This is a genomic window from Nonomuraea sp. SYSU D8015 (assembly GCF_008065375.1).
GTDB lineage: Bacteria > Actinomycetota > Actinomycetes > Streptosporangiales > Streptosporangiaceae > Nonomuraea.
This window is the reverse complement of sequence record NZ_VJYI01000008.1, coordinates 1-57,671: the sequence shown is the minus strand read 5'-3', so window position 1 is coordinate 57,671 and position 57,671 is coordinate 1. Positions and strand designations below refer to the sequence as shown.

Genomic DNA, 57,671 nt, shown 5'->3' with positions numbered 1-57,671 from the left:
CCTGCTGCGATCGAGAGTGACCGATCAGCCCGCCAACCGCGCACCCCGCGTTCTGCCTGGGTCATACCACTGCTCCCTTCATCCGGAAGCCCCTGCACCTGCGCTTGTACCTCGCACACCGACTTGATGAAACGAACTGCTGCTTGGCTTTCCATACGGCGTTGGTATGGAGATGGCAGCTATTGGGTGACCAAGTCGCGAAAGATGGACACTAAACGGACATCTTTTATGTTGCCATTCCGCTTGTTTGCCAACATTGCACGTTTGCCAATGCGTTCGCGTCTATGGGGCTGGGTATCTTCGCAGCGCATCGCACAGTAACGCGGTGTCCCGAAAAAACCAATTCTCGCAACGGGGGAAATCAATTGGTTTCTCGTATGAGCAACTCGGCCCCACGCGCCGGCGCCACCGGTCGCCATCTGCTGACGTGGGCCGTCGCGACAACGATAGCCTGTGGGGCCGTGGGACTCTCAGGTGCAACGACGTCCGCCTATGCCTCCACCGGATCGACGGTGGGCGTGGCCCACAAGCAGGTAAACCGGCAGAACGGTCCATGGCTCGACACGGCGTTCGTGCTTCTCAATAGCTCGCTTCCCAGGCTTGGCGAGGTCTTCGCCGTCTCTGCCAACAATGGCGTCCCGTGGATCTACGACCCTCGTATTACTAGTGGATCGAGATGGCGGAACCTCAGGGACCTCGTGCCAGGGAGCAGGGGCGGATACGTGCACAATATCTCCATCGCGCCTGACGGCAACGCTCCTGCTGGAGACGCCCGGATATCGATCAAGGCGCGGACCGCTGCCGGCATCTACGAGACATCCTGCGCTGTTCAGACCCTAGGCCCTCCCCTCGCCGCCGTGACCCCGCCCGGCAACTGCACCCCGTGGGCTGCCATCACTCCATGAGATCATCATCAGGGTGGGCGGTTTCTCGGCATCGTCGATGCCGAGAAACCGCCCGCTTTGATTTGATAAAGCCAGCGATTGGCTGATTCTGCTTTTATATCGCAAATATTCAAGAGCGCGCTGTGGTCTCTCGGTCTCAGCTTCTTTGCATCTCATCGTAAACATTCAGCCCTGTGCGTGATAAGTGACGGCACCCCCAGGGTGAGGTGGTCTCGTCATGAGGGGGAGTGTGCCCGTCCCGGTCGAACATGGTGAGATCGTTGAGTGTCTGGTCTGGAGGATCTTGTCGTGTGTGGAGCTGATCCTGCCGGGGCGGGTCACCGCGCTGAAGACGGAGAACGGTGAGCTGCGTGAGAGAGTCGCGCGGTTGGAGCGCTGATCTGGCGCAACAGCGTGAATTCGGGGGATGCCGTCGCCCGGGACGAGCTGCCGAGCAAGCCTTAACCGAGGGGCAAGCAGTCTGGCGTGTCAGGCGCTGTCTGGCCCGGGGGGAGTGTCGATCTGCGTGGCGCGGCATCAGGGGATCGAAGTGTCTTTGATAGCCGAGGTACCTGTGTCAGTGTCGGCTCATCGGCTCGTCGGAGCGGGTTACGCCTGCTGGACACAGGTACCTCGGCCGTGAGTCACGCCGACCGGGATCCGGTGGCATGACGCGCCTTTCGGCGGCTCAGCATGCTGCCGCCGAGCGTTGCACGATCAGTCTTCTTCCTTTTCCTTGTCTTCCTCATCATTGAAGAAGTTGCCGAGCGGCGACTTGCTCTGGTCCTGGTCCTGGTCTTGGTCCTGGTCCTGCTTGGTGCGCTGGTTCTGGTGCTGAGTGTTGTTGTTGTGGATCCAGATCCTGACCTTGTGCCTGTGGCGGTTGTAGTCGCCCCAGCCATGGCCCGTCACGAAGCCGTTGGCCATCGAGGTGACCGGGGATGCCGCGGCGGCATTGGCGGTCGAGGAGGTGGTCAGCGCGGAAAAGGCGCCGCCCGTGGCGGTGATTACGGCGAGAGCCGCGATGGTCTTGAACTTGGGCATTGAAGTTCCCCCCAAAGGTTTCGGTTGCCCCTGTTCTTAATATTTTCCGAACTGCGTGGAAAATATTGCGGATGATGACTAATGTGCCATCTGTCCATTTTATTTCCAGGGCGATTTGGATTAAACGGACTTCGTGGCACTTTACGCTATTTCGACTCTGTCATCGCCTTCCGCGAGCGTTTTGTAGGACTGGATGACTGGTTACGTCTCGCTTTCCGGTGTTGGGTGAAGCAGGACCTGGAAATGAGTAAATGCGCCCTCGATGGCGGACCGTCGAGAGCGCATGTTGGGTGACGTGGAGCTTGTGGAGTAACGGCCTCAAGCACCTCTCTGGGTGGTGCCGCGTGAAGCGGAGTGCCTGGGTTCCGCGCCGGCTCGCCACTTCGGTGAAGCGGCTGACGCCGCTGCGGGACCCAGGCACTCTGCCGCGGTTCACGACGCTCGGGATGACGTCGCGCCGTTTGGCCGTTCGATGCGCTCCTGCGGAGCGCTTGCTCGAGGCCGGCAGAAACAACCGCGAGCACCTGCTGGACGAAAGCGCGCCATGGCGGTGACGCTGATGGGTTCCTCGTCCGACCTCACTTCTAGGCGACCAGCCGACAGACTCACGTCGCGGCCGAGCGCACGATAGGCGTGTCGACGATGGAGGTTCCGGCCCTCAGCGGATCACACGCCCAGGGCCGCGACGCAGCGCCGAATCTGCCCGGGCGGAAGGGTCAGGCAGATCCGAAGCTGTTCGGCGAGCGCGGCGTCGTCCATAACGGCGCCGCCGCCGCCGTCGACGGCGTCGGCGACGACGACCTCATCCTTGCCGTCCTTCTCCTTGGCTGCCTGGAGCTGGTCCTGGTCCTGGTCCTGGTCCTGGTCCTGCCTCTCGGCCTGGTTCTGGTGCTCCTGATTGTCGTTGTGGAGCCAGACGCGGATCTTCTGCTTGTGCTTGTTGCGGTGGCGGCCGTGGCCGCCGTTGCCCCAGCCCCAACCTCCGTTGCCTCCGGCGATGAAGGTGCCGCTCGGCGTGGCGTTGGCGGGCGAGGAGGTGGTCAGCGCGACAGCGGCGCCAGCCATGGCCGTGCTGGCCGCGAGAGCCGCGATGGCAGTCTTGAACTTGGGCATTGAATTTCCCCCCAAAGGTACGGTTGCCCCTGTTCTCAATATTTTCCGGACTGGCTGGAAAATATTGCGGATGGTGAGCAATGCGCCATCCGTGCATTTTTTATTTCCGGGTGTAGTGTGACGTAAACGCACTTCGCGCCGTTTTGCATTTCTCTGACGGTATCGTCGCCCTCTTTGGGGGTTGTGCGAAATAGGAGGATTTGTTTCGTCTTGCTCCCAGATGGGCGGAAGAAATGACGGCAGGAAATGAATAAATGCACCCTCGGCAGCGGACTGTCGAGAGCGCATGTTGGTGACGTGGATCCTGTGGAGATGAGTCCTCGAGCTTCTCTCGGTTGGCGCTGGTGAAGCGGAGTGCCTGGGTTCCGCGTCGGCTCACCGCTTCGGTGAAGCGGGTGACGCCGCTGCGGGACGCAGGCACTCCGCCGCGGTTCACGACGAGCGGGATGAGGTCGCATGCGCCACTCGACCGTTCGACGCGCTCCTCCAGGGCGCTTCCTGCTAAGGGACGGTCACGGCGTGAGCGGGGCCGGCGGGTACACGGGCGTGACGGGCCTGACGGGCCTCATGACCTTCTCGATCTTCTCGTCCTTTTCCTTAGCCTGGAGCTGGTCCTGGTCCTGGTCCTGGTCCTGGTCCTGCCTCAAGGCCTGGTTCTGGTGCTGGCTGTTGTTGTTGTGGATCCAGATGCGGACCTTCTGCTTGTTGTGGTGGCGGCTGCGGTTCTTGTGGCCCCAGCCCCAACCTCCATGGCCTCCGGCGATGACGGTGCCGTTCGGCGTGGCGTTGGCGGTCGTGGAGGTGGTCAGCGCGGCAACGGCGCCGGTCATGGCCGTGCTGGCTGCGAGAGCCGCGATGGCAGTCTTGAACTTGGGCATTGAAGTTCCCCCCAAAGGTTTCGGTTGCCCCTGTTCTCGATATTTTCCGGACTGCGTGGAAAATATCGCGGATGGCGACTAATGCGCCATCCGTGCATTTTTATTTCCAGAGCTAGTGTCGGGTAAACGGGCTTCGTGGTGCTTTGCTCTACTCTAACGCTATCATTGCTCTTATTAGGCATTTATGAATTGAATTGGCATGGTTTGTCCGTATTGCACCCCTGATGTAGCGAAGTGAGTCGCTGTTGGGGCGCGCAATGCGCCTTCTACGGCGAATGCGGCGAGAGCGCCTGTCGTTGAGTCGTACGATTCCTTGGATTATCGGGGCGTGGGCTTGGTGCCGATGTCGCCCGTGCGATCGGCTGCAGATGTGGCGATCCTCGATGGAAGGGCGCCGCGGCGGTGGTCGTGCGCTGCGGTGTCGATGTGGAGCATGGCGATGGTAAAGCCCGATTTGCCGCAGACTCCATTGAGGAAGAGCCGTGCGCGGTGCTGGTCCGTGCAGCGGCAATGCATGCTTCCTCCCGCTGAACGGCTGGCTCACGATTGGATGTGCGAGTCCTCGGGATGGTTGGGGCGGAGTTGTTGCCGACGGGCCCAGGCGTCCAGCCTTTTGATCGCGTCATGATCAGGACTGCCGTACGGTGCGGTGAGCAGCACAATGGCTTGTTCCTGATCGTCGATGCTGGTCAGGGCCTGCCAATCGAGGCTGAACTCTCCGACGACGGGATGGCGGAGGCGGCTGCGGCCGAAGGTGTGCACGGTCACCAGATGGCCGACCCACCAGGTGCGGAAGTCCTCATCCCGTACGGACAGTTCCCCCACGAGATCTTGCAGCCGAGGCTGATCGGGGTAGGCTCCCGCGGCCATGCGCAAGCTGGAGACCGCCTCTTGCGCGCGGTCGCGCCAATCGGCCTGCAGAGATCGGACGTGGTCGTCAAGGAAGATCATGCGCACGTAATTGCGGTGGGCCGGCCTCATGGCGGCCAGGTCGCCCAGCAGGGCGGTGCCCAGCCGGTTCCAGGCCAGGATGTCCAGGTAGCGGCCGAGCACCAGGGCGGGAGTGTCGACAAGGTTGGCCAGCAGCCGGGCCGTCTGCGGCGTGATGCGCTGATCGGCCTCGCCAGGCTGCTCCAGCGTCTGGGGGTAGGCCAGCTGATACAAGTGCCGTTGCTGATCGTCGTTCAGGCGGAGCGCGCGGCCGATCGCATTCAGGACCGACCGGGAGGCGGTGCGCACCCGGCCCTGTTCCAGGCGGGTGTAGTAGTCGGTGCTGATCCCGGCCAGCTGGGCCACTTCTTCCCGACGCAGGCCTGGCACGCGTCGGGGGTACGGCGGCTCGGGCAGGCCATGCTCGGCTGCGGTGACGGCGGCGCGCCGGGCGATGAGGAAATCGGCCAGCGGTCCTCTGGCAGAGGCAACCTTAATGCTGTCCATATCCGTCGATCGTGGCACCGGCGTGGAGAAATTTCCTGGGAACAGTGTTCCTAGGAATAGCCGATCCTTCCAGCTCGGCAGCGTGATATGTGAGGGTTGTTTCGGGAGGGAAGAGCCGATCTTACGGTACTTGAGGGGGGCCGTGAGGCCGCCTTCCCTCCTTTGCGCCGGGCCGGAACGGGGTTCTCGACGATTGAGACTGAAGCAGAGTGCCTGCGTATCCGCGTAGCCCGTCGCTTCGTCGGAGTGGGTGATGTCACTGCGGGACGCAGACACTCAGCTGCAGGTCTCATGTCGCCCGGAATATGGTCGCAAGACCCCACATTGGACCACTCGGCGCACTATGCGCTCGTTCTAAGGGCTGCCGGTCAGCGGGCCACCCGCGAACTCGTCCTGATCCTGATCCTGCTCTTCGTCGTGACGGGCAGCCTGATCCTGGCTCTGCTGGTTGTTGTTGTGGATATGGATGTGGATCTTCAGTCGATAGCGACCGTGGCGGATCCATCCCTTCCACCCGCAGTGCTTGCCGCAGTGGGCGAAGGCGGTGGAGGTGGTGGCGGCGGACAAGGTCGTCGCGCCGGCGGCCGACTTGGTGGTCAGCGCACCCAGGCTGACGACGGAGCCGGTCATGGCGGTGCTGAGAGCGAGGCCTGCGACGACGGTCTTGAACTTGGGCATTGGAATCCCCCCAAAGGTTCGGTTGCCCTGTTCTTGACGTTTTCCGATTAGCGGGAAACGCAGTGGATGGCTGGCTATTGCGTCATCCGTGCTCATTTTTGTTTCCGGGCACTAATGGTGAGTAAACGAGCCTCGTGATGTTTTGCTGCTCACTAGCACTATCGTTGCTATTATTGGGAGTTCGTCACGTAGATTGAGGTGATTAGCCCCTTTCGTGCGGCGGCCGCTTCGTCTACTCGGTGGAGCGGACACGTGAATGCGCCCTCGGCGGCGAATTGCCGAGGGCGCATATCTTGTGATCCGGTGGCTTCGAGCGCTCGGTGGGCGTCTTCGCAGGGCCGTCACCGCTCGCTCGGGACCTTCCTGCTGACAGCTCCAGGGGTCACTGCCTGGAGCTGTCAGTCCTCTTCATCGTTGAGGAAGTTGAACGGGAATTTGCCCTGGTCCTGGTCCTGGTCCTGCTTCTGGCTCTGCTTCTCAGCCTGCTGCTGGCTCTGCTGGTTGTTGTTGTGGATGTGGATCTTGATTCTCTGCTTGTGGTGGCTGTGGTTGCGGTGGCGCCAACCGCCCCATCCGCTCTTCCATCCGCCGCCCCATCCCCAGCCGCAGTTCTTGCGGCAGCCGGCGAGGAAGCCGGCCGAGGTGGCGGCGGAGGCGGTCGTCGCGCTGGCGGCCGAGGATGTGGTCAGCGCTCCCATGCTGACGGCGCCACCGGTCGCTGCTGTGCTGATTGCCAGCCCTGCGACGATTGTCTTGAACGTGGGCATTGAGTTCCCCCCCAAGGATCGATTGCCCTGGTTCCTGACATTTTCTCGATGCTCGGAAAATGTCGTGGATGGCGACAATGCGTCATCTGCCCCTTTGATGTCCGGTGCGAAGGTGTCGCAAACAGGCGTCGAAGCGTTTTGCAATACACGAACACTCTCATTGCTCTCATTAAACATATATGAAATGAAATGAGCGGATTTGTCCGTTTTCTGCGCGAGGTGGCCGCCGAGCGCGAGCACGTACCCCGTCGCCCGAATATGTGACGATATGCCAGAAATGTCCGAAATGTTCCTGTGTGGTGTTGCGGCATGGCTATCGTGGAGTTAACGACGCGCAGCGTGGGAGTGAACGACTAGGAGGAGGCATGGCAGCAGAGCCGATCCCGCACTGGCCAGGACGCATGCTGGGCTCAGTGCACGTCAGGTCCACCCCTGAGGGGCCCGCCGAGCAGGCGGTGTTCGTACATGGACTGGCCGGCTCGGCCACCAACTGGACCGACCTCATGGACGAGCTCAAGGACACGGTCACCGGACACGCCCTCGACCTGCCGGGCGCGGGATACTCACCAGCGCCGGCCGACGGCGACTACACGGTCGCAGCGCAGGCCAGGGCAGTCATCGGCCTGATGGAGGAGACGGGCCCGGCCCACCTGTTCGGCAATTCCATGGGCGGCGCGATCGCCGTCAAGGTCGCCGCCACCCGCCCCGATCTGGTCCGCTCGCTCACTCTCATCTCGCCCGCCCTCCCGGACCTGCTCCCCAGGTACGGCCCCATCCGCGTGGCCGCCGCCGCGATACCCATGCTGGGCGAGTGGGTGGCGGGCAGGATGCGTCTGGTCCCGGCCGAGCAGCGGGTCAACGCCACCGTGTCCATGGTCTGGGCCGACGTGAACGCCGTCCATCCGGTACGCCTGCGCGACGCGATCAACGAGCTCCGCAGGCGCGACGACCTCCCGTACGCCGGCCAGGCGATGATCGGCGCGGCCCGGGGCATCGTGGCCGAATACTTCCGCCGCGGCGACGACAACCTCTGGCGCCAGGCGGCCAAGGTCCAGGCGCCGACGCTGATCATGCACGGCCGGCACGACCGCCTCGTCCGCCCGGCCATGGCGGCGAAGGCGCTGCGCACGTTCCCCAGAGTCAGGCTCGTGCTGCTGCCCACGGCCGGCCACGTGGCGCAGATGGAGATCCCCCAGGTCGTGGCGGCCGAAGCACGCCGTCTGATCAGTGAGACTCGATTGGGGAATGCCCCACTGCCCAGCTAGGTTTCACAGTGAGATAAGACCCCCTGAAACGGGAGCGTAGAAAGTGTCGTTGCCACCGCTGGTCGAGCCGGCCGCAGAGCTGACCGTCGACGAAGTGCGCCGCTACTCGCGCCACCTGATCATTCCCGATGTGGGCATGGCGGGGCAGAAGCGGCTGAAGAACGCCAAGGTGCTGTGTGTGGGCGCCGGGGGCCTGGGCTCGCCCGCGCTGATGTACCTCGCGGCGGCGGGCGTCGGCACCCTCGGCATCATCGACTTCGACGTGGTCGATGAGTCCAACCTGCAGCGTCAGATCATCCACGGCCAGTCCGACGTGGGCAGGCTCAAGGCCGAGAGCGCCGCGGCGTCGGTCCGCGAGATCAACCCGTACGTCGACGTCGTCATCCACAACACGGCGCTGACCACCGAGAACGTCATGGAGATCTTCTCGGGCTACGACCTCATCGTCGACGGCACCGACAACTTCGCCACCCGCTACATGGTGAACGACGCCGCGGTGCTGCTCGGCAAGCCGTACGTCTGGGGCTCGATCTACCGCTTCGACGGCCAGGCGAGCGTCTTCTGGGCCGAGCACGGCCCCTGCTACCGCTGCCTCTACCCGGAGCCCCCGCCTCCCGGCATGGTGCCGTCGTGCGCCGAGGGCGGCGTGCTCGGCGTGCTGTGCGCGTCGATCGGCTCCATCCAGGTCAACGAGGCCATCAAGCTGCTGACCGGCATCGGCGACCCGCTGGTCGGCCGGCTGATGATCTACGACGCCCTGGAGATGAAGTACCGCGACGTCAAGGTCCGCAAGGACCCCGAGTGCGTGCTGTGCGGCAAGAACCCCACGGTCACCGAGCTGCTCGAGGACTACGAGGCCTTCTGCGGCGCGATCTCCGACGAGGCCGCCGAGGCCGCCAGCGGCTCCACGATCACCGCGCTGGAGCTCAAGGAGATGCAGGACCGCGGCGACAACATCTTCCTCGTCGACGTCCGCGAGCCGAACGAGTACGAGATCGTCTCGATCCCCGGCGCCACGCTGATCCCGAAGGGTGAGTTCCTCAACGGCTCGGCCCTGGAGAAGCTGCCGCAGGACAAGCGCATCGTGCTCCACTGCAAGTCGGGCGCGCGCTCGGCGGAGGCCCTCGCCGTCGTCAAGAACGCCGGGTTCTCCGACGCCGTCCACGTCGGCGGCGGCGTGCTGAGCTGGGTCAAGACCGTCGACCCGAGCTTGCCCAGCTATTAAGGGGTTTCCGCCGGGACGCCCCGGTTAAGGTCGATGGCGTGAACTCCGCCCGCCCCTGGCCGACCCTGGTGGTGGCCTCCGTGCTGACGCTGATCTGCGCGGTGGCCGCCGGGGTGGCCGGGAGCGCGGCGGGCACGGAGCTCACCCGCGGCCCGAGCACCGCCGAGCTGAACGCCGCGGCCAAGCGGGAGGTCGCCGAGCGCTGGCGCACCTGGCCGGCGGGACGTATCTTCCCCGCCACATTGCCGTACTCCGCCGAGCAGGGCGGGCAGGAACGCGCCACCAGGATCGGCATCTCGCCGCACATCTCCTGCGACTCCGTGGACGCCAGGGCGGCCAGGGCGCTGCGCAAGGCCGGCTGCCGTGCCCTGCTGCGCGCCACCTACACCGACGCGCTGCGCGGCGTGCTCGTCACCATCGGCGTGGCGGCTTTGCCCGACGAGCTGCGTGCCGCACGCGCCAAGTCCGGCTTCGCCGACAACGGCAAGCCCGTGCCCGGGCTTCGGCCGCTGGCCTTCCGCGACACGATCGCCTACCGCTTCACCCCTTCCGTCCGCCAGACCGGATCGGTACGCCAGGCGGGCCCGTACCTCGTGCTGACCACGGCCGGCGAGGTGGACGGGCGGCCGGGGAGCGCGGTCGGCGAGCCGCGGCCGAGCATCTTCGCCTTCGCCGCGGAGATATCCGAGCACGTTCTGACCGAGCTGAGCATGCCGAAGATGCCCGATTGCGCCGCCGAGGAATGGCAGTGCTGACCCAGGGCACCTCGGCCGTGGTGCTGAGACGCGCGATGGCGGTGGCGACGGCGGGGGCGTTGCTGTTCACGGCCCCGCCCGCGCAGGCCGACGACGTACGCGGCGGCCAGGAGCAGGTGATCAAGACGCTGCGGCTGACGCAGGCGTGGCGGGTCAGCAAGGGCGCCGGGGTGACCGTGGCGGTGCTCGACTCCGGCGTCGACCCGCACCATCGCGACCTGGTGGGCTCGGTGCGGGTCGGCAAGGATTTCACCGAGGGCGCGAACCCGCCGGGAGTGCCTCCCAGCAGGTTGCACGGCACGTACATGGCCTCGTTGATCGCGGGGCACGGGCACGGCCGCGAAGGAAAACAGGGGATCATCGGCGTCGCGCCCGAAGCGGACGTACTGTCAGTAAGGGTCATCCTTGAGGACGAGGAGCCGGGCTTCCGGGAGTTCAACTCGGCCGAGCGCTTCGAGGACGTGGTGGCCCGGGGCATCAGATACGCAGTGGACGAGGGAGCAGACGTGATCAACATGTCGATCTCCAAAGAGCTGGCGACCAGGGAGGAGCGGGCGGCCATCCGCTACGCGATCTCCAAGGGCGTCGTGCTCGTGGCCGCCGCCGGCAACGACGGCGACCGGAAGGTCGACGGCGATTTCGCGCCCTACTCCTACCCGGCCGCGTTCCCCGGGGTCGTCTCCGTGGGGGCGACGGACCGGCGGCTGCGGCGGGCCACGTTCTCCAACTGGAACTCCTCCGTCCAGGTGGCCGCGCCCGGCGTGGACATCATGGGCGCGGGTCCGGGCGACGAGTACTGGGTGGGGAGGGGGACCTCGCAGGCGACCGCGCTCGTGTCCGGCGTCGCTGCCCTCATAAAGGCGAAATATCCAGGCATGTCGCCTCCGGTCCTCGCGCAGGCCCTGACCGCCAGCGCCACGGACCGCCCGCCGGGCGGTTACGACACGGCCACCGGCTTCGGCGTCGTGAACGCCGCCAGGGCCCTGGCCGAGGCCGACCGGCTGGCCGGGCACACCGAGACCGCCACGGGCCCCGACGTCCAGGATCCCGCCAAGCCGCTGGCCGGCGGGCGGGCCGGCCCGATCAAGGTCATCGTCAGGGACGACGAGCGCGTCACGGCCTACGCGGCCATCGCCGCGGCGGCCGCCGCGGGCGCGATCGCGTCCCTGAGCGTCATATTCATCCTGGTCAGGCGCGTACGCCGGGCGCACAGCGCGCAAGACGCATGATCTGCCCTCTTAGGGGGACGAAATAGACACAATGCGAATTTGGGAACGAGGCGGTGGTGAAGGCACGTAGGTCAACCGCAGGGCTGCCGCGCGCCGGAGAAGCCACGCCGGACCGGAGAAACCCGCTCGGCACCGCCACCGGCCGCCGATCCCGGGTGCGCAGCTGGCCGGCCGCGGGCTCCCGCAGGCACTCGGCCGCCGTCATGCAGCGTGCCGAGCTGGAGGCGCTCCGGCAGGGCATGCGTTACCGGCGCGTCTTCGTGGCGCTGCTCGGCGTCATCGTCGCCATGTCGGCCGCCGTCGTGCTGCTCGGCACCATCGGGCTGCTCAACGAGACCCGGTCGCGCCCGCTGACCCCGGCGGAGCAGAACAAGTACAAACAGGAGGAGATCGCCAGGCGCTGGCAGGCGTGGCCGGCGACGGGAGTCTTCCCCGAAGAGGTCAAATACTTCGGGCTCGACCGGGCCCAGCAGTACGCCAGGCGCGTCGGCATCGCCCCCGAGACCGAATGCGGCAAGGGCGTGGACGCCTCCGTGGCCGGCGTGCTGGATAACCACGGGTGCGTCACCATGCTGCGGGCAACGTACATCGACCAGACGGCGTCGTTCGTCTTCACGGTCGGCGTGGCGGTGCTCAAGGACGAGGCGTCCAGGGTGTCGGCGACCGAGGAGCTCACCCAGGACGACCGCGTGGGCGTGCTGCCCGTGGCCTTCCCCGGCACGGTGAGCGAGCGCTTCGGGCCCGACCAGCGGCAGCGTACGAGCTGGGTGGGCGCGGGGCCGTACATCGTCTTCTCGACGGCGGGCTACGCCGACGGGCGCACCAGGGCCTCGATCCCGCCCGAGGAGATCCTCCACCCGGAGCTCTGGCCGGCCGCCAAGTCGATCGGCAACCAGATCGCCTACTTCCTCGCGGACCCCCCGAAGGTGCCGCCCTGCACTCAGGGGAACGTGTGCTGACCGCCGTGCGCGCGCTCGCGGCCGCGCTGCTCTTCTTCACGGGCACGAGCGCCGACCCGGTGCGGGAGCAGCAGCAGTGGGTGCTCGACGCGCTCAACGTCGAGCAGGCGTGGACGCTGACCAAGGGCGCGGGCGTCACCGTCGCCGTCGTCGACAGCGGCGTGGACACCGGGGTCAAGGAACTGAAGGGACGCGTGAGCACGGGTCCGGACATGACCTCGGGCACGATCACCCGCGACGTGCCGCCCGGCAAGCACGGCACCGCCATGGCGGGCCTGATCGCGGGGTCGGGCGAGGACGAGGGGCTGATCGGCGTCGCGCCGGAGGCCCGCATCCTGTCGCTGCCCATGGCCACCGACGACACCCCCGTGGCCGGCGCCATCCCTCCCATGGAGGACCAGGAGACAGCCTCGGAGAGCCCGCTGGCCCGCGCCCTGCGGTACGCGGCCAACCACGGCGCCAAGGTCGTCAGCATGTCGATCGGCTCGTACGGGCCGGACAAGTCGGAGCGGGAGGCGGTGTCGTACGCGCTGGGCAAGGGCGTCGTGCTGGTCGCCGCCGTCGGCAACGACGGCCTGACCGACTACGCCAAGGAGAACCGGACCTCGTACTGGAGCTTCCCGGCCGGCTACCCCGGGGTCATCGGCGTGGCCGCCACCGACAAGCAGGGCAGGCGGGCCGCGTTCAGCAGCGACAACCTGTCGGTGTTGGTGGCCGCGCCCGGCGTGGGCGTGCCCGTGGTCAAGCTCAAAAGCGGCTACGAGCTGTCGGAGGGCACCAGCTCGGCGGCCGCCCTCGTGGCCGGCGTGGCCGCGCTCATCAAGTCCCGCTACCCGAACCTGCCGCCCGAGCAGGTCGGCCAGGCGCTCGCGGCCAGCGCCCGCGGCCGGCCCGCCACCGGATACGACGACCAGACCGGCTTCGGGGTGGTCGACGCCGCCGCCGCGCTCAACGCCGCCGAGCGGCTGACCGGCGTGCAGCGCGCCGCTCCCGTACCCGGCAAGGCGCACTTCGGCCAGGGCGAGGACTCGCCCGTGCCGTCGCGTCCCGGCCCCGATCCGCTGCGCATGTGGTTGTACGGGGGCGGGGTGCTGGTGGCGCTCGTCACGTTCTGCGGCGCCATCGTCGTGCTCAATCAACGCAAAGAGTGAGAGATCCGCTATGGTCCCCCGTCATGGGATACGAGCTGCGGGTGGTGCGTGAGTCGCCGCTCGCCCTCGCGGAGTTGGCGAGGGCCATCGCGCCGGCCGGTTTCGAGCTGCGCGGATCTGACGAGATCGTGACCGGCCACGGGGGCTGCGTGCACCCGGTGGCACGCTGGGACGGCCTGCTGGTGGGCGAGCCCGGCTCCGACTGGCAGGTCGCGCAACTGCTGAGGTTGTCCGCCGCGCTCGGCGGCCGGCTCGTGGGCGAGGACGGCGAGGTGTACACGCTGCGCGACGGCGTCATCGAGGTCGAGGCAGGCGACGGCGTGATCGAGATCGGCAAGCTCGACGAGATCCTCGACGTGGGCCCGGCGGCATGGACCCCCTGAACCCTTTCGCCGAGAAGGTGCTCGACCTCGTCGAGCGCATCCCGCCCGGCAAGGTCATGGCGTACGGGGACATCGCCGAATACCTCGGCGAAGGCGGCCCGCGCCAGGTCGGCAAGGTGATGTCCACGTGGGGCGGCGGCGTGCCCTGGTGGCGCGTGGTCCACGCGGACGGCAGCGGCGCCGCCCCCGACCACCTGCGAGAGTGCCTGGCGCACTGGCGCGAGGAGGACACTCCGCTGCGCGGTGAGCGCGTCGACATGCGCCTGGCCCGCTGGGACGGACGCCCGGCGGAACATGAACGATCTTCAGCGGATTTTCAGTAACCCATCTGACCTGCACTTTCGCCGAACGGGCGATTCTGTGCCATGTGACTCCCATTACCATGGGCAGAACACTGATGGCGGCCCGAAAGGCGGTGCCTCCCTTATGGCCACCGGCGTTCCAGCCCAGAGCCAGGGCGGTGATTCGCTCGCCGACCGCCTCAAGGCTGTCCAGGATCTCTGTGATCGTGGTGAGCCTCTAGAAGCGGTCATGCGAGCGGTCGGCCCCGGCGGACGCGACGCGGCGTTCGACACGGAGTTGCTCAGCGGTCCCCTCGGGGGCCGGATGGAGCTCGCGGTCAAACGCGGTCCCGCGCGGCGGCGCGAGATGCTCGCGCTCGTCCGGCCCTACCTCGCGGGCGTGGACCCCAGCGTCAAGCGCGACCTGCCGGTCGCCCGGCGCGTCCTCTGCCACCTGATCGAAAACCGTCCCGACGACGAGCTCGTCGAGGGCGAGACGCTCGCCAAGGTCGTGGCCGCGGCGGCGGAGCCGTCCAAGCGCATCCGCAAGGGCCTGCGCTGGTACGCCGACCTGCCCTTCCAGGACGAGCTGCCGTCCGGCCTCTATCGCCTGCGGCGCGCCGACCTGGTGCCGGTGACCCACATCGACGACATCACCTGGGTCGACGGCAAGCTGCGCGTCACCGGCTTCGCCTACCTCGCGGGCCTGTCGGTCCGCAGCCGCAGATTCAACTGGGCGACCGTGGTGCTGCGCGGGCCGCGCTGGCTGCCGCCCATCCGCATGCGCACGCGCCGGGTCTACGAGCCCGAGGCCACCCACGGGGCGCGCGAGCCCGGCTGCAACTACGACTGGTCCGGCTTCACCGCCGAGCTGAGCCCGTGGCCGCTGCGCTGGCGCGGCGCCGTGCGCGGCGTGGTCTCCGCCGTGCGCCGCCGCATGCGGCACCGGCCGTCGGTGCCCGACACCACGACGTGGCGGGCTGAGATCGTGTTCTGGAGCCGTGGCGCGCGGGCCACCGGCCTGCTGCGCGGCTCCTCGCTCGGCCGTCCCGAGCGTCCGGCCGGGCTCAAGCTCAAGCCCGGCTGGTGGGTCCGGCCGGTCTGGACGTCCGACCGCGCGCTGCAGGTCGTGCTCCAGCCCAACCGGGCCGAGCTGACCGGCGTGACCCTCGACGGCGAGCGCCTCGAGCTAAAGATCTTCCTGCCCGGCCGCACGGTCACCAAGGGCCACGCCAGGCTGGGCGGCCACCGCATCGCCGCCGACTTCACGCCCGCGGGCGGCGGCACCGAGGTCGTGGTCGGCCTCGCCGTGCCCGCCCTGCTGCAGGAGAAGGACGGGCGGCGGCTCTGGGTCGAGCCCAAGGGCGACCCGGCGGCCTCGGTCATGCTGGCCGACCTCGTGGAGACCCGCACGGTCGTGGGCGACCGCGAGATCACCGTGCTGGGCGACCGCCGCGACCGCGTCGTGGTCTCGGCCCACCGCATCCGTCCGGTGATCACTTCGGCGGTCTGGGAGGGCTCCTCGCTCCTCCTGCGCGGCCACTACCCGGACGCGCCGGGCCCCCGCAACCTCACGCTGCGCCACCGCTCCGGGCTGTCCTACCAGCTTCCGATGGAGCGCTCCGGCGAGGACTTCTCCGTACGCGTCGAGCCCGCGTCCATGGACCGCTTCGGCGAGCCGGTGCCGCTCGCGTCGGGCACCTGGAACATGTCGCTCCGCCACCCGTCCGGTGAGATCGTCCCGCTGCGCATGGACCACGCCGCCCTGCCGGGGCTGGACGAGGATCCGCGGACGTTCGAGGGCCGCACCTACCGGATGATCTCCACTCGGTTCGACGTACCGGTCGTGACGGTCGAGGAGGCCCGCCCGGCGGACGAGCGCGGCGTCGCGGGCACCCACGTCCTGCGCCGAGTCTTCTACCCGGCCCAGCGCACCGAGCCGCTCACGGACGCCACCGTCTACGTCGTCAACGACGGGCGGCTCTACGCCGACAGCGTCCGCTCCATCTACGAGGAGCGGCTGCGGCGGGGCGACGACCGCGAGCACATCTGGATCGTCAAGGACGGCGCCTTCGTGCCGCCCGGCCCGGCGACCGTCGTGCGCGCCGGCAGCCGCGAGCACCACGCCGCGCTGGCCAGGTCCCGCTACATCGTCACGAACTCGTTCCTGCCCACCTGGTTCCGCGCCCGCGAGGACCAGACGGTGCTGCAGACCTGGCACGGCACCCCGGCCAAGCACATCGGCAACGACCAGCCCCACATGAACCGCGACCCCAAGCCGCCGATCTGGCACCGCCAGGCGGCCGAGGTGCGCGGCTGGGACCTGCTGCTGTCGCAGTCGCCGTGGGCGACGCCGGTGCTGCGCAAGGCGTTCGGCTACAAGGGCGAGATCCTGGAGAGCGGGCTGCCCCGCAACGACGTGCTCAACTCGCCGGACCGCGACGAGCTGGCGGCCGCGGTGCGCGAGCGGCTCGGGCTGGCGGAGGGCAAGCGGGTGGTCCTGTACGCGCCGACGTGGCGCGACTACGACCGCAAGAACGCCATGGTGAAGCTGGACCTGGCCAAGGCGCGGGAGGCGCTGGGCGCCGATCACGAGATCCTGGTCCGCGCCCACCCCATGCAGGCAATCCCGGCCGTTCCCGACATCGCCCACGACGTCACCACTTATCCCGACATGGCCGACCTGCTGCTGGTCACCGACGTCCTGGTGACGGACTACTCGTCGGTCATGTTCGACTTCGCCTGCACCGGCCGCCCGATCGTGATCTACGGCTACGACCTGGCGAAATACTCGTCGAAGCGAGGTCTGTACTTTGATCTGGCCGAGCAGGCGCCGGGCCCGGTGCTGTCGACGTCGGCCGAGGTGATCGACGCACTCCGCTCGATCGACTCGGTCGCGGCCGCCCACGCCGACCGCTACGACGCCTTCCGCGCCACCTTCGCCCCGCGCGACGATGGGAAGGCTACGGCTCGCGTTGTGGATCAGCTGTTCTCTTGAGAAAGGCCCATATTTTACGGTCGCCCAAGGTCACCGCACGCGCCGTAGGGGGTTGCCGTCTGTCATGGCCGGTCGTGAAGGCCCACGGGTTGCTCGTCGTGACGGAGCGCCTTCTTGACCGGCCCCGTGGTCAGAGTTCGAGGCCTGGGATGTCGCGGAGGAGGATCTGGCGGGTGGGATCGAACGGCGTGGTGCTGTCGGCCTCCAGCTGACGATCGAGCAGCACATGCAGCAGCGCCGACAGCGTCGTGCCGCAGACGATCTCCCCGTCGTCCACCAACCGGCGGATCCCGGACAACGGGAGCCATTCGACCTGCTCAGCCTCCCACCCATCCGATGGCGGCCCGATGTACGTGGCCGACTCCCCGCGATACACGTAATGGAGGCTGTCCGAGATCCCGTTGGACGGCTGGACGGCGAGGAGCGGGCGCAGGGGCCCGGGACGCCAGCCGGTCTCCTCCTCCACCTCCCGCGCCGCGGCCGCCTGAGGCATCTCGCCTTCCTCGACCCCTCCCATCGGGATCTCCCAGCCCCAGCTGTCGGTGATGAAGCGGTGCCGCCGGATCAACAGGACCCGGTCGCGCCCGTCGGTGACGACGGCCCCCGCACCGGGCGCCGTGCGGATGAGCCGGTGATCCAGGTGCCGCCCGTCCGGCAGTTCCACATCCGCCACCCGGACGTCCAGCCACGCATCGGCGTACAGGGTCTTCTCGGAGTGGACCTCCCAGCGCATGACTCCAAGTTACAAGCCGGCACGCTCCGTGCGCACCTCACTTACGCAGGTCGACCTCCAGGGCGAGCGGCGACAGCCGGATGTCGTACACACGGAAGGAGGTCTGCGCGATGAACGCCTCGAAATCGCCCTTCGTGTACGCCCGCCGCGGCAGGAACGACCGCAGCGCGAACTTGGTGAACAGCTTGGAGAGCCCGCCCATCCCCATCCGTGCGACGTCGTCCTCGACGGCCTGCTTGGTCACGTCCCGCCGCAGGTCGACGATGAGCGCGCCGCCACCCGGCCGCAGCACCCGGTGCATCTCGCGCAGCGCGCCGACGGGGTCGGAGAAGTTCTTGAAGGCGGCGCAGCAGACGACGAAGTCGAAGCTCTCGTCCTCGAACGGCATCGCCGAGGCGTTCCCGAGCCGGAAGTCCACCGCGGCTCCCGCCTCGGCGGCCTTGGCGCGCGCGATCTGGACGAAGGTCTCGCTGATGTCGAGCCCCGTGACCGTGTAGTCGCCGGTCCTGGCGAGCGCGATGGACAGGTAGCCGGGCCCTGGGGCCACCTCCAGGATCGTGCTGCCTTTCGCGGCATGCTCCCGGACCACGGCGACCTGCTCCTCCCAGCGGTCCGGGGACTTGCCGTTGCTCGCGGCGTACCAGCGCGCGATCGCGCCTTCCATGCCGATGCCCTTGTATCCCTTGTCAGTCTTGGCCATACGAACACGATATATCGCGTCACGCCACAGTCAAGATATATCGTGCTTTGTCCGGAAGTGGCCGCGCGGCGTGTCGTCGGATAGCGCGGCATTTGCCCCGGTACGGTAAGCGGACCGGGCAAGTCGGCACGATCTACCCCTGTGGTCTGGTGGAATCTAGTGCTGTGAGTGGTCAGACCTGGCGGTTGGTACGGCGCGGCAACGGCGGCCCTGTTGTGCCCCCTGTGCTCGACGAGCACCAGCGTGCCGTGGTCGAACACCAGAGCGGTCCCCTCCTCGTCCTCGCAGGTCCGGGCACCGGCAAGACCACCACGATCGTGGAGAGCGTCGTCGACCGCATCGAGCGGCGCGGACTGGACCCCGAACGCGTGCTCATCCTCACCTTCAGCCGCAAGGCCGCCGAGGAGCTGCGCCAGCGCGTCACCGCCCGCCTGCGCCGCACCACCCGCACCCCGCTCGCCCTGACCTTCCACTCCTACGCGTACGCCCTCCTGCGCCGCGAGTCGATCCTCGAGGGCAAGGCCCCGCCGCGCCTGCTCACGGGCCCTGAGCAGCTGCTGGAGATCCGTCGGCTGCTCCACGGCGAGCTGGAGAACGGCGCACTCGACTGGCCGGCGTCGCTGCGCGAGCCGCTCAAGACCCGCGGTTTCGCCGAGGAGCTGCGGGACTTCCTGTCCAGGGCCAACGAGCGTGGCCTCGACGGCGAGCGGCTGGTCGAGCTGGGCCGGCGGCACGGCAGGAGCGACTGGGTGGCCGCCGGCCGGTTCGCCGAGCGCTACCAGGACCGGTTCGACCTCGACCCGGAGGAGACCTACGACTACGCCGAGCTGATCAGGGCCGCCTCGGCGCTGCTGGCCAGGCCGGAGGTCCTGGAGCGGGAGCGGGCGGCGCACGAGGTGGTGTTCGTGGACGAATACCAGGACACCGACCCGGCGCAGGAGTTGCTGCTGGCCCGGCTCGCGGGCGACGGGCGCGACCTGGTGGCGGTGGGCGACCCCGACCAGTCGATCTACGGGTTCAGGGGCGCCGACGTCCAGGGGATCATGCAGTTCCCCCAGCGGTTCAGGACTCGCGACGGCCGCGACGCGCCGGTGCTGGCGCTGCGCGTGTGCCGCAGGAGCGGAAGCGGCCTGCTCGAGGCCTCCCGCCGCGTCGCCGCCAAGCTGCCCGTGGCCCCCGGCTTCGACCACCGGCACGACCACCGCGACCTGGTGCCGCTGCCGGACACCCCGGAGGGCAGCGTACGCGTGCTGCTGGCCGACAGCACCAGCCAGGAGGCGGCGATCGTGGCCGACACGCTGCGGCGCGCCCACCTGATCGACGGCGTGCCGTGGCACCGGATGGCGGTGCTGGTGCGCTCGGCCCGCCGGCAGGTGCCGCTGCTGCGCCGCGCGCTGACCAACGCCGGCGTCCCGACGATGATCGCCGGCGACGAGGTGCCGATCGCCCAGGAGCCGGGCGTGCGCCCCCTGCTCACCATGCTCAAAGTCGCGCTCGACCCCGCCCAGCTCGACGAGGGGGTGGCCGAGGAGCTGCTGACGGGCCCGCTGGGCGGCACCGACATGATCGGCGTGCGCCGCCTCCGCCGCGCGCTCAAGATCGCCGAGAACGAGGCCTCCGACGGTGACCCGCGTTCCTCCGGGGAGCTGCTCGTCGCGGCCGTGCAGGACGTCCGCGAGCTCACCCGCGTTGAGCCCCACGTCGCGCTGCCCGCCGAGCGCGTCGCCAAGCTCCTCGCCGTCGCCAGGGAGGCCAGGGACACGGAGGGCACGGCGGAGGACCTCCTGTGGGCCGTGTGGAACGCCAGCGGCCTGGCCGAGCGCTGGACCGAGCTCAGCATGTCGGGCGGCCCGAGGGGAGCGCAGGCCGATCGCGATCTGGACGCGGTCGTGGCCCTGTTCGACCAGGCGGCCAAGTTCGTGGACCGGATGCCGAAGGCCGGTCCCGAGGTGTTCATCGACGACCTGGCCGCGCAGGAGATCCCCGGCGACACGCTGGCCGACCGGGCCCCCGACGGCGACGCCGTGCGCGTGCTGACCGCCCACCGCTCCAAGGGCCTCGAATGGGACGTCGTGGTCGTCGCAGGGGTGCAGGAGGCCGTCTGGCCGGATCTGCGGCTGCGCGGGTCGATGCTCGGCGTCGAGGACCTCGTCGAGGTCGTCGAGGGCGCCGAGCCGAACGCCGCCTCGCTGGTCTCCAAGCTGCTGGCCGAGGAGCGCAGGCTGTTCTACGTTGCCGCCACCAGGGCCAGGCGCAAGCTCGTGGTGACGGCGGTGGGCGGCGACGACACCGACGAGCGGCCGTCCAGGTTCCTGTCGGAGCTGATGCCGGGCGCGGTGGAGGCGGCCACGATGGACGACCGCGCCCGTTGGCTGAACATGTCCGCGCTGGTGGCGGACCTGCGCAGCGCGGTGACCGACCCCACCAAACCACGGAAGATGAGGCAGAAGGCCGCGCAGCAGCTCGCCCGCCTCGCCGCCGCCGGCGTCCAGGGCGCCCACCCCAACGACTGGTACGCCCTCACGCCGATCTCCGACGACCGCCCCCTGAGCTGGCCCGACGGCGTCGTCAGCATCTCCCCGTCGGCGGTCGAGAGCTTCACCAAGTGCGGCCTGCGCTGGCTCCTGGAGACCGCCGTCGGCGCGGCCGGCACCAGCACGGCGCAGGGCCTCGGCAACGTCATCCACGCCCTGGCCGTGCTGGCGGCCACCGACCTGCCGAGCGAGGACCTCCTGGGCGAGCGCCTCGACCGGATCTGGCACGAGCTGGACTTCGGCGGCACCTGGTACAACCGCAAGCAGCGCCAGGTCGCTGAGCAGATGATCGGCAAGTTCCTGCGCTGGCACAAGGAGAACCCGCGCGAGCTGGTGGCGCTGGAAGAGTCGTTCACCGCGATGGTCTCCGACGGCGTGCAGATCAAGGGCCGCGTGGACCGCGTGGAGCGCGACTCCGACAACCGCGCCGTGATCATCGACCTCAAGACCGGCGGCTCCAAGCCGAAGGCCGGCGACCTCGACCGCCACCCGCAGCTCGGCGTCTACCAGCTGGCCGCGCTGCTGGGCGCGTTCGCCCGGCACGGCATGACGGAGCCGGGCGGGGCGGCGCTGGTGCAGCTGGGCAAGGCGGGAGGCAAGAACGACGCGCTGGAGCAGCGCCAGGGAGCGCTGTCGGAGGACGACAACCCCGGCTGGGCCGGCGACCTTGTCGACACGGTCGCGACCGGCATGTCAGGGCCCTTCTTCCAGGCCAAGGTCAACGACGGCTGCCGTACGTGCGCGGCCAGGGCGAGCTGCCCGGTCAACGACAACGGGGGCCAGGTGTGCTGACCCCCGCCGAACTCGCCGGCAAGCTCGGCATCCTTCCCCCGACCAACGAGCAGGCCGCGGTCATCGAGGCGCCGCTGGAGCCGATGGTCGTCATTGCCGGCGCGGGCTCCGGCAAGAGCGAGACCATGGCAGGGCGCGTGGTGTGGCTGGTCGCCAACGGCCTGGTCAAGCCGGAGAACGTGCTGGGCCTGACCTTCACCCGCAAGGCCGCCGCCGAGCTGGCCTCCCGCGTCAGGGAGCGGCTCACCGGGCTGGCGGAGGCGGGCCTGGTCGAGCCGGGGGCGCTCGACAACGAGCCGACCGTCTCCACCTACCACGCCTACGCCGCCCGCCTGTTCACCGACCACGCGTTGCGCGAGGGCCTGGAGCCCACCATGCGCCTGGTCACCCCGGCGGTGTCGTGGCAGCTGGCCTCGCGGGTGGTGGCGATGTACGACGGGCCGATGGACAAGATCGAGCTGGGCCCGCCGTCGGTCACGGCCGCCCTGCTGGAGCTGGCCGGCGAGCTGTCGGAGCACCTTCGGGGGCCTCACGACGTCCGGAGGATGGGGGAGTGGCTGCAGGACAGGCACGCCCTGCTGTCCGGCCGCACCACGCTCGCGCAGCGAAGGCCGCTCACCGTCCAGGCGGCGCGGGAGCAGCTGCTGCCGCTGGTGGAGGCGTACGAACGGCTCAAGCGCAGCCGTGAGGTCATCGACTACGGCGACCAGATGGCGCTGGCCGCCAGGATCGCCGCCAACCACAAGGAAGTCGGCGAGATCGAGCGTCAGCGCTATTCGGTGGTCCTGCTCGACGAATATCAGGACACCAGCCACGCCCAGCTGGTGCTGCTGCGTTCCCTGTACGGCGGCGGCCACGCGGTCACGGCCGTCGGCGACCCCTGTCAGTCGATCTACGGCTGGCGCGGCGCCTCTGCAGGCAACCTTCGCCGCTTTTCCCGAGATTTCCGGACAAGCGCGGGTGACCCCGCCCCCGTCCGTCAGCTCAGCGTCAGCTTCCGCAACGGCGACCGCGTCCTCGACGTCGCCGCCCGCGTCCAGCTCCCGCTCCGCATGGAGGCCCGCGAGGTCCCCGTCCTCGTCCCCGGCCCCAACCGGGTCGAGCGGGGCCGCGTCACGTGCGCCTTCCACGAGACCGCCGAGGACGAGGCCAAGTGGATCGCCGACGGCATCGCCAAGATCCTCGGCCAGGAGGTCGCCCCCGACGGCATGCCGTGGGGCGAGAAGGAACGCAAGAAGACCCTCGCCATCCAGCCCCAGGACGTCGCGATCCTGGCCAGGAAGCGCTCACAGTTCCCTGCGCTGCGCAAGGCCCTGGAGGAACGTGACATCCCGGTCGAGGTGGTCGGCCTCGGCGGCCTGCTGACCGTCCCCGAGGTGAGCGACATCGTCGCCACCCTCCGCGTCCTGTACGACGCCACGGCCGGCGACGCGCTGGCCCGCCTGCTGGCCGGCCCCCGCTGGCGGATCGGCCCCGCCGACCTGCGGGTGCTCGGTGAGTGCGCCAGGGAGCTGGCCCGCGAGCTGAGCGAGACCGAGCGCGTGGAGGACCCGCTCGACCAGGTGGTGGCCGACCTGGCCGAGGAACGCGGCAGCCTGGTGGACGCCCTCGACGAGCTGCCGGAAAGGGACGAGTGGCTGGAGGCGTTCTCGCCGCTGGCCCGCAGCCGGCTGCTGGCGCTCGCCCAGGAGCTGCGCCAGCTCAGGGCGCACACCGCCCAGCCGCTGCCCGACCTGATCACCGAGGTGGAGCGCAGGCTCGGGCTGGACGTCGAGGTCGGGGCACGCAGCGGCACGGCGAGCTTGTTCGCGGCGCGGGCCGACCTCGACGCGTTCATCGACGCGGCGTCCAGGTTCGCGGGCGACGCCGAGGACCCGACGCTGGGGGCGTTCCTGGCCTACCTGCAGGCAGCGGAGAGCGAGGAGTTCGGGCTGGAGGGCGGCCGGGTCGGCGACAGCAACAGCGTCAAGCTGATGACCGTCCACGCCTCCAAGGGCCTGGAATGGCCGATCGTGGTCGTGCCGGGGCTGTCGCAGCTGGTCAGCTCGAAGGGGACGATCGCGACGGGCAGCATCTTCCCCGCCACGCCGGTGATGAACAGCCGGTGGACGGACAACCCGCGCAAGCTGCCGTACCCGCTGCGCGGCGACGCCGCCGACCTGCCCAGGCTGAGCGGGCTCAGCAAGGAGGAACTGGCCGTCTTCGACGAGCTGTGCCGCGAGCGGGACCTCACGGAGGAGCGCAGGCTGGCGTACGTGGCCGTCACCCGCGCCCACTACCACCTGATCGCCTCCGGCTACCGCTGGGGCACCGCCACCAAGCCGCTGGAGCCGTCGGACTTCCTGCTGGAGATCCGCGACACCGCCGACCGCGTCTCGTTCTGGGCCGAGGACGTGGCCGAGGGCGCCACGAACCCGCTGCTGGCCGAGCCCGCCGCGGCCGTCTGGCCGGTCACGCCCGAGGGCGTGCGCTACGAGTCCGTGCTCGACGGCGCCCGCCTGGTCGAGGACGCCCTGGCCGGCACGCTGATCGAGGCCGAGGAGGACGAGCCGCTGCGGGCGTACGAGGAGGAGCGGCTGCGGGCGTGGGAACGCGACACCGAGCTGCTGCTGCGCGAGCGCGAGCTGCACCGCAGGCAGCCGGCCACGATCGTCGAGCTGCCGACCAAGCTGACCGTGTCGTCGCTGGTCACGCTGGCCACCGACCCGCGCGAGCTGGCCCGCAGGATCCGCCGTCCCGTCCCGGTCAAGCCCGCACCGCTGGCCCGCCGCGGCACGTCGTTCCACAAGTGGCTGGAGACGCGCTGGGACCAGCAGCGGCTGATCGACGACCTCGAGCTGTACGACGAGCTGGAGGAGGCCGACGTGCGGCTGGCCGAGCTGCAGGAGCGGTTCGAGCAGAGCGAGTGGGCCGACAGACGCCCTGTGGACATGGAGGTGCCGTTCGAGACCATGATCGGCGACCGGCTGGTGCGCGGGCGGATGGACGCCGTTTTCGAGCTGCCCGACGGCGGCTACGAGGTCGTCGACTGGAAGACCGGCCAGCCGCCCAGGGGCAAGGCGGCCAAGGCGGCGTCGGTGCAGCTGGCGGCGTACCGGCTGGCCTGGTCGCACCTGGCCGGCGTGCCCCTGGAGAAGGTGGCCGCGGCCTTCCACTACGTACGCGCGAACCGCACCGTGCGCCCGGTGAACCTGCTGGACGCCGACGGCCTCGTCGCCCTCATCGAGAGCGTCAAGCGCGTAGATAGTGAAAAGCCGGCTTCGGGTGCATGAGGAAGTCGTGGTGTGAGATGTTCCAGGCGTAGGCCCCGGCCATCTCGAAGACCACGGTGTCGCCGACGCGGGCCGAGGTCACGATATTTCGTGCGAAAACATCCTTTGGCGTGCACAGCTGGCCCACGAACGTGATCGGCTCGTCCGAGACGCCCGGCCCGTCGCCTGTGGGCAGGATCGTGAACGGCTGGTCGTGGCCCTTGGTCACGGGGGTGCGCAGGTGGTGGGTGCCGCCCAGCAGGATCGCGTACGCCTCGCCGCGCACCCGCTTCACGTCCACGACCCGGGTCACGTAGGAGCCGCAGTACGCGGTCAGCGCCCGACCCGGCTCGATCCGCAGCCTGCGGCCCCGCCCGATCCCCTCCAGCCCGGCGCCGTAGGCCGCCCAGTCGAACCGGTCGCCGGGGGCCGTGTAGGACACCGCCATGCCGCCGCCGAGGTTGACCTCCTCGTAGTCGTTGTCCAGCAGCTTCCCCGCCAGCTCGAGCAGCTGGGGCGCCTGGAGGCCGCTGGCGAGGTGGGCGTGCAGGCCGCGGAGCCGTACGCGCTCGCCGAAGAGCGGCAGGCACTCCGCCACGCCCGCCTCGTCCATCCCGAACGGCCCGCTCATCGTGAGCGCCGCGCCCTCGACCGGCAGGTCGGGGTTGATCCTGAGCAGCACGTCGGCCTCCAGACCGGTGGCGAGGAGGCGGCGCAGCTCGTTAGGGGACTCGACGTGGATGCGGTGGTGCGGCAGCCGCAGCTCGGCGTCGGTCTTGCCGGGACCGCCGAGCGCCACCCGCACGCCCGGCAGGAGGCCCGTGACGTGCGCGTGCTCGCCCGCCGACGACACCTCGAACCCGTCCACGTGCCCGGCCAGCACGCGCAGCAGCTCGGCGTCGGGGTTGGCCTTGACCGCGTAGTACAGCTCGACGCCGGGAAGCGCCCGCCGCACCGCCGCGACGTGCTGGTCGAGGGCGGGCAGGTCGTAGAGGTAGGCGGGGGAGTCCAGGGCCGGTGCGGCCTCCAGGACGCGGTTCATGCGAGGGGGTTCGCGATCGGGACGTAGCCGGCCGCTCGGTCGGCGGCCCTGGCCCAGCGCACGCCCAGGTTCGCCTTGGCGGGCAGCGGCGCCCCGGCCAGCAGGTCCGACAGGGGGAGCGGCCAGCCGAGGTCGGCGGCGAGCTTGGCCAGCAGGCCGCGGGCGATCCCCCACAGCTCGCGCAGCAGCGCGTCGTCCGGCCCGGCCACGGTGGCGGCGATCTCGGTGAGGTGGTTGACGAGCAGGCAGTAGACGACCCTGGCCCAGCCGCGCTCGGCGTCGTAGGTGAGCGCCCGGGCGACCTCGGGATGCACCCCGCCGAGGTCGTGGCGGCCCGCGACGAGCTTGGTGCCCTCCAGGTCGCGGAAGACCGCCTGCGCGGGCATCCCGGACGCGTCCAGGCCGACCAGGACGTTCTGCAGGTGGGGTTCCAGTACGACGCCGTGCGTGAAGTACAGCTCCAGCACCGGCAGCGCCACCGCCGACACGTACGCCGACCACCACGCCAGCGGATCCCGCGCCGGGGCGTCCAGGGCGAGCGCGGCGGCCAGCACCGGTGTCACGCCGGCGTCGCAGGCCGCCCACGGGCTCTCCCGCACGATCACACCCAGGCCCTCGTGGAGCCGGGTGCCGAGGGCGGCCGTACGGTAGCCGGGCTCGGGGAGCCAGCGGGTGGCGGGGTGCTCGGCCGACATCTCCTCGAACATGGGCTTCAGTCGTGAGGTGAGCTCCACGGCCCCGGCCAGCTCGTACCACGCGTTCTTGCGTACGCAGTTGGTGATCCGCACGTCCAGGGAGAACTTCAGGCAGACCCCGGCCTCAGGGGCGTACACGGTCCGCACCGACGACGTGGGCGTCACGACCGGCCCCGGCCCGAGGTCGATCAGCTCGGCCCCGAACTCGGGCCGCAGGAGTTCGAGCTGCCACGGATGCGCCGGCAACAGCCGGTAGCCGGCGGGCGCCCGCCCCATGCCCTCCAGCGCCCGGACGTCGCCCTCTTCGGCGAGAACGTCCTCGCGCACGCCGAGCAGCCGCACCGGGAACGTGGCGTGCGCCTCGGGCGCGTACCGCAGCCAGCCGTCCCCGCCGCGTGCCTTGGGGCTCGGGTGGAACGGATGCCCGTACACCAGCGCCTGCTCCGAGGCCAGCCACGGATCGGCGGGCGGCTCGGCCTCGGCCCTGGCCCGCAGGATCGCCGCCACGGCCGCCCTGCTGGCCGCGACCTGGCCGGCGAACTCGCCGTTGTGCCCCTGCAGGTCGGCCTCGACGAGCCCGACCAGCTCGTCCGCCGTCAGCGGCCGCCAGGAGCCGTCCTCCAGACGCTCGGGCGGGCCGTCGAAGCGCAGCGCCGCGCCGCCGTACGTGCGCGCCCGCAGCAGCGTGCCCGCCACCCGCAGCAGCACGTACGGCGGCGCCGGCCACACCAGGCCGCGCGGCCCGGCCGCCTCCCGCACGCAGCAGCGCAGCAGGGCCGCCAGCGTCGCCTCCTCGGCCAGCGCGGTGGGCGCGTCGATGGCCGAAATCTGCATTCAAGCTCTCCTCAGATAGTTGGGGCCGCTGGTGCCGTAGTACTTGTTGATGTCGCGCGCGCCGGAACGTTCCTTGGCCACGAGCGTCCCGGCCGTGACCATGGATTTGCCCGTGAGCCGGGCCGCCTCCAGCGTCCTGGCGCGCAGGAGCCGGGCCATCGGGTGGTCGCCGTGCTCACCGAGCGCCTCGGCGAGCGTGTCGCGCAGCAGGGCCGCGGCGCGGGCGTGCGGCAGCGCCCCGAACGCCACGGCCGCGGCCGCCAGGTGCAGGGTGATGGTCACGAAGACGTCGGCCAGCGCGTGCGGGTCGTCGGTGAGCATCCGCTCGTCGGCGAACGCCGGCACGTCGATCCCGGCCGCCCGCAGCCGCGCCGGGGACGCCAGCAGCCCGTCGTTGTCCTTGACCAGCAGTCGCATGCGGTCACCCTGGAAGACCACGGCGAGGTTCTGCTGGTGCGCCTCCAGCGCGACGCCGTACCGGACGAACAGCCGCACGTTCCACCGCAGCAGGAGCCGCAGGTATTCGGGGATGACGTCGCCGAGCTCGCGGAGCTCGGCGAGCACGCCGGGCGCGTTGAGCGCGGCCACCGGCACGATCTTCCCCTCGGGCAGCCGCCTGACCATCCAGGCGAGGTATTCGTCCTCGGTGTAGGCGTAGGTCTGCTCGTCGGCGAGCAAGACGTCGGGATCGGCCAGCTCCCGCAGCAGCAGCTCGGCTCTCGCGCCGTCGGCGAGCGTCCCCGGCTTGATCGACCGCCTGTTCCGCACGCCCAGGGTGCTGATCGGCAGCGGCAGCTTGATATGCGTGCGGGCGTCGATCTCCACGGTCCGCATGGACAGAGTGGGCCGCACCGCGACCCGCGCCTCGTCGAGAACCCGCACCCCGCCGACCTTCCGCGCCTCGTCCACAGCGAGTGGATGCACGGGAAACAGCACCTCATCCGGCCCCGCCTCCCAGGCCGGCCCGCCGCCTTCGTCCGCCACCCCCGTTTCCGCAGCACCCCAGGGCGCCGCGTCGACGGGAAGCCGTGCGGCGGAGCCCGGCGCAAGTGCACGGCGCGGCACCACCGCCCACCGCAGCTCGAACGAAGGCGCGAACTCCGGCGCATAGGCCGGCAGGTCATCCTCCGACACTCCGATCCGCGCCCGCGATGTCGGATAAACCGGATGATCCACGAATGCCGCCAGCGCCTCATACGAAGGCCCCCGCCGCAGCACCTCGGCAGCATGGGCGTCGTGCAGCTCCAGGGCGCTCAGCGCCACCAGGCACTCCTCGAAGAAAGCCGCCACTCCTTCCGAGTCCGCCGGGTCGGCCACCTTTACCAGCGTCTCCAGCACCTGCTCCAGCCCCAGCCGCTCGTCCTCCGCGACCACGAAGTCCTGGAACAGCAGCCCAGGCACCAGGCGCACCCACCGCCCGTCCGCCAGGAGCATCCCGACGCCGTCCTTGACCCTGGTGACACGCCCGGCCAGTCCGCCGTAGTCCTCCCGCAGCAGCGCGTTCAGCACCCGGGCGGCCAGATAAGCCTCCCGATCGCTCATTCGATCACCCACGGCCGCGCGGCGCGGTACTCCTCCACGGCCGCGTCCACCCGCGCGCGATCGGGCCCGACGGCCCGGATGACGCCCAGGTAGTCCCGGTTCGTATGGGTAACGAAGACGACGTCGCCCACGTCCCGCAGCGGCCGATGCCACAACCGCACCTCGCCGCGCTCCACGTACTCCCGCTCCGGCCCGGCCTTGATGGTCCCGGCCCGATCGGCGACGACGCTCACCGCACTCCCGTGCCGCGACACCGCCGGCATGGCGGGCAACGACTCGCCGAGGTGGACCCGCAGGATCCACTCGAACAGCGGCACCCCGAGCACGTCTCCCATCAGGAAGTCGCAGTGGTCGCCGATCACCCGGTAGTTCACCTCGATGACGCGCGGCCCGCCGGCGGTGAGGACGTACTCGGTGTGACAGGCTCCGAACCCGACGCCCAGAGCCCGCAGCGCCGCCAGCACGTGGCCGTCCTCCTGCCGGGGCGTCCAGTCCAGCCGCTCCTCGACGAAGTACGGCAGCGGCCCCAGGGTCGTCTCGAACCCGCCGAGCACCCGCACCTCGTCCCCGTCGCCCAGCGTCTCCAGCGTCCGCAGCGGCCCTTCGAGGTATTCCTCCACGACCAGCGCCTCGCCCGGCCGCCGCCTCCTGATCTCGGCCACGGCCCCGGCCAGGTCGCGCTCGACGAACAGGACGTCCTCGCTGGCCACACCCTCACGGGGTTTCACCACCACCGGATAGGGCAGGCCGTCCGGAATCGGGTCGCCGGGGGCGAGCCGTACTGACCTGACCTGCTCGATTCCGGTCTCGAGGAGCTTGCGACGCATCAGGAACTTGTTCTTGGCGGCCACGCACGCCCGCCAGTCCTTGCCCGGCAGCCCGAAGTAGGCGGCGGCCAGCGCCGTCTCGGCCTGCAGGTGGTCGGAGTTGGAGAAGATCGCGTCGGGCCTGCCGAGCTGCTCGATCGCGTCGATCAGGGCGCGCGGGTCGCGTACGTCGCACGCCACCGCGTGCGGGTGCCGCTCCGGCCGATCCGTAAGGATCGTCACTTCGCAGCCGAGCGCGCGGGCCGCGGGCAGGAAACCGTCCGTCACGGAGTCGGTCGGCTTGAGCGCGGTCAGGTAGAGCCGCAACGCGAAGGCACCCCCGAGGGATCAGGTAAGGCTAACCTAACCCGTCGATCTTAGCCCCAGGGCGATCACCTCGGGGCCCTGATTCGCCAATCAAGCGCTAACCACGAGGTCATAGGATGACATGGGATTTGGGAGGGGGCGGCCAGTGGAGACGACCGCGGAAGAGCAACTCATCGGACCCCTGCTTCTCGCACGCGGCACGATCGACAGATCCTCGGCGCTGCGTGCCGACGGCCGGTGGCTGGAGCAGGCGTGGTCCGACCCCACGACCAGGGTGCTGGTGATCGACGACGGTCACACGCTGGTGCGGCGGGTCGGCGATGAGGTGCGGGCGGTGCTGTACGCTCCTGCGGACGCGCCGCCAGGGCCGCGCTACCTCCTGGGCGTCGAGGACGGAATCGCCTATTTCGCGGTGGCCGCGCCGCTGCCCGGCGTGCCGAAGGGCGAGGTCAACGGGCGCGTGACGTTCGCGATGAAGCTGGGCGACACCCCCGACGGCAAGCCGGTGGCGGCCGGGCTGCGCCAGGTCGGCGGCCTGCTCGGCGACCGCGACGCGGGCCTGCTGGTCTACGCCGTGGCGATCGAGGCCTGGCACGCGACACACGAACACTGCCCACGCTGCGGCGCCCGCACCGAGATCCAGGCGGGCGGCCACATCCGCGTCTGCCCGCAGGACGCCAGCCAGCACTTCCCGCGCGTCGACCCGGCCGTGATCATGCTGGTCCGCGACGAGCGCGACCGCTGCCTGCTCGCCCGCGGCCCCCAGTGGCCGAAGGGCCGCCTGTCGATCCTGGCGGGGTTCGTCGAGCCGGGGGAGTCGCTGGAGCACGCCGTGGTGCGCGAGGTCGCCGAGGAGGTCGGCATCACCGTCGCCAACCCGCGCTATCTCGGCAGCCAGCCGTGGCCCTTCCCGCGCAGCCTCATGCTCGGCTTCTTCGCCGACGCCGTCACCACGACACTCCGGCTCGACGGGGAAGAGATCGCCGAGGCCCGCTGGTTCTCCCGGGAGGAGCTGCTGGAGGCCCTGCAGTCAGGAGAGGTACGCCTCCCGCCCCCGGTCTCGATCGCCCGCCGCCTCGTCGAGACCTGGTACGGCGGGCATCTGTCGGGCGACTGGTAGCGGGATTTCGCTTTGCGTGATCTCATGAACACGAAACGTTAGGGAGTGTGTAAAGTCATGCCCATGGATGAAACACACATGCGAGAACTCGTCGGTCTCGAGCGCCAGAAGCACGCGATCCAGTTCGCGGCCGTGGAGGTCGCGATCGAGGACAAGATCCAGCGCTACACGCAGGAGATGGTGAAGCACACGCAGGCGATCACGCAGGAGATGGGGAAGAACGTCATCAACGTGATGAGCGGCGCGCTCTCCAAGGCCGTGACCGACCTCAAGGAGGACAACCTGCGACGTGACATCGAGTTCAAGCTCCAACTCAGCCTCGCGAAGACCGAGCTCAAGACGGAGATCGCGGGCGTCCGCTCTGAGCTCAAGGCCGACATCGCAGACGTCAAGGGCGAGATCCAGCGGTTGGAGGAGAAGTTCGACAACCACGCCCACTGATCTGAGGACCTGAGTGAGCCTAGCACCCAGGTCCTCGCGGCAATGCTATTGCACAAGCCCTCGGCCCTCCCAGCCGGGGGCTTGTGTCGTACCCCGAGAATTCAGGCCGCGCTCTCCAACAGCAGCTTGACCTCCACGACAGAGGGATTCGTCCGCACCACACGCCCGTCCGGCGTGTCGATCACCACGGTCGGCACCGTCTGGTTGCCGTTGTTGACGCTCATCACGAACTCGGCCGCCGACGGATCGCGCTCGATGTCGACCTCGGTGAAGTTGATGCCCTCGCGGGCGAGCTGCGACTTCAGCCGCTTGCAGGGGCCGCACCAGGTGGTGCTGTAGACCGTGAGCGCCATGTCGGAAGATCCTCCAAGGTCAAGGAATGTGAGGCGCTCGTTGAAACAATGCACGGCCCCCGGTTAATCCCGAGGAAGACCCGCGCCTAGCCGATGCGCTCGACGATCCACGCCTGCACGCGCTCGGCCACTCCCGGCTCCCGGTAGAGGGGCGCGCTGTGGTTGGCGCCCGGCTGGGTGACCACCGTCACCGGCACGCCGACCTGGCCGAGCATCTGCTTGAGCAGCTGGCTCTGCACCGGCGGCACGAACTCGTCCTGCGCGTGGATGGTCAGCATCGGCGCGTCGTGGGCGCTGGCGTGCCAGGCCACCTCCATGCTGGCCCAGACCCGCGAGCACTTGCCCTTGGGCTCGCAGCCGCCGGCCAGGCGGATCGCGGAGTCGCGGAGCTTGCGCTTGCTGCGGTCGGTGGTGTTCGCGCCGTCGGTGTACGCCCGCAGCGGCGAGATGATCGGCGACAGCCCCACGACGCCCTTCAGGCCGCTGATGCCGTCGCCGTACGTGCCGACGGCCGCCGCGATGTGCCCGCCCGCGGAGAAGCCCACCACCACGTAGTTGTTCGGGTCGAACGCCCACCGCTCGGCGTGCTTGCGTGCTGCCGCGATCGCCGCCAGCGCGTCGGTGCGCTGCGCGGGCCAGGCCGCGTCGCCGGACAGGCGATAGTTGAGGTTGAAGACCGTGTAGCCGAGGTCGGCGTAGCTACGGGTGATCTCCTTCATGTACCTCTTGTCGCCGCTCGACCACCAGCCGCCGTGGATCAGGAAGACGCCGGGCCGCTGCATGCCGTCGGGGGTCCACCAGACGTCCATCTGCTGGCGGCGGTGCGAGCCGTACGCGACCGTCTCCGTGCTGAGGCCGCCGATCCCTTCGGAGTCCACCGGGTTGCTCACGGTGGGGGCGGGAGTGGGCTCCTTCGCCGTCGCGGTGGCGGCGACGGGTGTGAGCACAACGGCAGCGAGCGCGAGAGCGCCCACGCAAACCGCAGTTCGCACGGCCTTCCTTTCCCCCATGCAGCATGGTCGGCCCCATTGTGGGGGAAGAGAGCTGTTCTTTGCATCTCGTTGACCAACGAACCTATGACGGCCCGCATGTTGCCAGAATAAAGTCCATGGCCGCCAGTGCTGGGAAGATGAACAGGTGACAAATGTGGACGACGTCCTGATCGGCCTCGACCCGGAGCAGCGCGAGGTCGCCGAGGCCGTGCGCGGGCCGGTGTGCGTGCTCGCGGGCGCGGGCACGGGCAAGACCAGGGCGATCACCCACAGGATCGCGTACGCCGTGCGCAGCGGGGTCGTCGACGCCCAGAGCGTGCTGGCTGTGACGTTCACCACGCGCGCGGCCGGAGAGTTGCGCCAGCGGCTGCGCGCCCTGGGGGCACCCGGCGTGCAGGCCCGCACGTTCCACGCGGCCGCGCTGCGGCAGCTCACCTACTTCTGGCCGCGGGTGATCGGTGGCGAGGCGCCGTCGGTCATCGAGTCGAAGCTGCCGGTGCTTGCGGAGGCATGCCGCCAGATCCGGAAAAATCCGGATCGGTCCGAGTTGCGGGACATCGCCTCGGAGATCGAGTGGGCGAAGGTCACCCAGATCGGCCCCGACGACTACGTCGCCGCCGCGGCCAAGCACCACCGCACCCCTCCCACGCCGGCGGAGGAGATCGCCCGGCTCTACGAGGCGTACGAGCAGCTCAGGCGCGAGCGCCACCTGGTCGACTTCGAGACGATCCTGGAGCTGACGGCGGCGGTGATGACCGAGCACCAGGAGGTGGCGGCGCAGATCCGCCAGCAATACCGCTATTTCGTGGTCGACGAGTATCAAGACGTCAACCCGCTGCAGAAGCTCCTGCTCGACACCTGGCTCGGCGGTCGCGACGACATCTGCGTGGTCGGCGATCCCAACCAGACGATCTACTCCTTCACCGGCGCCAGCCCGCGCTACCTGACCGGCTTCGCGGTGGAGCACCCGCAGGCCACCGTGATCAAACTCGTGCGCGACTACCGCTCGACCCCGCAGGTGGTCGACCTGGCCAATCTAGTGATCGCCAAGAGCCGGTCGCCGCACCGCCTGGAGCTGATCGCCCAGCGCCCCGACGGCCCCAAGCCGGTCTTCGCCGACTACGACGACGAGCCCGCCGAGGCCGCAGGCGTCGCCAGGGCCATCAGGAAACTGCTCGACAAGGGCGTGCCGGCGCGTGAGATCGCGGTGCTCTTCCGGGTCAACTCCCAGTCGGAGGCGTACGAGGAGGCCCTGTCCAAGGCCGAGATCCCCTACATGCTGCGCGGCGCCGAGCGCTTCTTCGAACGCCCCGAGGTCCGACAGGCGGTCGTCCTGCTGCGCGGCGCCGCCCGCTCGGCCACCGGCGCACCGCTCGCGGCGGAGGTGCACAACATCCTCGGCGGCGTCGGCCTTACCCCCTCGCCGCCTGGCGGCGGCAAGGCCAGGGAGCGGTGGGAGTCGCTGAAGGCCCTGGCCGACCTGGCGGAAGACATGGCCGCCGAGGGCGCCGACCTGCCGACGTACGTCGCCGAGCTGGAACGCCGGGCCTCCGAGCAGCACGCGCCGCCCGTGGAGGGCGTCACCCTGGCCTCGCTGCACGCCGCCAAAGGCCTGGAATGGGACGCCGTGTTCCTGGTAGGCCTCACCGACGGCATGCTCCCGATCATTTACGCGGAGACTCCCGAGCAGATCGAGGAGGAGCGGCGCCTGCTCTACGTCGGCATCACCCGGGCCCGCGAGCACCTGACCCTGTCGTGGGCGCTGGCCCGTTCGCCCGGCGGCCGCAAGAGCCGCCGCCCGTCCCGCTTCCTCGACGGGCTCACCGGCCGCGCCTCCTCGCCGCCCCGGGTCGCGCCGGCGAGCCGCGAGCGCCGTACGGTCGCCGCTCCGGTCAGCTGCCGGGTCTGCGCGAAGACGCTGGTGGCGGCGGCCGAGCAGAAGCTGGGCCGGTGCGCCACCTGCCCGGCCGACTACGACGAGGGGCTGCTGGAGCGGCTGAAGGCATGGCGCACGGCCACGGCCAAGGAGTCCAAGGTCCCGCCGTACGTCGTCTTCACCGACGTGACGTTGCAGGCGATCGCGGAGCGGGCGCCGACGACCGAGCAGGAGCTGCTGTCGATCACGGGCATCGGCCGGGTGAAGATCGACCGCTACGGCGAGGCCGTCCTCTCCCTCTGCCGCGGCTCTTGACGGCCGCGAAACCACGAGCCGGAATCACCGGAATCAACAGACACGCCAGGCCGCCTTTAGGGCGAAATGGGCGACACGTCAGACTTGTCCAAGGATCGGACGGCGCAAGGGAGACGGAGACGTGAACGAGGCGCTCAAAGAACTGCTGGATTTGCTCGATTTGGAGCAGATCGAGCTGGACATCTTCCGGGGAAGGAGCCCCGAGGAGCGCATCCAACGCGTCTTCGGCGGCCAGGTGGCGGCGCAGGCCCTGGTCGCGGCCGGCCGTACGGTCTCCAAGGACCGGTACGTGCACTCACTCCACGCGTACTTCATCCGCCCCGGCGACCCGTCGATCCCGATCGTCTACAACGTGGAGCGCGTACGCGACGGGCGGTCGTTCACCACCCGCAGGGTCGTCGCGGTCCAGCACGGCAAGGCGATCTTCACGATGTCGGCGTCGTTCCACATCCCCGAGGAGGGTGTGGAGCACCAGGCGTCCGTGATGCCTTCCGTGCCGGATGCCGAGACGCTGCCCACGTTCCAGGAACGGATGCTCGAGCTGGTCGGCGACCACCCCGAGTTCCGCGACTGGCTGTCGCGGCCCCGGCCCGTGGACTCCCGGCACGCCTCGCCGCTGACGTGGGAGGCGTACCAGAAGCCCGAACTGCGCAGTGCCAAGACCAACGTGTGGTTCCGATACGACGCCGAGTTGCCCGACGACCCGCTCCTGCACGTGGTGCTGGCCGCGTACGCCTCCGACTTCACGCTGGTCGACACGATCCTGCTGGCGCACGGCATGGCGTGGGGGGTCTCCAACATCATGGGGGCGTCGCTGGACCACGCCATGTGGTTCCACCGCCCCTTCCGTGCCGACGACTGGTTGCTCTACGCTCAGGAGTCCCCATGGTCGGCCGGTGCGCGGGGGTTGGCGCGCGGTGAGATGTTCACTGCGTCGGGTGACCTCGTGGTCTCCGTTGTTCAGGAAGCCATGATCCGGCCACTGAAGTAATCGTAGAAATTCACAAAGTCGCAGGTAGAAAATAAGTTGCCCCTTCCCGGGTTCCCGGTTTAGGGTCATGGTCAAGCGAGTCGGACACTCCTGTTCCGACGATCTCGAGAGTGGAGGTGAGCCCCGGTGATCAGCATCAAGATGTCGGCCACGCAGTGGCTCGCTTCCGCATGCCGTGACTCGGTGAGGCTCGTCGATGGGCCGGCCAAGCTGCGGCAGCAGAAGTCTGTCCGTAGCCAGGCCGCCGCCGCTTACCGCACGGGCCACTTCTTTGGCGCCGCTGCGCAAGAGGCTCCTGTCTACACCGCACGTATCGAACTGCCGGCCAACCAGCTCACCAAGGGTGGACTGTGCGGTCCGCAACCCTGGAGGGATGCACCGGTCATAACCTGACCGGCACATACCAGCCTCCAGGCCGCGGATCCGCACACAGGATCCGCGGCCTTCTTGTTTGTCCGTGATCCCGACCCACCTACGAGGTGCCCGACCAAGATCAAAAAGATCGACCAAAAAGGAGAAGCAGATGGGGGCCAAGACGATCATGGACCTGATCGACGAAGCCAAGATCCCCTGTCGTACCGACCCTGACCTGTGGTTCGCCGAGTCCCCGGAGGACGTGGAGTTCGCGAAGGCGCTCTGCGGGGGCTGCCCGATCCAGAAGGCCTGCCTCGACCGCGCGCTCGAGCGCGAGGAGCCGTGGGGCGTCTGGGGCGGCGAACTGATCCTCCGGGGGACCATCGTTCCCCGAAAGCGTCCGCGCGGGCGTCCTCGCAAGCACCCGGTCGCTGCCTGAACCACCTCGCACCTACGAGCAAGAAAGCGAAAACCGATGAGAGCTCAACCGACTAGGAGCATCGCAGTGTCCGATCTCATCCATGAACTGGTCAACGACCGAATACAAACCCTCCACCGAGAGGCGGAGGAGCAGCGCCTCGCCTTGCGCGTGAGCCGCGTGGAGCGGGCGCGGCGCGGGGTCAGGAAGGCGAACGACCGCCTCCGCAAGGCCCTGAGCCAGCAGTTCTGATGGAGGAGATCCTGCCGCCGGCGCAGGATCTCCCCGTGAGAGCAGGTAAGTGAAGAGCCGGGCGCCGGCCAGCGCCCGGCTCTTTCTCATGCGCGGGGAAGGTCGCAAGCCGGCCGCGCCCGGCCTTGCCTCATGCGCCGGGCCGAACCGGACGGGGGGTCATGCGCGGATCCGGCCGGGCGGGCGGTCATGCGCGGATGCGGCCCGGGGGTGCTCATGCACCGGGCCGGACCGGGCGCGTGCCGACGGCGGTGACCGGCTCATCGTCCGCGGACCAGAGCCGCACCGCCATCCACGCGACCCCCACCGCCGCCAGCACCAGCCCGCCCAGATAGACCGGCAGCGGCATCAGGTTCCGCAGCGACCCGGGGATCATCCCCACGGCGTACAGGGCCACGGCAGCCACCGGCAGCGCCCCGCTCCGGATCGCCGCCGCCCCGAACGTCAGCACCCCCGTCACCAGTACGACCGACGTGACCAGGAACGCCCGCCCGGTGCCCCCCGCCAGGAGAGCGCTCACCGTGCCACCGCCCAGGTACGGGAACACGAAGTGCAGGATGTACTCGATCGCGAACGCCCCGGCCAGCCCCGCCGCGTTGAGCACGTACCCGGCGAGCCCGAGCCCGCCCGCGCTGCCGCGGATGAGCAGGTAGATGCCCGTGATCGCGAGTAAGCCCGTCAGCGCCGCGAACGGCGCGATGGCGTGCGTGAAAGCGTTCTCCGGCACGAGGCCGGCGCGCCGCGCGGAATTGACCACCAGTAGCACGGCACAGACGAACCCCGCCACCGCAGTGACCCGATAGACCCGCATGTCGAACAGCCCTTCTCTCGGTGATAACGCTCGTTATGATGCTCGTTATCACCCGATAAAGTGAGAGCGTGCCGAGAGACGTAAGCATCCCGAAAGAACTCGGCGCACTGCGCCACGACCTGCTCGACGCGGCGATACGCGTGTTACGCGAGCAGGGAGCGCTCCACCTGACGCTCCGTCGCGTGGCGGACGCCGCCGGAACGTCCACGATGGGCATCTACACCTGCTTCGGCGGCCGCGCCGGCCTCCTGGAGGCGATCTACCAGTACGGCTTCGGCATCCTCCACGAGTCGATGACCCGGTCACTGAACGGCCACACCGAGCCGCGGGCCCGCATCATGGCAGTCGCGTACGGCTACCGCAGGTTCGCGCTGTCCGATCCCGCCCTCTACGCCCTGATGTTCGAGCGTCCGCTCCCCGACTTCGACCCCTCGCCCGAGCAACGGCACGACGCCCTCGGCCTCACCTTCACCCTCCTCACCGAGGCCACCTCCGCGGCCGCCGAAGCAGGCCTCATCCGCTCGATCGACCCAGTACGGGCGGCGTACCTGGTGTGGACGACGATCCACGGCATCGTCAGCATCGAGCTCACCTGCTCGCTCCGCAGCCCACTTCCGGGCTGGTTCCTGAATTCGCGCGAGGAAGGCGAACGCGTCCTCACAGACGGCGTCACCGCCCTACTCACAGGCCTCGCATAGCACAGATCAGGGGACACGCCGTCGAGAACGCAATCCGGACCAACCCGCGCATGGGATGGGCGGGCTCGCGTGTCCACGTGCCCGCGCTCTTCCGCCTGTGCGCCCTTCCGCCCGCGTGCCCGCGTGCCCGCGCCCTTCCGCCCGCGCGCCCGCGTGTCCACGTGCCCGCGCCCTTCGCCCACGCGCCCGCGTGGGCACGGTCGGTGAAGCAGGAAGCCACCGAAGCGTCGCCGCATGAACAGTCGCCGCATGAACAGCGGCGGCGCAGGCCGAGTCTCCGGGGCTTCAGCCCGGGGAGCGCGTCAACCGATGGCCAACGCTTCGTCGTCAGGGTCGTCGGCGAAGCCGGGGACCCAGCGGATCACCTCGTCGCGGAAGCGCGCCGTGGTGCCGAGCTGGCAGAGGACGCCCACGCCTGCCGCATGAACCCGGTGGATGAGGACATAAGACGCCGGCAGGTTGAGCTGACGGACCACGTTGCCGGGGCGGAGGTCCGTGACGCTGGCAGCCTGGGCCTGGAGCCACTCCCGGCTGAACGTGAACTCCTCCACCGCCGTCGGTTGGACGTACGGCGCGAGGAAGGCACGCAGCGCGTCGGGATCGATCTCGATGTCGGGCCGGATGAAGCCCTCCTGGCGCAGGCCGCTCACGACGGTTTCCATGTCGCCCTGGTTGAAGATGCGCATCAGCTGCCCGAAGACCCTCGGGTAGCCGTCGGGCATCCTGTTGACGGCGCCGAAATCGAGCACGCCGAGCTTGCCGTTGGCGAGCATGCGGAAATTGCCCGGATGCGGGTCGGCGTGGAGCATCCCCACGCGCGCCGGTGAGCAGAACAGGAACCGTACGAAGAGCAGCCCTGCCCGGTCGCGCTCTTCCTTGGTGCCTTCGGTGATGACGCGCGAAAGCGGGGTGCCGTCCATCCACTCGCTGACCAGCACCATCTCGTTGGCCGCCACCACGTCAGGAACGTGGAAGTCGGGATCGCCGTCGAACTCGAGCGCGAAGGCGTGCTGTGCCTCGGCCTCACGGAGGTAGTCGAGCTCCTCCGCGACGCGTTCACGCAGCTCCGACAGCACGGCCTTCATGTCCAGCCCGGGCAGCAGCACGCCGAACAGCTTGCCGAGGCGGGCCAGCTGGGCGAAGTCGCCGAGCAGAGCCTTGCCGGCACTCGGATACTGGATCTTGACGGCCACCTCCCGCCCGTCGTGCCACACGGCCTTGTGCACCTGGCCGATCGACGCGGCGGCGGTCGGCTGGTCGTCGAACGAGAGGAAGTTTTCCCGCCAGTCGTCGCCCAGCTGCTCCATGAGCACCTTGTGCACAGTGGAGACGGGGAGCGGGGGAGCGGCGTCCTGCAGCTTGGTGAGCGTGGCGCGATAGGGGCCGACGATCTCCGGCGGGAGCGCCGCCTCGAAGATCGACAGCGCCTGCCCGAGCTTCATCGCTCCGCCCTTGAGCTCGCCGAGCACCTTGAAGATCTGCTCGGCGGTGCGCTGCTGGACCTCTTGCGCCACGATTTCGGCGGACTTGCCGCCGAGACGCTTGCCGAGGCCTAAGGCGGCTCGACCGGCGAACCCGAGGGGAAGCGCGGCCAGCTTGGCAGAGCGCGTGACAGCACGGCGCGGAAGATCGCTCACACTGATGCGCGGAACCTCGGCAGAGATGCCGCTTCCCCCCTTCGTCGTCGTCCGCTGAACACGTCAGTCGCGGTGAGGCGACATGACCATTCTTAGCGAATAAGGATTGTTTCGCATACAACGACATTGCGGGTGTACGGGCCATGAGCCCCTTTTCCAGCGCCAATCGGGTGTTACCTCCATTGTGCCGTTGGTCACAGCCGACTCTCGGCCCTCCAGATGGGCAAGCGCGTGGCCGACCGCCTCCGCCGCGACCAGCGTCGCGAGGGTCGTGTCGCAGGCGATCTCGCCGGGAGGATAGCCGCCCAGCCTGGCGGTGACGATCGGCCAAGCCGGATCGTGGTCGCGGCGGGTCAGATCGAGGCAGTGCAGGCACGCCGTCTCACCGGGCAGGACCAGAGGGCCCACCGTGCCATGGCCTTCGAAGGCGGATGCCAGGAGATGGGGGATGCCCAGGGAGACCAGCTCGTTGACCAGCACCCCGTCCAGGGGAAGGACGGGAGCGAGGATCACGAGATCGGGCCGATCCGACCTGTCGCCGAGGTACGTGCCTCCGGCCAGCACCTCAACCGCTGGCCTGGCCAGATCCTGCCCGTCGATCCGCCGTCGGCTCTTGCTTCTGCCGGTCGGCCGGGCTTCAGCGGTGCCGGGCGAGGCGGTGGTCGGGCGCGGTGGGCGGCCGGCCGACCGCTGGCCGTTTCCCTCGGCAGGGCCACGCCGCGGGGAGGGCTGCGCGAGTGCCGGGGTAAGGGAGGGCGACGGGATGGCGGATGGCCGAGCTGTAGGTCTTGCCGCGCGGCCGGAAGGTGGGGAGACGTTGGCGGACGCAGTCGCGTGTGGCGATGAGGCGCCACCGGGTGGAGACGCGGCTCCAGGGCGCTGGGATGCGGCTCCAGGGGGTTGGGATGCGGCTCCACGCGGCGGGGATGTGACGCCACGCGTCGGGGGCACGGTGCTACGCGGCTGCGGAGTGGCGGTGTCGGGGGGTTCGGTGCCGATGCCGGGGGTGCGGCCGCCCGAGCTGAGGCGGCGGGCCACCGCCACCGCGCCCTCCTCTCGCGTCAGCCCCACCTCCGACCACGTCAGCCCACCTGGCGTGAGGTCGCTCGCCCGCACCGACCCCGAGTCGATCACCCTGATGTGCCCCACCCCTGCCGCCGCCAGCAGCACGACGATCTGCGCCCCGACCCGTCCGGCCCCATAGACCCGCACCCGGGCCTTCAGCCGCCGGCTCAGCAGCCCGATGCCGCCCTCCGGCGCCGTGGACGCGAGGTCGAGGGCGTCGAGATCGGGTCTCAGGCGGTCGCGTTCGGCCAGTGTGAGGTCGCGGAGAGGCGCCGGGCTGGTGGCGGCGTCGTGGAGAGCGCCTTGCGCGGCGAGTTGGTCGAGCAGGGACCGGGCGCGGATCTCGTCGAGCCCCGCGGCGTTCGCGGCGTCCAGGACGCGCTCCAGGTCGCGGGTGCCGTCGAGACCCTCGATCCACTGCCGGACGGATCTGGCCAAGCCGGACAGCATGACGGCACGCAGGGGATGGACGCCGTACTGGAGGGTCTGCTCGTCGCGGAGGATGCGCCGGAGGGCGGGCTTCACACGTGGCCTCATGGCGGGAAAGGTTCGCACGGCGGAGCAAGATCCCGAGCGGGTTCGGCGCCGCCTGTGGATAACCATCTCCCGAGCGGTCCGGAACGCTCCCGACCAGCCGCGCCCTCTCGGGCGTGGAGGCCGCCCGATAACGGGCTGGTAAATCAATCTTTCCCGAACAATGACCTACTCTCGGAAGTACGGCCATCGCCCGAAAGATCACGCAGAACACCCCGATTGCCACAAGACTCACCAAAGTAGCCCTGAACCAAGGCCATCAAGACCTGCAAGCCGCTCTGCGCTGGGAATCCGTGGCGCAGCCGGTGACCATGGCCCCGTCCGGCCTGCTGGAGGGCCTGGCCCCGCATCGGGAAAGGCGCGTGCCCAAATTCACCGGCTCTTAATCATCTGACCAGCAGAAACAACGTCCACCCTCTGTGGAATTTCCTCAGTCTCGGCTAACGTGCATATGTGCCCCCCGAGACAGTCGAGGTCCGTCGCAGTTCTCGTCGCCGGCGTACGGTTTCCGCCTACCGCGACGGCGACAAGACGATCGTGCTCCTGCCCGCCTGGCTGAGCGGCGAAGACGCGGATGAATGGGTGAGCCGCATGCTGGATCGGCTGGCCGCCAAGGAACGCCGTCGACGGCCCACCGACGAGGACCTGCTCGAGCGCGCCAGGGAGCTGTCGGCCAAATATCTCGACGGCAAGCCCGACCCCGTGAGCGTGCGATGGGTGGACAACCAGCAGCACCGCTGGGGCTCCTGCACTCCGGAGAACGGCACGATCCGGATCTCGACCCGGCTCAAGGGCCTGCCCGAATGGGTCATCAACTACGTGATCATCCACGAGCTCGTGCACCTGCTCGTGCCAAGCCACGGCGCCAAGTTCTGGGCGCTGGTAGAACAGTATCCGAAGGCGGAGCGGGCACGCGGGTTCCTGGAGGGATTCTCCGCCGCGGCCCACACGGCACCGGAGGAGTGTTGACGCGCATCGTCGCGGTTCTCGTACGTCAGCACATGGCACAGGCGGCCCCGCCAGGAGTCGACGGCAGGCGGTTCCTCGAAGCGGTGGTGGAGGACACCTACGAGATGGTCGCGGGCCTCGAGCTCGTCACCCCCGTCCTGATCTCCAGCGTCCCCGGCCTGGAAGACCTCGTCTGGCCCGGCACCGAGGTCATCACGATCGCGGACGGCGAGTCGCTGAAGGCCGTGCTCGGCCGGCTCAAGGCCGATCAGGCGGCGGTGATCAGCGGTGACGCACCCGACCTGCCGCCCCTGCTCGTGGGCAAACTGTTCAGGGAGCTCGGCCGGACCGAGATCACCATCTGCCCGGCGGAGAACGGCGGTGCCGTGGCCCTGGCCTGCGCGCTGCCCGCGCCTGCCTGGGCCGACCCTGACCTGGACGACGACGACGTCGTGACCACGCTGCGCGGACAGGCCCCGGGCCCGCGCCGGGTCGCGACCACCCCGGGCTGGCATCGCCTGCGCACGCCGCAGGACATCCGGCGCCTGGACCCCGGTCTTGAGGGCTGGGACAACACGAGAGAACTGCTCAGGGAATCAGCGGGGCGCTGATCAGCGAACGGCGAGCCGTTTCAGCGGGGCGCTGATCAGCGAACGGCGAGCCGTTTCAGCGGGGCGCTGATCAGCGAACGGCGAGCCGTTTCAGCGGGGCGCTGATCAGGGAACGGTGAGCTCGGCCAGCACGGCGCGGTGGTCGGTGCCCGGCACGTCCCGCACGCTCACCTCGCGCACGCCCACCCGCCGGTCCACCAGCACGTGATCGATGGTGATGATCGGCGGCACCCGCCTGTTCGCCGGCCACGTCGGGATCAGCCCGGCCCCCACCTGGTCGGCCGCGTCTTTGTACCCCCGGTCCAGGAGCTTGCGGAGGGCGGCGTGGTCGAGGGAGGCGTTGAAGTCGCCCGCCAGGATCCGCACCCGGTCGGGCGAGGCGGACGGCAGGGCGGCCAGCGCCTCGTTCCACTGCACGACGTTCGGGCCCAGCGGCGGATAGGGGTGCACGTCGACGATCTCGATCGGGGCGCCGCCCGGCAGCGACACCTCCGCGACCGGCATCTTGTGCCCGACGGGCGGGGCCACGTCCGGCAGTTGCCGCAGCTCGTACTTGGAGTAGAGCCCGCTCCCGCCGGCGCTCCACTCGTCCTCCAGCACGCGGTGCGGCATGAGCTCCTTGAGCCCGGCCGCGTCGAGGTCGGACACCGCCCCCGGGGTGAGCTCCTGGGTGCTCAGCACGTCGGGGTCGAACTCCCGGACGAGCCTCATGACGCTCTCGATGTCGGCCCGGCCGAAGAGCAGGTTGATCGTCATGATCTTGACCTGCCTGCCCGCCGCCGCCTCGGCCGTGCCCAGCGCCCTCGGTAGCACGCTGAAGCCGAGCGCCGCCGTGGTGACCAGGGCGACGGCGGTCGCGGCGCGCCTGCGCCCGACCGCGGCCATCAGCAGGGGGACCAGCGAGCCCGCCGCCGCGTACGGGGTCGCGGTCATGATCTGCGTGGGCAGCGATCCGCGCTCCAGCCCCGCCACCCTGGCGACGGCCCACGCCGCGAACGGGGTCACGGCCAGCCACGTCAGCGGCCCGGCGATCCTTCGGCGTCTGCGAACGGGCGTCACGATGGTGCCGCCCACGGGCGACTCAGCCGGAGCACTCACCTATCCCCCTTTGGAACGACGCAAAAGACTCTAGCCAACCGCCCGTCAGCGAGAGCTAAGTGCGGCCTGTCCGCGTTTGGCCAAGCGCCGCGTCGCGTCGTCCGATAGGTCGGGGATCTCGTCGACGGGGAACCAGCGCAGGTCCAGAGACTCCTCGCTGATCACCGCCTCGGCGCCCGGAGGGGCCACGGCGGCGTACTCGACGTCGAGATGCCAGCTGGTCGGCGGGTGGCACCACACGACGTGCTTGTCGAGCGCGAGCGGGCCGGGGAGCAGCTCGAGCCCGGAAATGCCGGACTCCTCCCAGGCCTCCCGCAGCGCCGCGTCCGCCAGCGAGGCGTCGGAGGGCTCGCAGTGCCCGCCCATCGGCAGCCACATCCCGGCCTTGGGATGGAGCGTGAGCAGCACCCGCGAGCCGTCGTGCGACAGCACGGCCGTCGTCGCCGTCAGGTGCCCGGGCACGCAGGCGCGCGACATCGCGTCGTCGTGCGCCCGCAGGTGGTCGAGGAACTCCGTGCGCAGCGCCTCTTCTTCCGGCGTGGGCGCGGTCCAGGCGGACAGCACCGCCACCGCGTCGTCGTGCAGGCTCAACCGTCGTCGCCCTCGTCCGGCTTGCGCTCCAGCTCGGAGATGTCCCAGGCCGCCTCGCCGCGGACGAACGCGTCGGGGTCGTCGAGGTCGTCGGCCGTGGGCATGAGGTCCGGGTGGCCCCACAGCGCGTCGCGGCCGTCGATCCCGCGCTCGCTCTCCAGCGCCCGCCAGAGCGCCGCCGCCTCGCGCAGCCGCCTGGGCCGCAGCTCGAGCCCCACCAGGGTGCCGAACGTCAGCTCGGCGGGGCCGCCGGTGGCCCGGCGCCGGCGTACGGTCTCGGCCAGGGCGACGGCGGAGGGCAGCTTGCCGTCGGCGGTCCGCTCGACCACCGCGGCGACCCAGCCCTCGACCAGGGCGAGCATCGTCTCCAGGCGGGACAGCGCGGCCTTCTGCCGCTCGGTCTCCTCGGGCTTGAGCAGGTTGCCCCCGCTCAGCGCCTCCTGGATCGCCTGGGGATTGTTGATGTCGAGCCCGCGGATCTGCTCTTCGAGTGCCGAGGTGTCGAGCGTGATGCCCTTCGCGTATTCCTCGACCGCGCCGAGCAGGTGCGAGCGCAGCCACGGCACGTGCTGGAACAGCCGGTGGTGGGCGGCCTCGCGCAGCGCCAGGTAGATCCTGATCTCCTCGGAGGGCATCTCGAGGCCCTCGCTGAAGTGGGCGATGCCGCCGGGCAGCAGCGCGGCCGTGTCGGACAGCGGCAGGCCGATGTCGGTCGTGCCGACCACCTCGCGGGCGAGCGAGGCGATCGCCTGGCCGATCTGCTGGCCGACCATCATGCCGCCCATCTGCTTGAGCATGCCCATGAGAGGGCCGGCCATCTGCTGGGCCTCTGGCGGCAGGCCGGAGCCGCCCAGCGCGCCACCCATGGTCTCGACCATGCGCTCGGCGATCGGCTCGCAGAGCTTGCGCCAGACGGGAATGGTGTTCTCGATCCACTCGGACCGGCTCCATGCCTGCGGTGACGACACGCCGCTCGGCAGCGCGGTCGCCTCGTTCAGCCACAGGTCAGCCAGGCTCAGCGCCTCCACGATCTGGCGGCGCTCGCCTTCCATGACGCTCGGGTCGCCCTCGGCGACCACGGCGTGCCTGGCGATGTTCTTCGCCATGTCCCAGTTGACAGGCCCCGAGCTCTGCGGCGCCGACAGCATGTCGGCGAACTGGCGCATCGCCTGAGCCATCTGCTCAGGGTTGCCGAACATGGCGAACGGGTTCTCGTTAGGGTCGTTTTCGCGACCCGGCAGGTCAGTCACCGCTCTACCTCGTGCAGGATGATGGAGGAGTCCACAACCGCCACGTTAGTCGTCCTACGGCGGATCAGTGCAAAGTGAGGACCCGGTGCCTACCTCGAAACGCCCGCGCCAACCCGTCGTCGCCGTCACGGGAGCGGCCTCCGGCATAGGCCGCGAGCTGCTCGCCAGGCTCGTATCCTCCGCGGATTTCCGCAGGGTGGTGGCCATCGACGAGCAGCGCGGCGACGTTCAGGAAGCCACGTGGAGAGTGATCGACGTACGAGATCCGCTCTTGGCGAACCGGATCTCCGACATCGACGTCCTGGTCCATCTGGCCGGCGACTACGCGCTCGACTCCGATCCCGTGGAGCGGCGGGCGTACAACCTGAGAGCCGCCCAGACGGTGCTGACGGCCTGCGCGGCGGCGCGCGTGCGGCGGGTGGTGCTCGTCACCAGCGCGATGGTGTACGGCGCCGCGCCCGACAACGACGTGCCCCTGGCCGAGGACGCGCCGGTGGCGGCCGAGCCCGACACCGGCGTGGTGGGCGACTACCTGGAGATCGAGTCCCTGGTGCGCCGGTCCCTGCGCAGCCACCCCGGGCTCGAGGTGACCGTCTTGCGCCCGGCCGCGGTCGTCGGCCCGGGCGTCGACACGGTGATCACCCGCCACTTCGAGTCGCCCAGGCTCCTGACGGTCAAGGGCTGCAGCCCTCACTGGCAGTTCTGTCACGTCGACGACCTGATCTCGGCGCTGGAGCTGGCGGCGCGCGGCCTCGTCACCGGCGTGGTGGCGGTCGGCTCCGACGGGTGGCTGGAGCAGGAACAGGTCGAGGAGCTGTCCGGCATCCGCAGGTTCGAGCTGCCCGCGGGGCTGACGTTCGGCACGGCGCAGCGCCTGCACCGGCTCGGCATCACCCCGGCGCCCGCGACCGACCTGCACTACGTCGTCTACCCGTGGGTCGTCGACTGCGTGGCGCTGCGAGAGGCGGGCTGGAAGCCGTCCTGGACCAACGAGGCCGCGCTCCAGCAGCTGCTGGAGCTGCGCGCGAAGCGCACCACCGTGGTCGGCAGGCGGCTCCCGGTCAAGGAGGCCACGCTCACCGCCGCCGGCGCCACCGTCGCCGTCATCGGCACCGCGGCGATCGTCCGGCAGGTGCGCAAGAAGCGGCGAGGGTAGTCTTTTTCCGTGAACGTCATCCGGCTGCTCGGCATTCGCGACACCCCGCTCTCCGTGGAGGAGGTGCTGTCCGCCGTGGGCGACCATGCCGCCGGCGGCACCACGATCTTCATCGGCACCGTGCGGGAGCAGGACCACGGCAAGCCGGTGACTAGGCTCTCCTACTCGGCGCACCCCACGGCGGAGGCCGAGCTGCGCGCGGTGGCGGAAAAGGTCGCCGCCGACTTCCCCGTGACGGCGGTGGCCGCCGTGCACCGGGTCGGCGACCTGGAGCTGGGCGACACGGCCGTGATCGTCGCGGTGGCCGCGCCGCACAGGGACGAGGCGTTCAAGGCCTCGCGCAGGCTGATCGACGACCTGAAGGCGCAGGTCCCGATCTGGAAGCACCAGGTGTTCGCCGACGGCGAGACCGAGTGGGTCGGCGCCTGCGAATAAGCTCATCGACATGTCACGACGCGCCCTCACCTTGCTGCTCGCGGGATTCCTCGTGCTCGCGCTCGGCGTCGTGGGCGCGTTCCGTCCGGTCCCCTACGTCGTGCTGAGCCCTGGCCCGACGGAGAACACCATCGGCGAGGTCGACAAGAAGCCCGTGATCTCGATCAAGGGCCGGGAGACCTATCCCACCAGCGGCGCCCTGAGCCTGGTGACCGTGGCTTACCAGGGCGGCCCGGCCGCCCAGATCGACCTGCTCACGGCGCTCCGCGGCTGGATCGACCCGACCGTGGCGGTGGTGCCCCAGGAGACCATCTTCGCTCCCGACCGCAGCCAGAAGGAGGTCGAGGAGGAGAACACGGTCGAGATGACCAACTCCCAAGACTCCGCCACCGCCGCCGCGCTCAACGAGCTGAAGATCCCCTACAGCATGGTCGTGACGGTCGTCTCCACGGAGAAGGGCAAGCCCGCCGACGGCAAGCTGCGCAAGGACGACGAGATCAACTCCGTCGACGGCAAGCCGGCCAAGGACGTCGACGTCGTGGGCGACACGGTCAAGGCGCACAAGCCCGGCGAGGACGTCGTCTTCAACGTCACCAGGGGCAAGGAGAAACTCGACGTCACCCTGCGGACGGTGGCCGGGCCCCAGGGGCAGACCCAGGTGGGCGTGATGATGCAGGCGAAATACAAGTTCCCGTTCGACGTCGACATCAACGTCGGCGACGTGGGCGGGCCCAGCGCCGGGCTGATGTTCTCGCTCGGCATACTCGACAAGCTCACGCCGGGCGAGCTCACCGGCGGCAAGAAGATCGCCGGCACCGGCACCATCCAGCCGACGGGCGAGGTGGGCGCGATCGGCGGCATCCAGCAGAAGATGGTGGGTGCCAAGGAGGCCGGCGCGACCGTCTTCCTCACCCCGGCGGACAACTGCGCCGAGGCCATGAAGGCCGTGCCCGACGGGCTGCGGCTGGTCAGGGCCGACACCCTGCACGACGCTGTGCTGGCGCTCGACGCGCTGCGCACGGGCAAGGGAAACGTGCCCGCGTGCACGGGATGACCTGTCGCGGAAACTTCTGGCGATCGCCATGCGTTAGCCGTACGGCAGGCCTAGCGGTGTAGGTTGCCAGACACGGACCGTTTTTTCATTACGACGAGGGGTTGGCCTTGAGCTTCCGGACCCCAGGAGCCGGCAGGGCGATGCGCTTGCCCCGCCGACCGCGACTGCTTCTGCCTGTAGCGATCGCTCTGGTGGCGATCGTGGCGTTGTTCTTCTTGTTCGCCGGCATCTATACCGACTTTTTGTGGTACGACGCCGTCGACTACACGTCGGTGTTCACCGGCGTGGTGCTGACCCAGATCGTGCTGTTCCTGGTCGGCGCGCTGCTGATGGTGGCCATCGCCGGCGGCAACATGCTGCTCGCCTTCCGCACGCGGCCGATGTTCGGGCCCGCGATGTTCGGGGGCGCAAGCGGCGCCGACCGCTACCGCATGGCGCTCGACCCCCACCGCAAGCTGATCTTCATTGTCGGCATGGGCCTGCTCGCCCTGTTCTCGGGCTCCTCGTTCTCGGGGCAGTGGCAGACCTGGCTGCAGTTCCTCAACGGCGCGCAGGTCGGCAAGCGGGACCCGGAGTTCGGGTACGACATCTCGTTCTACATGTTCGACCTCCCGTTCATCCGGATGGTGCTGAACTTCCTGTTCACCGCCGTGATCATCTCGGCCGTCCTGGCCGCGATCACGCACTACCTGTACGGCGGGTTCCGCCTGCAGTCGCCCGGGGTGCACGCCTCCAGGGCGGCGCGCGTGCACCTGTCGGTGCTGCTCGGCCTCTTCGTGCTGCTCAAGGCCGTCGCCTACTGGGTCGACCGCTACGGCCTGCTCTTCTCCGACCGCGGCTTCGTGCACGGCGCGTCCTACACCGACGTCAACGCGGTGCTGCCGGCCAAGACCATCCTCGCGATCATCGCGCTGATCTGCGCCGTCCTGTTCTTCGCCGGCGTGTTCCGCCCGGGCGGCATGCTGCCCGGGGTCTCCTTCGGCCTGCTCGTGCTCTCGGCCATCCTGATCGGCGGGGTCTACCCGGCGCTGGTCGAGCAGTTCCAGGTCAAGCCCAACCAGCAGGGCAAGGAGGCGCCCTACATCAAGCGCAACATCGAGGCGACGCGGGATGCGTACAACGTCGCCAAGACCGAGGTCGAGACCTACAACGCCCAGGCCGACCCGACCAAGGTCCAGGCCAACGGCGACACCTCCGTCTCCGGTGTGCGCCTGCTCGACCCGGCGCTGGTGTCGACGACGTACGAGCAGACCCAGCGCATCCGCGGTTTCTACAACTTCGCCGACCCACTCGACGTCGACCGCTACCGCGACCCGGCCACCGGCAAGATGATCGACCACGTCGTCGGCGTCCGCGAGCTGACCGGCCCGCCGCCGGAGCAGAACAACTGGATCAACCGGCACCTGGTCTACACCCACGGCTACGGCTTCGTCGCCGCGCCGGGCAACAAGGTCGACTCCAGCGGCCTGCCCGACTACGACGCCAAGGACATGCCGGTCATCGGCCCGCTGGTGAACAGCACCGGGCTCAAGGAGCCGCGGATCTACTACGGCGAGGACGACACCGCCGCCGACTACGTCATCGCGGGCGGTAACCCCAACAACCCGCAGGAGCTCGACTACCCGCAGACGGGCGGCACGGGCCAGAAGAACACGACCTACACCGGTGGCGGCGTCCCCGTCGGGTCGTTCTTCAACAGGCTGCTGTACGCCGCCAAGTACAGCGAGGCCAACATCCTCCTGTCGGGCGACATCAACGCCAACTCGAAGATCCTGTACGAGCGCAACCCGCGCGATCGGGTCCAGAAGGTGGCCCCGTTCCTCACGCTGGACGGCAACCCCTACCCCGCGATCGTGGACGGGCGCATCGTGTGGATCGTCGACGGTTACACGACGTCCAACGACTACCCGTACGCGCAGAGCGAGAGCCTCGGCGACATGACCCGCGACACGTCCACCGACCGTCGCGTGATCGCCCAGCAGCCGACCGACAAGATCAACTACATCCGCAACTCGGTCAAGGCCACCGTCGACGCCTACGACGGCTCGGTCAAGCTCTACGGCTGGGACACCAACGACCCGGTGCTGAAGACCTGGAGCTCGGCCTTCCCCGGCCTCATCCGCTCGGCCTCGGAGATGAGCGCCGACCTGCGCAACCACGTGCGCTACCCGGAAGACCTGTTCAAGGTGCAGCGCTACATCCTGTCGCGCTACCACATCACCGACCCAGCCGCCTTCTACAGCGGCCAGGACTTCTGGAACGTCCCCGGTGACCCCACGCAGGGTGACAAGAACATCAAGCAGCCGCCCTACTACCTCACCACCACGATGCCGGGCGGCACGCCGACGTTCTCGCTGACCACCACGTTCGTGCCGCGGCAGGGTCCCAACCTGGCGGCGTTCATGGCGGTCGACTCGTCGTCCGCCTCCGAATACGGGCGTATCCGGATACTCCGGATGCCGTCGAGCACGCCGATCCCCGGCCCCGGACAGGCGCAAAACTCCTTCCAGAGCCGGTTCGCGGGTGAGCTCAACGTGATGGGCCTCGGCGCCTCGTCGGTCCGCTACGGCAACCTCCTGACGCTCCCGTACGCGGGCGGCCTGGTCTACATCGAACCGGTGTACATCCAGGTGGCCGCGGGCGGCGGGCAGGAGCCGTACCCCATCCTGCAGCGGGTGCTGGCGTCGTACGGCAGCAAGATCGGTGTGGGCCGCACGCTGGACGAGGCGCTGAAGGAGGTCTTCGGCAACGACCAGCAACAGCAGACCCAGCCCAACCAGCAGGAGCAGACCCAGCCCAACCAGGCCAACACGGCGCTCAACTCGGCGATCGCCAACGCCAAGAAGGCCTACGACGACGCCCAGAAGGCGCTGCAGGCCAGCCCGCCGGACTGGGACGCGTACGGCGAGGCGCAGAAGCGGCTGGAGGAGGCGCTGAAGGCTCTGGAGAACGCCAACGCCCAGCAGCCGTCACCGTCACCCTCGCCCACGGCCAGCCCGACTGGCTCACCGACGGCCCCGGCCACGCCGCCGGCGTCGGCCTCGCCGTCACCCACCGCATCACCGACGGGAGGCACCTAGCCATTCGGTTTGCGCCCACCCCTCGCCGCCGTCTAGTCTTAAGGCGCAACGCGACGCGGGGTGGAGCAGTTCGGTAGCTCGCTGGGCTCATAACCCAGAGGTCGCAGGTTCAAATCCTGCCCCCGCTACCAATCCAGCAGAGGCCCGGGAAACCGGGCCTCTGCTCATTTCAGCGCCTGTCTCGACGATCTCCTGAACCGGCGCCGGCCGACTGAACGGTCGCCGTCGCGCACTGCCTGACCGGATACGCGGGCGCCCCCGTCGGGCTCGCCGCAGCCGGAATCAGGAGGCGATCCACTGAACTGGCGCAAGCACTCTTTCGGGCCTGTATAGTTATTGAAGACACACCGACGCGGGGTGGAGCAGTTCGGTAGCTCGCTGGGCTCATAACCCAGAGGTCGCAGGTTCAAATCCTGTCCCCGCTACCAAGGACGAAGTCCCCGGCCAATGGCCGGGGACTTCGTCGTTTTCTGGCCTCTTGATCGGTCATCCCGCCGGTGATTACATGATTACATGACTGATGAGGCAGTGCCGACGCTCTACGAGTGGGCGGGCGGCGCCCCGGCATTCGAGCGGCTGACCGAGACCTTCTACCGCAGTGTCGTCAAGGACGAGCTGGTCGGACCGTTGTTCGCGCACATGGACCCCGATCACCCGAAGTACGTGGCGATGTGGCTCAGCGAGGTGTTCGGCGGGCCCGACCGCTACACCCAGGAGCGCGGCGGCTACCCCAACATGCTCCGCCACCACCTCGGCAAGGCGATCACCGAGCCGCAGCGCCGCAGGTGGGTGAACCTGCTCATGGACGCGGCCGACGAGGTGGGGCTGCCCGACGACCCCGAGTTCAGGGCCGCGTTCGCAAGCTATGTCGAGTGGGGCACCCGGCTGGCCAAGCACAATTCCCAGCCGGGCGCGACGCCTCCCTTGGAGGCGCCCGTGCCGCACTGGGGCTGGGGGGTCGCGCCGCCGTACCAGCCCTAATCTGGAGGAATGGGAGACAGGGCCCGCGGCCGGCTACGCGTCTACCTGGGCGCGGCCCCCGGAGTGGGCAAGACGTTCGCCATGCTCAGCGCGGCGCGCCGAGCCAGGGAACGCGGCAGAGACGTGGTCGTGGGTTTCGTCGAGACCCACGGCCGCACCCCTGTCGCCAACATGCTGGAAGGCCTGGAGGTCCTCCCGAGGAAGACCCTGACCCACCGGGGCGCGACGTTCACCGAGCTCGATCCCGACGCCGTGATCGCCCGCGCCCCGGCGATCGCGCTGATCGACGAGCTGGCCCACACGAACGTCCCCGGCTCCCGCAACGCCAAGCGCTGGCAGGACGTCGACGAGATCCTCGAGGCCGGCATCGACGTCGTCACCACACTCAACGTCCAGCACCTCGCCTCGCTGCACGACGTGGTCGAGCAGATCACCGGCGTGCCGCAGCGGGAGACCGTGCCGGACGAGGTGGTGCGGCGGGCCGACCAGATCGAGCTGATCGACATGTCGCCCGAGGCGCTGCGCCGCCGCCTGGCCCACGGCAACGTCTACCCACCGGAACGCGTGGACGCCGCGCTCGCCGACTACTTCCGCGTCGGCAACCTCACCGCCCTGCGGGAGCTCGCCCTGCTCTGGGTGGCGGGCAAGGTGGACGAGCAGCTCGACCGCTACCGCGCCGAGCACTCCATCGAGGACACCTGGGAGACCCGCGAGCGCGTGGTGGTCGCGCTCACCGGCGGGCCGGAAGGCGACACCCTCGTACGCCGGGCCGCGCGCATCGCCGCCCGCACGAAGGGCGCGGACCTGCTGGCCGTGCACGTCACCAGGGCGGACGGCCTGTCCGCAGAGGGCGATCCGGCGAACCTGGCCCGCCAGCGCACGCTCGTCGAGGACCTGGGCGGCACGTACCACCAGGTGATCGGCGACGACGTCCCGCGTGCGCTGCTCGAGTTCGCCCGCGGCGTGAACGCCACCCAGCTCGTCCTCGGCGCGTCCCGGCGAGGACGGATCTCGCAGGTTTTCTCACGGGGCGTCGGAGTGACGACCACCGCGCTGTCCGGATCGATCGACGTGCACATGGTCCCGCACGAGGCGGCCCGCACGGGGCGCGCGCGGAGGGGGCCGGGCGCGGCGCTGACCCGCACCCGGCGCGCCTGCGGGTGGGGAGTGGTCCTGCTCGGGATGCCGCTGCTCACGGCCGTGCTCCTTCCTCTGGGCCTTACGCTGACCAGCGAGATCCTGCTCTTCCTGCTGCTCGTCGTGGGCGTGGCCCTGGTTGGCGGCATGTGGCCGGCGCTGGCGGCGGCGTTGTTCGGGTTCGCGCTGCTCAACTGGTTCTTCACGCCGCCACTGCACACGTGGACGATCGCACGGCCGGAGAACGTGCTCGCATTGACGATCTTCGTGCTCGTGGCGGTCATGGTCAGCACGGTCGTCGACCTGGCGGCCAGGCGCAGCAGGGAGGCGGCGCGCTCGCGGGCCGACGCCGAGGTGCTCGCCACGCTGGCGGGCCACGTCCTGCGGGGCGAGGCGGCGCTGTCATCGCTGCTGGCGAGGATGCGGGAGACGTTCGGGCTGACCTCGGTGACCCTGCTCGAACGCGCCGATGGAACCGACGACTGGCGCATCGTCTCCACGTCCGGCGGACCGCCGGCGACCGGACCGGGCACCGCCGACATCGACGTCGCGATCGACGGCCGGCTGGTGCTCGCCGCCGGCGGGCGGCTGCTGCACGCCAGCGATCGGCGGGTGCTCGAGGCGTTCGCGGCCGAGGCGGCGGTCGCGCTGCGGCAGCAGCGGCTGCGCGAGGCGGCCGAGAAGGCGCGGCCCCTGGCCGAGGCCGACAGGATGCGCACCGCCCTGCTCGCCGCCGTGGGCCACGACCTGCGTACGCCGCTCGCCTCCGCCCTGGCGGCGGTCGAGAGCCTCAGCGACACCGAGATCGCCTGGTCCGAGGAAGACCGCACCGAACTGCTCGCCACCGCTGGCGAGTCGCTGATCAAGCTCAACCGGCTCGTCTCAAATCTGCTCGACATGAGCCGCCTGCAGGCCGGCGCCCTCGGCGTGACCCTGGAGCCCGTGGCGATCGAGGACGTCCTGCCGCGCGCCGTCGACGACCTCGACCCCGCGCCCGGCCTGATCAAGACCGACGTCCCCGCCGGACTTCCCGACATCCTGGCCGACCCCGCGCTGCTGGAGCGCGTGCTGGCCAATCTCATGGCGAACGCCGCCCGCTACACGCCCGAGGGGGAGCACGTGCTCGTCGCCGCGAGCCGGCACGGCGACAACGTCGAGATCCGTGTCGTCGACCGCGGCCCGGGCATCCCGCCGGAGGAGCATGAAAGGGTGTTCCTGCCCTTCCAACGACTCGGTGACCGCGACAACCACACGGGAGTGGGGCTCGGCCTGGCGCTCTCGCGCGGGCTCACCGAGGCGATGGGCGGCAAGCTCGTCCTGGAGGACACACCCGGAGGGGGACTCACCATGGCCGTCTCGCTGCGGAGGGCCGCATGACCCGCGTGCTCGTGGTGGACGACGAACCGCAGATCCTGCGGGCCCTGCGCGTCAACCTGGCCGCCCGGGACTACGAGGTGGCGCTCGCGCCGGACGGCGGCACAGCGCTGCGCCAGGCCGCCGAATGGCATCCCGACCTGGTCATCCTCGACCTCGGGCTGCCGGATCTGGACGGTGTCGAGGTCATCCAGGGGCTGCGCGGCTGGACCTCCGTACCGATCATCGTCCTGTCGGGCCGCGCGGACAGCACGGACAAGGTGGACGCGCTCGACGCCGGCGCCGACGACTACGTCACGAAGCCGTTCGGCGTCGACGAGCTGCTCGCCCGCATCCGCGCGGTGACCCGCCGCACCGGCCGGCACGGGGAGGAGCCTGCCACGGTACGGCTGGGCGACCACGTGATCGACCTGGCCAACAAGACGATTTCCGGAGGCGTGCGCCTGACGCCCACCGAGTGGCACTTCCTGGAGATCCTGCTGCGCGATCCCGGAAAGCTGATCAGCCAGCGCCGGCTCCTGACAGAGGTGTGGGGCGCTTCCTACCTCAAGGAGACGCACTACCTGCGCCAGTACATGGCGCAGCTGCGCCGCAAGCTCGAACGCGACCCCGCCCACCCGGTCCATCTGCTCACCGAGCCCGGCATGGGCTACCGTTTCGAGCCGTGATGATCCATGATCATGATGGCTGCCTTCTGGATGGCCCAGCCGATCAGCAGGAGCCCGAAGACGATCTGCGCGATCCGTATCCAGGGAGCAGAGACGGTGTCCACATAAACCACGACACCGACCCACATCACTCCGAATGTTCCAACTAGGACAATGGCCGCCCAGTTCAGTCCCCGCTGCCACATATGTGAAGTCTGGCAGTTGGTGACGAAAGGGCGGGTATGTCCGGAGTCGTCACTCGGTCACCGTCAGGGCAACGAGCGCTCGCGTGACCTCGCGCGGCTCACCTGGGCAGGCTTCTGTGCTTGCCGACGCAGCGGCGCAGCCGCATGCCGCGGGCTCGCTGCTTGGGGGCGCCGTCCTCCAGGGCCGCGAGCAGCGCGGCCGCCGTGTGAGCGTCGGACAGGATGCGCTGGACGGCCTCGCCGTCCTCGGGCAACTGGCCCCGCTCGGCCAGTTCGTGCCTGACGAAGGCCAAGGGATCGGGCGCGTTCACGACGTCGGCGGCCACGGTCGCCCGGGCGGCCGTGAGCAGCCGCAGATAGTGGGTACGCAGGACGGCCTCGCGCATGCGGGCGTGCTCGAGATCGTCGATCAGCGTCCTGGCGATTCTCAGCAGGTCTCCGGCGTGGGTCGCCTCGTCGGCGAGGAAGGCACGGATGTCGTCGAACTCCGAGCGGGTCATGGCGGACACCTCCGAGAGCGCAGTCTGCTCGTGTGTAGTTCGTACCTGCCGGCGATTGCGGATGACTTGCTGTCGGCTTGTCTCGGGGGCCGCGCGTCCTGGAGGCATGGGGGAGGTTTGAGGGTCAGGTGGTGAGGGAAGGACCCTATGATTACCTGAGTTGCGCGAAGTGGGTGCCGAGGGCTGCTAGAGTTGCTTCGCGCAGGGCGGCCCGGCAGGTTCGCGGAACCTCCGGAGAGGCCCGGCGAACCCCACTACCTTCCGGGCGATCTGAGATGGTTTCGCATCTACTCGGATCGGCTGGTAAGTTAGAGGGGTTGTCCCGGAAACGGGGCGTGACTTAATTCCCGCAGGTCGAGCGAGTCCGGTCAATTTGACAGGGACTTGAACGGCTGAAAGAATTAGGACACAACGGAAGACCGAAACGAAAGCGCCGGAAGACG

The 57,671-nt window shown here is 69.4% G+C and carries 50 protein-coding genes and 2 tRNA genes; 30 read left to right on the top strand and 22 right to left on the bottom strand.

Annotated features, from left to right (window positions below; all coding sequences use genetic code 11):
• Positions 1-1,601 precede the first annotated feature (1,601 nt).
• The 6 genes from ID574_RS30390 to ID574_RS30365 all read right to left on the bottom strand — a co-directional run bounded on the left by ID574_RS30390 (position 1,602) and on the right by ID574_RS30365 (position 7,041).
• Positions 1,602-1,928, bottom strand: a complete 327-nt coding sequence (locus ID574_RS30390) for a hypothetical protein (protein WP_188192422.1) — start codon at positions 1,926-1,928, stop codon at positions 1,602-1,604.
• 666 nt (positions 1,929-2,594) lie between these two features.
• Positions 2,595-3,041 carry a hypothetical protein gene (locus ID574_RS30385; RefSeq protein ID WP_188192421.1) on the bottom strand — a complete coding sequence of 149 codons (447 nt, stop codon included), beginning with the start codon at positions 3,039-3,041 and terminating at the stop codon, positions 2,595-2,597.
• 512 nt (positions 3,042-3,553) lie between these two features.
• On the bottom strand, positions 3,554-3,919 hold the full coding sequence (locus ID574_RS30380) for a hypothetical protein (protein ID WP_188192420.1): 366 nt from the start codon (positions 3,917-3,919) through the stop codon (positions 3,554-3,556).
• 540 nt (positions 3,920-4,459) lie between these two features.
• Positions 4,460-5,374, bottom strand: coding sequence for a helix-turn-helix transcriptional regulator (locus ID574_RS30375; RefSeq protein ID WP_223167227.1), 915 nt, complete (start codon positions 5,372-5,374; stop codon positions 4,460-4,462).
• 336 nt (positions 5,375-5,710) lie between these two features.
• Positions 5,711-6,034: a hypothetical protein gene (locus tag ID574_RS30370; RefSeq protein ID WP_188192419.1), complete on the bottom strand. Its 324-nt coding sequence runs from the start codon at positions 6,032-6,034 to the stop codon at positions 5,711-5,713.
• A gap of 398 nt (positions 6,035-6,432) precedes the next feature.
• Entirely contained in the window at positions 6,433-7,041 is a 609-nt protein-coding gene (locus tag ID574_RS30365; protein ID WP_188192418.1) for a hypothetical protein, read from the bottom strand.
• Positions 7,042-7,166: 125 nt separating this feature from the next.
• Here ID574_RS30365 and ID574_RS30360 point away from each other — a divergent pair, with 125 nt between their 5' ends.
• The 9 genes from ID574_RS30360 to ID574_RS30320 all read left to right on the top strand — a co-directional run bounded on the left by ID574_RS30360 (position 7,167) and on the right by ID574_RS30320 (position 17,047).
• Positions 7,167-8,066, top strand: coding sequence for an alpha/beta fold hydrolase (locus ID574_RS30360; RefSeq protein ID WP_188192417.1), 900 nt, complete (start codon positions 7,167-7,169; stop codon positions 8,064-8,066).
• A 43-nt stretch (positions 8,067-8,109) separates the two neighbouring features.
• Positions 8,110-9,291 carry an adenylyltransferase/sulfurtransferase MoeZ gene (gene moeZ, locus ID574_RS30355; protein WP_188192416.1) on the top strand — a complete coding sequence of 394 codons (1,182 nt, stop codon included), beginning with the start codon at positions 8,110-8,112 and terminating at the stop codon, positions 9,289-9,291.
• Positions 9,292-9,329: 38 nt separating this feature from the next.
• Positions 9,330-10,046 (top strand): hypothetical protein, encoded by a 717-nt coding sequence (locus tag ID574_RS30350; RefSeq protein ID WP_223167226.1) that lies wholly within the window; start codon positions 9,330-9,332, stop codon positions 10,044-10,046.
• Entirely contained in the window at positions 10,040-11,275 is a 1,236-nt protein-coding gene (locus ID574_RS30345) for a S8 family serine peptidase (RefSeq protein ID WP_336245566.1), read from the top strand. The genes ID574_RS30350 and ID574_RS30345 overlap by 7 nt, the downstream gene beginning before the upstream one ends.
• 56 nt (positions 11,276-11,331) lie before the next feature.
• Positions 11,332-12,234, top strand: a complete 903-nt coding sequence (locus ID574_RS30340) for a hypothetical protein (protein ID WP_223167225.1) — start codon at positions 11,332-11,334, stop codon at positions 12,232-12,234.
• A complete protein-coding gene (locus tag ID574_RS30335; RefSeq protein ID WP_188192414.1) occupies positions 12,228-13,385 on the top strand; it encodes a S8 family serine peptidase in 1,158 nt (385 codons plus the stop codon). Before ID574_RS30340 ends, ID574_RS30335 begins: the two co-directional genes overlap by 7 nt.
• Before the next feature lie 23 nt (positions 13,386-13,408).
• Entirely contained in the window at positions 13,409-13,768 is a 360-nt protein-coding gene (locus ID574_RS30330; RefSeq protein WP_188192413.1) for a hypothetical protein, read from the top strand.
• Complete coding sequence (locus tag ID574_RS30325) at positions 13,756-14,091, top strand: MGMT family protein (protein WP_188192412.1); 336 nt, start codon at positions 13,756-13,758, stop codon at positions 14,089-14,091. The genes ID574_RS30330 and ID574_RS30325 overlap by 13 nt, the downstream gene beginning before the upstream one ends.
• 208 nt (positions 14,092-14,299) lie before the next feature.
• Entirely contained in the window at positions 14,300-17,047 is a 2,748-nt protein-coding gene (locus tag ID574_RS30320; protein WP_188192411.1) for a CDP-glycerol glycerophosphotransferase family protein, read from the top strand.
• Between the two features lie 130 nt (positions 17,048-17,177).
• Here the strand turns inward: ID574_RS30320 and ID574_RS30315 are convergent, their stop codons facing one another.
• Both ID574_RS30315 and ID574_RS30310 read right to left on the bottom strand, forming a co-directional pair.
• Positions 17,178-17,780 (bottom strand): NUDIX domain-containing protein, encoded by a 603-nt coding sequence (locus ID574_RS30315; protein WP_188192410.1) that lies wholly within the window; start codon positions 17,778-17,780, stop codon positions 17,178-17,180.
• A gap of 37 nt (positions 17,781-17,817) precedes the next feature.
• Positions 17,818-18,480 carry a class I SAM-dependent methyltransferase gene (locus ID574_RS30310; RefSeq protein WP_188192409.1) on the bottom strand — a complete coding sequence of 221 codons (663 nt, stop codon included), beginning with the start codon at positions 18,478-18,480 and terminating at the stop codon, positions 17,818-17,820.
• A 164-nt stretch (positions 18,481-18,644) separates the two neighbouring features.
• Here ID574_RS30310 and ID574_RS30305 point away from each other — a divergent pair, with 164 nt between their 5' ends.
• Together ID574_RS30305 and ID574_RS30300 are read left to right on the top strand one after the other, a co-directional pair.
• Positions 18,645-21,806, top strand: a complete 3,162-nt coding sequence (locus ID574_RS30305) for an ATP-dependent helicase (RefSeq protein ID WP_188192408.1) — start codon at positions 18,645-18,647, stop codon at positions 21,804-21,806.
• Positions 21,800-25,078 (top strand): ATP-dependent helicase, encoded by a 3,279-nt coding sequence (locus ID574_RS30300; protein WP_188192407.1) that lies wholly within the window; start codon positions 21,800-21,802, stop codon positions 25,076-25,078. The genes ID574_RS30305 and ID574_RS30300 overlap by 7 nt, the downstream gene beginning before the upstream one ends.
• On the opposite strand, the gene ID574_RS30295 is transcribed toward ID574_RS30300, so the two are convergent.
• From ID574_RS30295 to ID574_RS30280, 4 genes are read right to left on the bottom strand one after another with little or no spacing between them, the layout of a single operon-like run.
• The gene (locus ID574_RS30295) at positions 25,038-26,099 is read right to left on the bottom strand and encodes a type III PLP-dependent enzyme domain-containing protein (RefSeq protein WP_188192406.1); all 1,062 of its coding nucleotides are present in this window, start codon (positions 26,097-26,099) and stop codon (positions 25,038-25,040) included. The genes ID574_RS30300 and ID574_RS30295 overlap by 41 nt on opposite strands.
• Positions 26,096-27,628 (bottom strand): IucA/IucC family protein, encoded by a 1,533-nt coding sequence (locus ID574_RS30290; protein WP_188192405.1) that lies wholly within the window; start codon positions 27,626-27,628, stop codon positions 26,096-26,098. Before ID574_RS30290 ends, ID574_RS30295 begins: the two co-directional genes overlap by 4 nt.
• Positions 27,629-29,170, bottom strand: coding sequence for an IucA/IucC family protein (locus ID574_RS30285; protein ID WP_188192404.1), 1,542 nt, complete (start codon positions 29,168-29,170; stop codon positions 27,629-27,631). It abuts the gene before it with no gap.
• Positions 29,167-30,303, bottom strand: coding sequence for an ATP-grasp domain-containing protein (locus ID574_RS30280; RefSeq protein ID WP_188192403.1), 1,137 nt, complete (start codon positions 30,301-30,303; stop codon positions 29,167-29,169). The genes ID574_RS30285 and ID574_RS30280 overlap by 4 nt, the downstream gene beginning before the upstream one ends.
• Before the next feature lie 145 nt (positions 30,304-30,448).
• Between ID574_RS30280 and nudC the strand changes: the two genes are divergently transcribed.
• Positions 30,449-31,423, top strand: a complete 975-nt coding sequence (nudC, locus tag ID574_RS30275) for an NAD(+) diphosphatase (protein ID WP_223167224.1) — start codon at positions 30,449-30,451, stop codon at positions 31,421-31,423.
• 63 nt (positions 31,424-31,486) lie between these two features.
• Positions 31,487-31,864, top strand: coding sequence for a hypothetical protein (locus ID574_RS30270; protein WP_188192401.1), 378 nt, complete (start codon positions 31,487-31,489; stop codon positions 31,862-31,864).
• A 101-nt stretch (positions 31,865-31,965) separates the two neighbouring features.
• On the opposite strand, the gene ID574_RS30265 is transcribed toward ID574_RS30270, so the two are convergent.
• Together ID574_RS30265 and ID574_RS30260 are read right to left on the bottom strand one after the other, a co-directional pair.
• Positions 31,966-32,217 carry a mycoredoxin gene (locus ID574_RS30265; RefSeq protein WP_188192400.1) on the bottom strand — a complete coding sequence of 84 codons (252 nt, stop codon included), beginning with the start codon at positions 32,215-32,217 and terminating at the stop codon, positions 31,966-31,968.
• Between the two features lie 86 nt (positions 32,218-32,303).
• On the bottom strand, positions 32,304-33,209 hold the full coding sequence (locus tag ID574_RS30260; RefSeq protein WP_223167223.1) for an alpha/beta hydrolase: 906 nt from the start codon (positions 33,207-33,209) through the stop codon (positions 32,304-32,306).
• Positions 33,210-33,363: 154 nt separating this feature from the next.
• On the opposite strand from ID574_RS30260, the gene ID574_RS30255 reads away from it, so the two are divergent.
• The 5 genes from ID574_RS30255 to ID574_RS30235 all read left to right on the top strand — a co-directional run bounded on the left by ID574_RS30255 (position 33,364) and on the right by ID574_RS30235 (position 37,415).
• Entirely contained in the window at positions 33,364-35,400 is a 2,037-nt protein-coding gene (locus tag ID574_RS30255) for an ATP-dependent DNA helicase UvrD2 (protein WP_188192399.1), read from the top strand.
• A 121-nt stretch (positions 35,401-35,521) separates the two neighbouring features.
• Positions 35,522-36,391 carry an acyl-CoA thioesterase II gene (tesB, locus tag ID574_RS30250; RefSeq protein WP_188192398.1) on the top strand — a complete coding sequence of 290 codons (870 nt, stop codon included), beginning with the start codon at positions 35,522-35,524 and terminating at the stop codon, positions 36,389-36,391.
• Positions 36,392-36,517: 126 nt separating this feature from the next.
• A complete protein-coding gene (locus ID574_RS30245; RefSeq protein ID WP_188192397.1) occupies positions 36,518-36,784 on the top strand; it encodes a hypothetical protein in 267 nt (88 codons plus the stop codon).
• 130 nt (positions 36,785-36,914) lie between these two features.
• Positions 36,915-37,184 (top strand): WhiB family transcriptional regulator, encoded by a 270-nt coding sequence (locus ID574_RS30240; protein WP_188192396.1) that lies wholly within the window; start codon positions 36,915-36,917, stop codon positions 37,182-37,184.
• A gap of 66 nt (positions 37,185-37,250) precedes the next feature.
• Positions 37,251-37,415 carry a hypothetical protein gene (locus ID574_RS30235; protein WP_188192395.1) on the top strand — a complete coding sequence of 55 codons (165 nt, stop codon included), beginning with the start codon at positions 37,251-37,253 and terminating at the stop codon, positions 37,413-37,415.
• Positions 37,416-37,629: 214 nt separating this feature from the next.
• Here ID574_RS30235 and ID574_RS30230 read toward each other — a convergent pair whose 3' ends face one another.
• Positions 37,630-38,226 (bottom strand): hypothetical protein, encoded by a 597-nt coding sequence (locus ID574_RS30230; protein ID WP_188192394.1) that lies wholly within the window; start codon positions 38,224-38,226, stop codon positions 37,630-37,632.
• A gap of 68 nt (positions 38,227-38,294) precedes the next feature.
• On the opposite strand from ID574_RS30230, the gene ID574_RS30225 reads away from it, so the two are divergent.
• On the top strand, positions 38,295-38,924 hold the full coding sequence (locus ID574_RS30225; RefSeq protein ID WP_188192393.1) for a TetR/AcrR family transcriptional regulator: 630 nt from the start codon (positions 38,295-38,297) through the stop codon (positions 38,922-38,924).
• Positions 38,925-39,226: 302 nt separating this feature from the next.
• On the opposite strand, the gene ID574_RS30220 is transcribed toward ID574_RS30225, so the two are convergent.
• Together ID574_RS30220 and ID574_RS60270 are read right to left on the bottom strand one after the other, a co-directional pair.
• Complete coding sequence (locus ID574_RS30220) at positions 39,227-40,561, bottom strand: ABC1 kinase family protein (RefSeq protein ID WP_188192392.1); 1,335 nt, start codon at positions 40,559-40,561, stop codon at positions 39,227-39,229.
• A gap of 63 nt (positions 40,562-40,624) precedes the next feature.
• The gene (locus ID574_RS60270) at positions 40,625-42,163 is read right to left on the bottom strand and encodes a ThiF family adenylyltransferase (RefSeq protein WP_223167222.1); all 1,539 of its coding nucleotides are present in this window, start codon (positions 42,161-42,163) and stop codon (positions 40,625-40,627) included.
• A 450-nt stretch (positions 42,164-42,613) separates the two neighbouring features.
• On the opposite strand from ID574_RS60270, the gene ID574_RS30210 reads away from it, so the two are divergent.
• Entirely contained in the window at positions 42,614-43,129 is a 516-nt protein-coding gene (locus tag ID574_RS30210; protein ID WP_188192391.1) for a M48 metallopeptidase family protein, read from the top strand.
• Positions 43,126-43,719: a hypothetical protein gene (locus ID574_RS30205; RefSeq protein ID WP_188192390.1), complete on the top strand. Its 594-nt coding sequence runs from the start codon at positions 43,126-43,128 to the stop codon at positions 43,717-43,719. The genes ID574_RS30210 and ID574_RS30205 overlap by 4 nt, the downstream gene beginning before the upstream one ends.
• A gap of 105 nt (positions 43,720-43,824) precedes the next feature.
• On the opposite strand, the gene ID574_RS30200 is transcribed toward ID574_RS30205, so the two are convergent.
• Genes ID574_RS30200 through ID574_RS30190 form a run of 3 tightly spaced genes read right to left on the bottom strand, consistent with a single transcriptional unit; the run spans position 43,825 to position 46,658 of the window.
• Entirely contained in the window at positions 43,825-44,817 is a 993-nt protein-coding gene (locus tag ID574_RS30200) for an endonuclease/exonuclease/phosphatase family protein (protein ID WP_223167221.1), read from the bottom strand.
• A 45-nt stretch (positions 44,818-44,862) separates the two neighbouring features.
• Positions 44,863-45,408 (bottom strand): NUDIX hydrolase, encoded by a 546-nt coding sequence (locus ID574_RS30195; protein WP_188192389.1) that lies wholly within the window; start codon positions 45,406-45,408, stop codon positions 44,863-44,865.
• Positions 45,405-46,658, bottom strand: a complete 1,254-nt coding sequence (locus ID574_RS30190) for a zinc-dependent metalloprotease (protein WP_188192388.1) — start codon at positions 46,656-46,658, stop codon at positions 45,405-45,407. Before ID574_RS30190 ends, ID574_RS30195 begins: the two co-directional genes overlap by 4 nt.
• 85 nt (positions 46,659-46,743) lie before the next feature.
• Here ID574_RS30190 and ID574_RS30185 point away from each other — a divergent pair, with 85 nt between their 5' ends.
• The 9 genes from ID574_RS30185 to ID574_RS30145 all read left to right on the top strand — a co-directional run bounded on the left by ID574_RS30185 (position 46,744) and on the right by ID574_RS30145 (position 56,543).
• A complete protein-coding gene (locus ID574_RS30185; protein ID WP_223167220.1) occupies positions 46,744-47,814 on the top strand; it encodes an NAD-dependent epimerase/dehydratase family protein in 1,071 nt (356 codons plus the stop codon).
• Between the two features lie 9 nt (positions 47,815-47,823).
• Entirely contained in the window at positions 47,824-48,249 is a 426-nt protein-coding gene (locus tag ID574_RS30180) for a molybdenum cofactor biosynthesis protein MoaE (RefSeq protein ID WP_188192386.1), read from the top strand.
• 10 nt (positions 48,250-48,259) lie between these two features.
• Positions 48,260-49,303 (top strand): YlbL family protein, encoded by a 1,044-nt coding sequence (locus tag ID574_RS30175; RefSeq protein WP_188192385.1) that lies wholly within the window; start codon positions 48,260-48,262, stop codon positions 49,301-49,303.
• Positions 49,304-49,443: 140 nt separating this feature from the next.
• On the top strand, positions 49,444-52,383 hold the full coding sequence (locus ID574_RS30170) for a UPF0182 family membrane protein (protein WP_188192384.1): 2,940 nt from the start codon (positions 49,444-49,446) through the stop codon (positions 52,381-52,383).
• Between the two features lie 54 nt (positions 52,384-52,437).
• Positions 52,438-52,514, top strand: a tRNA-Met gene (locus ID574_RS30165).
• 220 nt (positions 52,515-52,734) lie between these two features.
• Positions 52,735-52,811, top strand: a tRNA-Met gene (locus tag ID574_RS30160).
• 85 nt (positions 52,812-52,896) lie between these two features.
• Entirely contained in the window at positions 52,897-53,364 is a 468-nt protein-coding gene (locus tag ID574_RS30155) for a group II truncated hemoglobin (protein ID WP_188192383.1), read from the top strand.
• Between the two features lie 9 nt (positions 53,365-53,373).
• Positions 53,374-55,878, top strand: a complete 2,505-nt coding sequence (locus ID574_RS30150) for a sensor histidine kinase (protein WP_188192382.1) — start codon at positions 53,374-53,376, stop codon at positions 55,876-55,878.
• Positions 55,875-56,543 carry a response regulator gene (locus tag ID574_RS30145; protein WP_188192381.1) on the top strand — a complete coding sequence of 223 codons (669 nt, stop codon included), beginning with the start codon at positions 55,875-55,877 and terminating at the stop codon, positions 56,541-56,543. The genes ID574_RS30150 and ID574_RS30145 overlap by 4 nt, the downstream gene beginning before the upstream one ends.
• Here the strand turns inward: ID574_RS30145 and ID574_RS30140 are convergent.
• Both ID574_RS30140 and ID574_RS30135 read right to left on the bottom strand, forming a co-directional pair.
• Positions 56,525-56,728 carry a hypothetical protein gene (locus tag ID574_RS30140; protein ID WP_188192380.1) on the bottom strand — a complete coding sequence of 68 codons (204 nt, stop codon included), beginning with the start codon at positions 56,726-56,728 and terminating at the stop codon, positions 56,525-56,527. The two genes, ID574_RS30145 and ID574_RS30140, sit on opposite strands and share 19 nt — an antisense overlap.
• 98 nt (positions 56,729-56,826) lie before the next feature.
• Positions 56,827-57,228 carry a hypothetical protein gene (locus tag ID574_RS30135; protein ID WP_188192379.1) on the bottom strand — a complete coding sequence of 134 codons (402 nt, stop codon included), beginning with the start codon at positions 57,226-57,228 and terminating at the stop codon, positions 56,827-56,829.
• Positions 57,229-57,671: the final 443 nt, after the last annotated feature.

What these genes read in the sequence shown, in the direction of transcription:
- ID574_RS30390 (WP_188192422.1), bottom strand. Translation starts at nt 1,928, where the DNA reads ATGCCCAAGTTCAAGACCATCGCGGCTCTCGCCGTAATCACCGCCACG.
- ID574_RS30385 (WP_188192421.1), bottom strand. Translation starts at nt 3,041, where the DNA reads ATGCCCAAGTTCAAGACTGCCATCGCGGCTCTCGCGGCCAGCACGGCC.
- ID574_RS30380 (WP_188192420.1), bottom strand. Translation starts at nt 3,919, where the DNA reads ATGCCCAAGTTCAAGACTGCCATCGCGGCTCTCGCAGCCAGCACGGCC.
- ID574_RS30370 (WP_188192419.1), bottom strand. Translation starts at nt 6,034, where the DNA reads ATGCCCAAGTTCAAGACCGTCGTCGCAGGCCTCGCTCTCAGCACCGCC.
- ID574_RS30360 (WP_188192417.1), top strand. Translation starts at nt 7,167, where the DNA reads ATGGCAGCAGAGCCGATCCCGCACTGGCCAGGACGCATGCTGGGCTCA.
- ID574_RS30330 (WP_188192413.1), top strand. Translation starts at nt 13,409, where the DNA reads ATGGGATACGAGCTGCGGGTGGTGCGTGAGTCGCCGCTCGCCCTCGCG.
- ID574_RS30325 (WP_188192412.1), top strand. Translation starts at nt 13,756, where the DNA reads ATGGACCCCCTGAACCCTTTCGCCGAGAAGGTGCTCGACCTCGTCGAG.
- ID574_RS30320 (WP_188192411.1), top strand. Translation starts at nt 14,300, where the DNA reads ATGCGAGCGGTCGGCCCCGGCGGACGCGACGCGGCGTTCGACACGGAG.
- ID574_RS30315 (WP_188192410.1), bottom strand. Translation starts at nt 17,780, where the DNA reads ATGCGCTGGGAGGTCCACTCCGAGAAGACCCTGTACGCCGATGCGTGG.
- ID574_RS30310 (WP_188192409.1), bottom strand. Translation starts at nt 18,480, where the DNA reads ATGGCCAAGACTGACAAGGGATACAAGGGCATCGGCATGGAAGGCGCG.
- ID574_RS30295 (WP_188192406.1), bottom strand. Translation starts at nt 26,099, where the DNA reads ATGAACCGCGTCCTGGAGGCCGCACCGGCCCTGGACTCCCCCGCCTAC.
- ID574_RS30290 (WP_188192405.1), bottom strand. Translation starts at nt 27,628, where the DNA reads ATGCAGATTTCGGCCATCGACGCGCCCACCGCGCTGGCCGAGGAGGCG.
- ID574_RS30285 (WP_188192404.1), bottom strand. Translation starts at nt 29,170, where the DNA reads ATGAGCGATCGGGAGGCTTATCTGGCCGCCCGGGTGCTGAACGCGCTG.
- ID574_RS30270 (WP_188192401.1), top strand. Translation starts at nt 31,487, where the DNA reads ATGGATGAAACACACATGCGAGAACTCGTCGGTCTCGAGCGCCAGAAG.
- ID574_RS30265 (WP_188192400.1), bottom strand. Translation starts at nt 32,217, where the DNA reads ATGGCGCTCACGGTCTACAGCACCACCTGGTGCGGCCCCTGCAAGCGG.
- ID574_RS30240 (WP_188192396.1), top strand. Translation starts at nt 36,915, where the DNA reads ATGGGGGCCAAGACGATCATGGACCTGATCGACGAAGCCAAGATCCCC.
- ID574_RS30230 (WP_188192394.1), bottom strand. Translation starts at nt 38,226, where the DNA reads ATGCGGGTCTATCGGGTCACTGCGGTGGCGGGGTTCGTCTGTGCCGTG.
- ID574_RS60270 (WP_223167222.1), bottom strand. Translation starts at nt 42,163, where the DNA reads ATGAGGCCACGTGTGAAGCCCGCCCTCCGGCGCATCCTCCGCGACGAG.
- ID574_RS30175 (WP_188192385.1), top strand. Translation starts at nt 48,260, where the DNA reads ATGTCACGACGCGCCCTCACCTTGCTGCTCGCGGGATTCCTCGTGCTC.
- ID574_RS30170 (WP_188192384.1), top strand. Translation starts at nt 49,444, where the DNA reads ATGCGCTTGCCCCGCCGACCGCGACTGCTTCTGCCTGTAGCGATCGCT.
- ID574_RS30155 (WP_188192383.1), top strand. Translation starts at nt 52,897, where the DNA reads ATGACTGATGAGGCAGTGCCGACGCTCTACGAGTGGGCGGGCGGCGCC.
- ID574_RS30150 (WP_188192382.1), top strand. Translation starts at nt 53,374, where the DNA reads ATGGGAGACAGGGCCCGCGGCCGGCTACGCGTCTACCTGGGCGCGGCC.
- ID574_RS30145 (WP_188192381.1), top strand. Translation starts at nt 55,875, where the DNA reads ATGACCCGCGTGCTCGTGGTGGACGACGAACCGCAGATCCTGCGGGCC.
- ID574_RS30140 (WP_188192380.1), bottom strand. Translation starts at nt 56,728, where the DNA reads ATGTGGCAGCGGGGACTGAACTGGGCGGCCATTGTCCTAGTTGGAACA.
- ID574_RS30135 (WP_188192379.1), bottom strand. Translation starts at nt 57,228, where the DNA reads ATGACCCGCTCGGAGTTCGACGACATCCGTGCCTTCCTCGCCGACGAG.